Origin of the sequence: Fusobacterium sp. (assembly GCF_032477075.1) — a bacterium.
GTDB lineage: Bacteria > Fusobacteriota > Fusobacteriia > Fusobacteriales > Fusobacteriaceae > Fusobacterium_A.
The window spans coordinates 1-57,671 of the sequence record NZ_JAWDXO010000013.1 but is presented as its reverse complement, the minus strand read 5'-3'; the positions used below and the strand labels follow the sequence as shown (position 1 = coordinate 57,671).

57 protein-coding genes and 11 tRNA genes (1 of these 68 running past the window's edge) are annotated in these 57,671 nt (G+C 29.9%); 16 read left to right on the top strand and 52 right to left on the bottom strand.

Annotated elements, in window-relative coordinates; all coding sequences use genetic code 11:
* The 7 genes from E6771_RS07405 to dpaL form a co-directional block, all read right to left on the bottom strand.
* Nucleotides 1–450: the beginning of a Na+/H+ antiporter NhaC family protein gene (locus E6771_RS07405; RefSeq protein WP_316090596.1), read on the bottom strand. Its footprint begins 846 nt before the window's first position; only the first 450 of its 1,296 coding nucleotides appear in the window; its start codon is at nucleotides 448–450; its stop codon lies beyond the left edge, outside the window.
* Between the two features lie 42 nt (nucleotides 451–492).
* On the bottom strand, nucleotides 493–1,158 hold the full coding sequence (locus tag E6771_RS07400; RefSeq protein ID WP_316090595.1) for an L-fuculose-phosphate aldolase: 666 nt from the start codon (nucleotides 1,156–1,158) through the stop codon (nucleotides 493–495).
* 148 nt (nucleotides 1,159–1,306) lie between these two features.
* Nucleotides 1,307–2,071: a DeoR/GlpR family DNA-binding transcription regulator gene (locus tag E6771_RS07395; protein WP_316090594.1), complete on the bottom strand. Its 765-nt coding sequence runs from the start codon at nucleotides 2,069–2,071 to the stop codon at nucleotides 1,307–1,309.
* Between the two features lie 822 nt (nucleotides 2,072–2,893).
* Nucleotides 2,894–4,483: a D-aminoacylase gene (locus tag E6771_RS07390; protein WP_316090593.1), complete on the bottom strand. Its 1,590-nt coding sequence runs from the start codon at nucleotides 4,481–4,483 to the stop codon at nucleotides 2,894–2,896.
* 36 nt (nucleotides 4,484–4,519) lie between these two features.
* Nucleotides 4,520–5,998: a sodium:solute symporter family protein gene (locus tag E6771_RS07385; RefSeq protein ID WP_316090592.1), complete on the bottom strand. Its 1,479-nt coding sequence runs from the start codon at nucleotides 5,996–5,998 to the stop codon at nucleotides 4,520–4,522.
* Nucleotides 5,999–6,028: 30 nt separating this feature from the next.
* Nucleotides 6,029–7,213, bottom strand: coding sequence for a YgeY family selenium metabolism-linked hydrolase (locus E6771_RS07380; protein WP_316090591.1), 1,185 nt, complete (start codon nucleotides 7,211–7,213; stop codon nucleotides 6,029–6,031).
* Between the two features lie 39 nt (nucleotides 7,214–7,252).
* Nucleotides 7,253–8,473 (bottom strand): diaminopropionate ammonia-lyase, encoded by a 1,221-nt coding sequence (gene dpaL, locus E6771_RS07375; protein ID WP_316090589.1) that lies wholly within the window; start codon nucleotides 8,471–8,473, stop codon nucleotides 7,253–7,255.
* A gap of 283 nt (nucleotides 8,474–8,756) precedes the next feature.
* Between dpaL and E6771_RS07370 the strand changes: the two genes are divergently transcribed.
* Both E6771_RS07370 and E6771_RS07365 read left to right on the top strand, forming a co-directional pair.
* A complete protein-coding gene (locus E6771_RS07370) occupies nucleotides 8,757–10,466 on the top strand; it encodes a sigma-54 interaction domain-containing protein (RefSeq protein WP_316090588.1) in 1,710 nt (569 codons plus the stop codon).
* 154 nt (nucleotides 10,467–10,620) lie between these two features.
* Nucleotides 10,621–12,009 carry a sigma-54 interaction domain-containing protein gene (locus tag E6771_RS07365; protein ID WP_316090586.1) on the top strand — a complete coding sequence of 463 codons (1,389 nt, stop codon included), beginning with the start codon at nucleotides 10,621–10,623 and terminating at the stop codon, nucleotides 12,007–12,009.
* 45 nt (nucleotides 12,010–12,054) lie between these two features.
* On the opposite strand, the gene E6771_RS07360 is transcribed toward E6771_RS07365, so the two are convergent.
* The 21 genes from E6771_RS07360 to E6771_RS07260 all read right to left on the bottom strand — a co-directional run bounded on the left by E6771_RS07360 (nucleotide 12,055) and on the right by E6771_RS07260 (nucleotide 30,958).
* Nucleotides 12,055–13,026, bottom strand: a complete 972-nt coding sequence (locus E6771_RS07360; RefSeq protein ID WP_316090585.1) for an electron transfer flavoprotein subunit alpha/FixB family protein — start codon at nucleotides 13,024–13,026, stop codon at nucleotides 12,055–12,057.
* Between the two features lie 9 nt (nucleotides 13,027–13,035).
* A complete protein-coding gene (locus E6771_RS07355; RefSeq protein WP_316090583.1) occupies nucleotides 13,036–13,761 on the bottom strand; it encodes an electron transfer flavoprotein in 726 nt (241 codons plus the stop codon).
* Between the two features lie 72 nt (nucleotides 13,762–13,833).
* Entirely contained in the window at nucleotides 13,834–14,985 is a 1,152-nt protein-coding gene (locus tag E6771_RS07350; RefSeq protein WP_316090582.1) for an acyl-CoA dehydrogenase family protein, read from the bottom strand.
* A 38-nt stretch (nucleotides 14,986–15,023) separates the two neighbouring features.
* Nucleotides 15,024–16,577, bottom strand: a complete 1,554-nt coding sequence (locus E6771_RS07345; RefSeq protein WP_316090580.1) for an acyl CoA:acetate/3-ketoacid CoA transferase — start codon at nucleotides 16,575–16,577, stop codon at nucleotides 15,024–15,026.
* A gap of 22 nt (nucleotides 16,578–16,599) precedes the next feature.
* A complete protein-coding gene (locus E6771_RS07340) occupies nucleotides 16,600–17,376 on the bottom strand; it encodes an enoyl-CoA hydratase-related protein (protein WP_316090579.1) in 777 nt (258 codons plus the stop codon).
* A 75-nt stretch (nucleotides 17,377–17,451) separates the two neighbouring features.
* Nucleotides 17,452–18,774 carry an SLC13 family permease gene (locus E6771_RS07335; protein ID WP_316090577.1) on the bottom strand — a complete coding sequence of 441 codons (1,323 nt, stop codon included), beginning with the start codon at nucleotides 18,772–18,774 and terminating at the stop codon, nucleotides 17,452–17,454.
* 443 nt (nucleotides 18,775–19,217) lie between these two features.
* Nucleotides 19,218–19,541, bottom strand: a complete 324-nt coding sequence (locus E6771_RS07330; RefSeq protein WP_316090575.1) for a hypothetical protein — start codon at nucleotides 19,539–19,541, stop codon at nucleotides 19,218–19,220.
* 82 nt (nucleotides 19,542–19,623) lie between these two features.
* A complete protein-coding gene (ispF, locus tag E6771_RS07325; RefSeq protein ID WP_316090616.1) occupies nucleotides 19,624–20,097 on the bottom strand; it encodes a 2-C-methyl-D-erythritol 2,4-cyclodiphosphate synthase in 474 nt (157 codons plus the stop codon).
* A 7-nt stretch (nucleotides 20,098–20,104) separates the two neighbouring features.
* Nucleotides 20,105–21,103, bottom strand: a complete 999-nt coding sequence (rfaE1, locus tag E6771_RS07320) for a D-glycero-beta-D-manno-heptose-7-phosphate kinase (RefSeq protein WP_316090574.1) — start codon at nucleotides 21,101–21,103, stop codon at nucleotides 20,105–20,107.
* 20 nt (nucleotides 21,104–21,123) lie between these two features.
* Nucleotides 21,124–22,815, bottom strand: a complete 1,692-nt coding sequence (locus E6771_RS07315) for a secretin N-terminal domain-containing protein (RefSeq protein ID WP_316090572.1) — start codon at nucleotides 22,813–22,815, stop codon at nucleotides 21,124–21,126.
* A gap of 27 nt (nucleotides 22,816–22,842) precedes the next feature.
* Nucleotides 22,843–23,652 (bottom strand): hypothetical protein, encoded by an 810-nt coding sequence (locus E6771_RS07310; RefSeq protein ID WP_316090571.1) that lies wholly within the window; start codon nucleotides 23,650–23,652, stop codon nucleotides 22,843–22,845.
* A complete protein-coding gene (locus E6771_RS07305) occupies nucleotides 23,636–24,859 on the bottom strand; it encodes a hypothetical protein (protein WP_316090569.1) in 1,224 nt (407 codons plus the stop codon). The genes E6771_RS07310 and E6771_RS07305 overlap by 17 nt, the downstream gene beginning before the upstream one ends.
* Complete coding sequence (locus E6771_RS07300) at nucleotides 24,849–25,367, bottom strand: hypothetical protein (protein WP_316090568.1); 519 nt, start codon at nucleotides 25,365–25,367, stop codon at nucleotides 24,849–24,851. The genes E6771_RS07305 and E6771_RS07300 overlap by 11 nt, the downstream gene beginning before the upstream one ends.
* Before the next feature lie 61 nt (nucleotides 25,368–25,428).
* A complete protein-coding gene (locus E6771_RS07295) occupies nucleotides 25,429–26,031 on the bottom strand; it encodes a prepilin-type N-terminal cleavage/methylation domain-containing protein (RefSeq protein ID WP_316090567.1) in 603 nt (200 codons plus the stop codon).
* 7 nt (nucleotides 26,032–26,038) lie between these two features.
* The gene (locus E6771_RS07290) at nucleotides 26,039–26,476 is read right to left on the bottom strand and encodes a hypothetical protein (RefSeq protein ID WP_316090565.1); all 438 of its coding nucleotides are present in this window, start codon (nucleotides 26,474–26,476) and stop codon (nucleotides 26,039–26,041) included.
* Nucleotides 26,473–26,925 carry a prepilin peptidase gene (locus E6771_RS07285; protein WP_316090563.1) on the bottom strand — a complete coding sequence of 151 codons (453 nt, stop codon included), beginning with the start codon at nucleotides 26,923–26,925 and terminating at the stop codon, nucleotides 26,473–26,475. The genes E6771_RS07290 and E6771_RS07285 overlap by 4 nt, the downstream gene beginning before the upstream one ends.
* Nucleotides 26,926–26,937: 12 nt before the next feature.
* Complete coding sequence (locus tag E6771_RS07280) at nucleotides 26,938–27,414, bottom strand: type II secretion system protein (RefSeq protein ID WP_316090562.1); 477 nt, start codon at nucleotides 27,412–27,414, stop codon at nucleotides 26,938–26,940.
* 25 nt (nucleotides 27,415–27,439) lie between these two features.
* Nucleotides 27,440–28,615 (bottom strand): type II secretion system F family protein, encoded by a 1,176-nt coding sequence (locus E6771_RS07275; protein ID WP_316090561.1) that lies wholly within the window; start codon nucleotides 28,613–28,615, stop codon nucleotides 27,440–27,442.
* Nucleotides 28,616–28,627: 12 nt separating this feature from the next.
* Nucleotides 28,628–30,223 carry a GspE/PulE family protein gene (locus E6771_RS07270; protein WP_316090559.1) on the bottom strand — a complete coding sequence of 532 codons (1,596 nt, stop codon included), beginning with the start codon at nucleotides 30,221–30,223 and terminating at the stop codon, nucleotides 28,628–28,630.
* 4 nt (nucleotides 30,224–30,227) lie between these two features.
* On the bottom strand, nucleotides 30,228–30,374 hold the full coding sequence (locus E6771_RS07265; protein ID WP_316090558.1) for a hypothetical protein: 147 nt from the start codon (nucleotides 30,372–30,374) through the stop codon (nucleotides 30,228–30,230).
* A 32-nt stretch (nucleotides 30,375–30,406) separates the two neighbouring features.
* Nucleotides 30,407–30,958 (bottom strand): hypothetical protein, encoded by a 552-nt coding sequence (locus E6771_RS07260; RefSeq protein WP_316090557.1) that lies wholly within the window; start codon nucleotides 30,956–30,958, stop codon nucleotides 30,407–30,409.
* A gap of 262 nt (nucleotides 30,959–31,220) precedes the next feature.
* Here E6771_RS07260 and E6771_RS07255 point away from each other — a divergent pair, with 262 nt between their 5' ends.
* The 12 genes from E6771_RS07255 (at nucleotide 31,221) to E6771_RS07200 (ending at nucleotide 41,725) form a co-directional block, all read left to right on the top strand.
* Nucleotides 31,221–32,105, top strand: coding sequence for a VIT1/CCC1 transporter family protein (locus E6771_RS07255; protein WP_316090556.1), 885 nt, complete (start codon nucleotides 31,221–31,223; stop codon nucleotides 32,103–32,105).
* Between the two features lie 344 nt (nucleotides 32,106–32,449).
* Entirely contained in the window at nucleotides 32,450–34,060 is a 1,611-nt protein-coding gene (nikA, locus tag E6771_RS07250; RefSeq protein WP_316090554.1) for a nickel ABC transporter substrate-binding protein, read from the top strand.
* Nucleotides 34,061–34,130: 70 nt separating this feature from the next.
* Nucleotides 34,131–35,072 (top strand): nickel/cobalt ABC transporter permease, encoded by a 942-nt coding sequence (gene opp1B, locus E6771_RS07245; protein ID WP_316090553.1) that lies wholly within the window; start codon nucleotides 34,131–34,133, stop codon nucleotides 35,070–35,072.
* A complete protein-coding gene (gene opp1C, locus E6771_RS07240) occupies nucleotides 35,073–35,897 on the top strand; it encodes a nickel/cobalt ABC transporter permease (protein WP_316090552.1) in 825 nt (274 codons plus the stop codon).
* Complete coding sequence (locus E6771_RS07235) at nucleotides 35,894–36,736, top strand: ABC transporter ATP-binding protein (protein ID WP_316090551.1); 843 nt, start codon at nucleotides 35,894–35,896, stop codon at nucleotides 36,734–36,736. The genes opp1C and E6771_RS07235 overlap by 4 nt, the downstream gene beginning before the upstream one ends.
* Complete coding sequence (locus E6771_RS07230) at nucleotides 36,720–37,559, top strand: dipeptide/oligopeptide/nickel ABC transporter ATP-binding protein (RefSeq protein ID WP_316090550.1); 840 nt, start codon at nucleotides 36,720–36,722, stop codon at nucleotides 37,557–37,559. Before E6771_RS07235 ends, E6771_RS07230 begins: the two co-directional genes overlap by 17 nt.
* A complete protein-coding gene (locus E6771_RS07225; RefSeq protein ID WP_316090549.1) occupies nucleotides 37,534–38,832 on the top strand; it encodes an MATE family efflux transporter in 1,299 nt (432 codons plus the stop codon). The genes E6771_RS07230 and E6771_RS07225 overlap by 26 nt, the downstream gene beginning before the upstream one ends.
* Before the next feature lie 12 nt (nucleotides 38,833–38,844).
* A complete protein-coding gene (locus E6771_RS07220) occupies nucleotides 38,845–39,792 on the top strand; it encodes a M14 family metallopeptidase (protein ID WP_316090548.1) in 948 nt (315 codons plus the stop codon).
* 130 nt (nucleotides 39,793–39,922) lie between these two features.
* Nucleotides 39,923–40,393, top strand: a complete 471-nt coding sequence (locus tag E6771_RS07215) for a hypothetical protein (RefSeq protein ID WP_316090546.1) — start codon at nucleotides 39,923–39,925, stop codon at nucleotides 40,391–40,393.
* Between the two features lie 399 nt (nucleotides 40,394–40,792).
* The gene (locus E6771_RS07210) at nucleotides 40,793–40,960 is read left to right on the top strand and encodes a hypothetical protein (protein ID WP_410054669.1); all 168 of its coding nucleotides are present in this window, start codon (nucleotides 40,793–40,795) and stop codon (nucleotides 40,958–40,960) included.
* Between the two features lie 107 nt (nucleotides 40,961–41,067).
* Nucleotides 41,068–41,337, top strand: a complete 270-nt coding sequence (locus E6771_RS07205; protein WP_316090545.1) for a hypothetical protein — start codon at nucleotides 41,068–41,070, stop codon at nucleotides 41,335–41,337.
* Entirely contained in the window at nucleotides 41,294–41,725 is a 432-nt protein-coding gene (locus E6771_RS07200) for a hypothetical protein (RefSeq protein ID WP_316090544.1), read from the top strand. The genes E6771_RS07205 and E6771_RS07200 overlap by 44 nt, the downstream gene beginning before the upstream one ends.
* A gap of 82 nt (nucleotides 41,726–41,807) precedes the next feature.
* Here E6771_RS07200 and E6771_RS07195 read toward each other — a convergent pair whose 3' ends face one another.
* From E6771_RS07195 to E6771_RS07135, 13 genes are all read right to left on the bottom strand, one after another.
* Nucleotides 41,808–42,080 carry a hypothetical protein gene (locus tag E6771_RS07195; protein ID WP_316090543.1) on the bottom strand — a complete coding sequence of 91 codons (273 nt, stop codon included), beginning with the start codon at nucleotides 42,078–42,080 and terminating at the stop codon, nucleotides 41,808–41,810.
* Nucleotides 42,081–42,369: 289 nt separating this feature from the next.
* Nucleotides 42,370–42,446 (bottom strand) — tRNA-Asp (locus E6771_RS07190).
* 9 nt (nucleotides 42,447–42,455) lie between these two features.
* Nucleotides 42,456–42,531: transfer RNA gene (locus tag E6771_RS07185), tRNA-Val, on the bottom strand.
* Between the two features lie 13 nt (nucleotides 42,532–42,544).
* Nucleotides 42,545–42,620, bottom strand: a tRNA-Phe gene (locus E6771_RS07180).
* A 15-nt stretch (nucleotides 42,621–42,635) separates the two neighbouring features.
* Nucleotides 42,636–42,719, bottom strand: a tRNA-Ser gene (locus E6771_RS07175).
* A 4-nt stretch (nucleotides 42,720–42,723) separates the two neighbouring features.
* Nucleotides 42,724–42,798: transfer RNA gene (locus E6771_RS07170), tRNA-Glu, on the bottom strand.
* A gap of 8 nt (nucleotides 42,799–42,806) precedes the next feature.
* Nucleotides 42,807–42,883, bottom strand: a tRNA-Ile gene (locus tag E6771_RS07165).
* 16 nt (nucleotides 42,884–42,899) lie between these two features.
* A tRNA-Arg gene (locus tag E6771_RS07160) sits at nucleotides 42,900–42,976 on the bottom strand.
* A gap of 5 nt (nucleotides 42,977–42,981) precedes the next feature.
* A tRNA-Lys gene (locus E6771_RS07155) sits at nucleotides 42,982–43,057 on the bottom strand.
* 5 nt (nucleotides 43,058–43,062) lie between these two features.
* Nucleotides 43,063–43,138 (bottom strand) — tRNA-Gly (locus tag E6771_RS07150).
* A gap of 22 nt (nucleotides 43,139–43,160) precedes the next feature.
* Nucleotides 43,161–43,237, bottom strand: a tRNA-Met gene (locus E6771_RS07145).
* A 6-nt stretch (nucleotides 43,238–43,243) separates the two neighbouring features.
* Nucleotides 43,244–43,331, bottom strand: a tRNA-Leu gene (locus tag E6771_RS07140).
* Nucleotides 43,332–43,451: 120 nt separating this feature from the next.
* On the bottom strand, nucleotides 43,452–43,745 hold the full coding sequence (locus E6771_RS07135) for a GIY-YIG nuclease family protein (RefSeq protein ID WP_316090542.1): 294 nt from the start codon (nucleotides 43,743–43,745) through the stop codon (nucleotides 43,452–43,454).
* 212 nt (nucleotides 43,746–43,957) lie between these two features.
* Here E6771_RS07135 and E6771_RS07130 point away from each other — a divergent pair, with 212 nt between their 5' ends.
* Entirely contained in the window at nucleotides 43,958–45,298 is a 1,341-nt protein-coding gene (locus E6771_RS07130) for a DUF1576 domain-containing protein (RefSeq protein WP_316090541.1), read from the top strand.
* Nucleotides 45,299–45,336: 38 nt separating this feature from the next.
* On the top strand, nucleotides 45,337–45,855 hold the full coding sequence (locus tag E6771_RS07125) for an NUDIX hydrolase (RefSeq protein ID WP_316090540.1): 519 nt from the start codon (nucleotides 45,337–45,339) through the stop codon (nucleotides 45,853–45,855).
* Between the two features lie 29 nt (nucleotides 45,856–45,884).
* Here the strand turns inward: E6771_RS07125 and E6771_RS07120 are convergent, their stop codons facing one another.
* From E6771_RS07120 to tuf, 11 genes are all read right to left on the bottom strand, one after another.
* Entirely contained in the window at nucleotides 45,885–47,591 is a 1,707-nt protein-coding gene (locus tag E6771_RS07120) for an ABC transporter ATP-binding protein (RefSeq protein ID WP_316090539.1), read from the bottom strand.
* 189 nt (nucleotides 47,592–47,780) lie between these two features.
* On the bottom strand, nucleotides 47,781–48,674 hold the full coding sequence (era, locus tag E6771_RS07115; protein ID WP_316090538.1) for a GTPase Era: 894 nt from the start codon (nucleotides 48,672–48,674) through the stop codon (nucleotides 47,781–47,783).
* 3 nt (nucleotides 48,675–48,677) lie between these two features.
* Complete coding sequence (locus E6771_RS07110) at nucleotides 48,678–49,463, bottom strand: tyrosine-type recombinase/integrase (RefSeq protein WP_316090537.1); 786 nt, start codon at nucleotides 49,461–49,463, stop codon at nucleotides 48,678–48,680.
* Between the two features lie 2 nt (nucleotides 49,464–49,465).
* A complete protein-coding gene (gene recN / locus E6771_RS07105) occupies nucleotides 49,466–51,130 on the bottom strand; it encodes a DNA repair protein RecN (RefSeq protein WP_316090536.1) in 1,665 nt (554 codons plus the stop codon).
* Nucleotides 51,124–51,927 carry an NAD(+)/NADH kinase gene (locus tag E6771_RS07100; protein ID WP_316090535.1) on the bottom strand — a complete coding sequence of 268 codons (804 nt, stop codon included), beginning with the start codon at nucleotides 51,925–51,927 and terminating at the stop codon, nucleotides 51,124–51,126. The genes recN and E6771_RS07100 overlap by 7 nt, the downstream gene beginning before the upstream one ends.
* Nucleotides 51,928–51,945: 18 nt before the next feature.
* The gene (locus E6771_RS07095; RefSeq protein WP_316090534.1) at nucleotides 51,946–53,043 is read right to left on the bottom strand and encodes a murein hydrolase activator EnvC family protein; all 1,098 of its coding nucleotides are present in this window, start codon (nucleotides 53,041–53,043) and stop codon (nucleotides 51,946–51,948) included.
* The gene (locus E6771_RS07090) at nucleotides 53,040–53,888 is read right to left on the bottom strand and encodes a cell division protein FtsX (RefSeq protein ID WP_316090533.1); all 849 of its coding nucleotides are present in this window, start codon (nucleotides 53,886–53,888) and stop codon (nucleotides 53,040–53,042) included. The genes E6771_RS07095 and E6771_RS07090 overlap by 4 nt, the downstream gene beginning before the upstream one ends.
* Nucleotides 53,889–53,976: 88 nt before the next feature.
* Nucleotides 53,977–54,906, bottom strand: coding sequence for a transketolase family protein (locus tag E6771_RS07085; RefSeq protein ID WP_316090532.1), 930 nt, complete (start codon nucleotides 54,904–54,906; stop codon nucleotides 53,977–53,979).
* A gap of 32 nt (nucleotides 54,907–54,938) precedes the next feature.
* Nucleotides 54,939–55,757 carry a transketolase gene (locus E6771_RS07080; protein WP_316090531.1) on the bottom strand — a complete coding sequence of 273 codons (819 nt, stop codon included), beginning with the start codon at nucleotides 55,755–55,757 and terminating at the stop codon, nucleotides 54,939–54,941.
* A gap of 84 nt (nucleotides 55,758–55,841) precedes the next feature.
* Nucleotides 55,842–56,435, bottom strand: a complete 594-nt coding sequence (locus E6771_RS07075) for a hypothetical protein (protein WP_316090530.1) — start codon at nucleotides 56,433–56,435, stop codon at nucleotides 55,842–55,844.
* Nucleotides 56,436–56,484: 49 nt separating this feature from the next.
* Nucleotides 56,485–57,669: an elongation factor Tu gene (gene tuf, locus E6771_RS07070; protein WP_316090529.1), complete on the bottom strand. Its 1,185-nt coding sequence runs from the start codon at nucleotides 57,667–57,669 to the stop codon at nucleotides 56,485–56,487.
* Nucleotides 57,670–57,671 lie beyond the last annotated feature (2 nt).

Below are 57,671 nucleotides of genomic sequence, written 5' to 3'. Positions count from 1 at the left end.
CCCAGTTTCTCTTGCTATTCCTACAGCTACTGGCGTCAAAGCACTTACAGTTCCCATAGATGTTCCCATTGAAAAGCTAAGTGCACACCCTACCAAAAACAGCCCTGGAAGAAGCATCTTTGCTGGAAGTACAGATAGTCCTAAATTTACTGTAGAACTAACAGCTCCCATAGCATCTGCTACAGAATAAAAAGCTCCTGCCAAAAGAAAAATTACCACCATTAAAATCAATGTAGATTCTCCTGCCCCCTTGCAGAAAATATCTACTTTTTCATCTAATGTTTCTTTTTTTCCCTCTTTATTTAAACAGAAAGATAGTCCCATGGTAATCATAAATGCTGTCAGTAACGGCATGTTCCCAAAACTTCCTGTAAAGATTCCAGCTCCTGCATATAACCCTAAAAATACAAACAGTGGAATCAAGCCTTTGATATTTCCTTTTTTCTCCATATGTCCCCTCCTAAATATTTTTTATATAAATTTTAATCCACCCTAGATTTCTTCATGTTCTTCTGATTTTTTTCCATAATCTTTAAATCTTTCTACCATATTCTCCATCTCTTTTTCTGAAAGAATTTTTGGATCCCCCACAGTTTTTGCTATAAAATATAATTCACAACAAAATTCTACATTTTCAGCTATATTATAGGCTTCTGACAGGTTGGCCCCTCCTGCCAGCATCCCATGATTGCTGAGAAGTACTGCTTTTCTTCCCTCCATTGCTTTGAAAGCATTTTTAGCTAATCTCACAGTTCCATAAGTTGCATATTCTGCACAAGGCACATCAGTTCCTGCTACTGCCAGAAGATAATGTATTGCTGGAAGTTTTTGATTGATGCATGAATAACCTGCTGCATATTTTGAATGAGTATGCACCATTGCATTTATATCATTTTTATATTTATAAAATATTCTGTGCATATCTGCTTCACTTGAAGGAACTTTATTTCCATCTGCTATTTTTCCAGTCTGTACATCTATGACTACAATATCTTCTGGAATTATTTCAAGATAATCAATTCCACTTGGAGTAATTGCCATAAGATTTTTTTCTCTGTTAACTACACTTATATTTCCTCCAGTTCCTTTGGTAAGACCTTCTTTTATCATTCGTCTGCCGTATTCCATTACTTCTTTTCTTTCTTTTTCTAATAACATTCAGTTTCTACCTTCCTATTTCGACATTTTTAAAATATTCACAATATCTTCTTTTGTTAATTTTTTAAATTTTTCAAGAGTTATACTTCTTATTTTTTCATGAGCATCTTTTCTAAATATATACCTTTTTCTATGCACTTTCTTAGAATTATATATATACAATGTCTACCTTCAGTTTTTTAAGAGATTCTTCCCATTCATTTGATAATTTCTGATCTGTTATAATATGATTTATTTTTTCCAATCCACAGATCAAATGAGATTCCAGATTATCAAACTTAGTTCTATCTGCTATCAAGAATGTTTCTTCTGAATTAGCTATCATTTTTCTTCTGATTTCTGCTTCCCTTTCACTATCATCTGTCACTCCAAATTTTCTATTAACTGCTGTACAGCTTACAAATGCTTTATTTGCATAAAGAGTTTCCAGCTGATTTACAGCTTGAGTTCCTATAAAAGATTTTGTTCTCTTTCTAAAACTTCCCCCAACACATACTATTTTTACCCATTTGGAATCTTGAAATACTTCTACAACTCTTATCGAGTTAGTTATTACAGTAACCTTTTTCTCGTATTTATTTATATTCTGAGCCACACATACAGCTGTAGTACTGCTGTCTATCATTAAAGTATCCCCATCTTGAATAAATTCAATAGATTTATTTGCTATTTCATGTTTTTCTTCAAGATATATTTTTTCTCTTATTTCTAATGGAACCTGCTTGTCAGTTTCTGACTGGAGGTATGCACCTCCTCTTACTCTTTTCAAAACTTTCGTTTTCTCAAGTTTATCTAAATCACGTCTTATAGTTTCTTCAGATACATTGAATTGTCTGCTTAGTGTGCTTATTATCACACTTCCCTTTTCATTTAAGATTTTCTCAATCTCTTTTAATCTTTGAATTGCCAGCATTTTTTAAATACCTCCTTTGATACAGTTCACATAATATTACATTTTCTCAAAATATGTGTCATTATCTACAATTATATACTATATCAAAATTTGTATCCATTTATTTTTTCAACAAATTCTCACATCATCCAACCGTTAACAACAATATATCACATTCCCCAAAAATAATCAACGATTTTTTAGAAAAATTTGAACTGATTTTGAAACTAAAGATAAAATTTAATACATAAAGATATAAAATATCTCTTCTAACTTTTATATTCATCACTCTATATTTAGATTTTTCTAGGTGTTTTCCTATCTTTTATTCTCAATTTAATTCTTCACATTTTCCAACATTTACCAACAAAAAAAGAGCCAAAAATGACTCTTCACAAATTTATATTTTATTTTCTTTACAGTAATTTAATATTTATCTCCTGCTTCTAACCCCGAAGGGTTGAGGCTTAGTTTAGTAAACTAAGAAGCAAATCACAATAGCAGCAATGATTAAAAGAATAATTATTAAAGTACCTCCTTCAATCTTATTGTTGTTAAAGTGAAACTCCAGTTTAAACATACTAAACCTCCCCGTAAAAAAGAATCTACTACTTACAAGAAATGTCAGTAACTTATAAGTATGAAAAAGGCTTCCACTAATGTGAAAGCCTACTTCATGACATTTTTTTCTTTCTTACGAGTAATTTAATTATAGCAGATTTACCTGAAAAAGTCAATTTTCCTTCTTCAGTGTGAGCACAAAAAAAAGAACATGATTTCTCATGCTCTTTCTTTAAGAATTATTTAGAGTACAAAATTCACGAATGATTTTGTAAGCGGTAGCTATTTTTTGATTCTGATAACTCTTCCTGGCAATACTTCATTTTTCTCATAATTGTTGATTACAAGTTCTCCATTTACCATTACATGACTTATTCCTTCTGGGAATTGAATAGGGTCAACAAAAGTTCCTTTATCAATAGTTGTATTTTCATCAAATATAACCACATCTGCAAAGTATCCTTCTTTTAATAGTCCTCTATTATCTATTTTAAATGTTTTAGCAGATTTATATGTCATTTTATAAACTGCTTCTTCCAATGTCATAGCCTTCATTTCTTTTACAAATTTCCCTATAACTCTTGGAAAAGCTCCATATACTCTGGGGTGTGGTTTTCCTCCTAAAAGTCCATCTGTACATATATTGCTTTCTTCTCTTGTCATGAAAGTAACTACATGTTCATCTTTTCCATAGTAGTCATACATTCCCACAGCATTTTCTTCTTCTTTTAACAAATCAAATACTGCATCAAATTTGTCTTTTCCTCTTAGTTCACCTATTTCTATAAGATTTTTTCCTATACAGTCTTCATTAGCTTTTGTTTTTACTGAAGTTACATATATACCTTCAAACCCAGCAAAATCTATAAAGTTATCCCAACCTGGAATTCCATTGATTATATCATGTTTCATTTTTTCTCTGTCAGCTTTGTTTCCTAATCTTTCTACAAGTTTATCAGTTCCCCCTGCATGTGCCCAAGGGGGAATAATAACTCCAAGCATTGTACTTCCTGCAACATATGGATACTGGTCATAAGATATTTTGATTCCTTCCTCTTTACATTTATCAAGAAGAGCAATGATATCTTTTATTAGATGCCAGTTCTTTTTACCACATATTTTGAAGTGAGAGAAGTGAATTTTTACTCCACTTTCTCTAGCTATAGTTATAACTTCATTCATAGATTCTATCATAGTATCTGCTTCACTTCTTTGATGTATAACTAGAGGTCTGTCATATTCTGCTGCTACTTTACAGATTTCTACTAATTCTCTAGTATCTGAATAAGCACAAGGTATATAAATAAGCCCAGTTGAAAGTCCAGCTGCACCAGCTTCCATCTCTCTTCTAGTAATATCTCTCATTTTAGCTAATTCTTCATCAGTTGCCACTCTTGCTTCAAGTCCCATAGCTTCCATTCTGATATTTCCATGAGGAACTAAATACAGTTCATTAGGCCCAGAACCAGTCTTTGCTATAAGGTCAAGATATTTATCTGTTGTTTCCCAGTCCCAAGAAAGAAGATCACTGTCTCCATCCAGCCCAGCCAGATTTTTTCTCCAAGAGCTTATAAATTCTTTTGGAAGGGGAGCCATTGAGATTCCGTCCTGCCCAAGTATTTCTGTAGTTATTCCTTGACGAAGTTTAGGCTCAATAAATGGTTCTATTAATACTTTTAAATCTGAGTGACTGTGAGTGTCTATGAATCCAGGAGCTACAATTTTTCCAGTTGCATCTATAATCTCAGCTCCTTCAATATTGTCTATTGTTCCTATTTTTTCTATTTTATCTCCATTTATAAGAACATCTGCCTTATATCTTTTTTCTCCACTGCCATCAACAACAAAACCATTTTTTATTAATTTTTTCATAATATAATCTCCTCCTTAATAGTTGTACTTATATCATTAAATATTTTCAAATTCAATTTCTGGAGCTGGTTTTACACCCATACTTCTTTCAATTGCAGAAACGGCAAAGATTACTATAAATGCTACAATTCCACCAGGTACCATTGCATTTAATCCCCAAGGAGTTTTTAAAATATATATCCATACAGCTGCTACAGCAGTACCTGCAACTATTGAAATAAACCCTGCATTTCTTGTTACATTCTTATAGAAAATACCACAGATAAATGCTGCGAAAGGACCTGCACTTCTAAGTGCAAAAGCTCCCATCATAACACTGATTACATTACTTGCTTCAAGAGCTATAAAAAGTCCCACTCCTCCAACTATTAACATAGCAATTTTTGAAATCCAAATTTCTTTTTTATCTTCTTTAACTCCTTTATTAATGTAAGGAACAAAAATATCATTTGTAAACATTGTAGCAGTTCCAATCATATTTCCTGCAGCACTGCTCATAGTTGCAGCAACAATTGCTGCAAGAACTATACCAGCAATAACAGAAGGAGCAAATGTAATAGTTGCTTGTGCTAAGGCATTCTTTTGCGCTCCACCTAATGCATAACCATCAATACATACATAAGCTAAAAGTCCAATTATAGCAGGAACTATTGCATATGCTGCCGATACAAGGCCAGCAAGTATAGAACCTAATTTTGCTGATTTACCATCTTTTGCTGAACAGTAAGTTTGAACTATTTCCTGCCCTGTAGGGAAAGTCATAAAATACATAGCTATATATCCTATAATAGTTGTAGCTCCAATTTTTGTCATACTAAGCATGTTCATGTCAGTACCACTTACACTTTTCATAGCTTCTGCTTTTTGGAACAATTCACTAAAACCACCAACTTCTTTGCTATTTACCATTACAAGCATTGCAATAGTCATTCCTACTGTAATGAATAAAACATGCATAAGATTTGCTGCTGTTACAGATTTAAATCCCCCAACCATAGTATATATAATAACTACTATTGTACTAACAACTGCTGCTGTTCTAAAATCAAATCCAGTAACAACATTGATGATAGAGGCTGTTGCTATAATTTGAGCTCCTGTTGCCATAAACAATGCTAAGATAGATGTGATTGCAGTAAAAATATGTGATGCTTTACCATATCTTTTACTGATTATCTCAGGTACTGTATTTGCCTGTGCTCTTCTAAAATAGGGAGCTATAAATGATACAAGAACAAACCCTATGCCTCCTGCAATAACATACCATGCTGCTGATAACCCATATTGAAAAACATTAGTTGCAATACCAGTTGTACTTGCTCCACCTGTATTTGCTGCAAACAAAGTACCTGCAAGAACTACTGGTCCTAAAGATTTACTTGCCATTAAAAAGTCATCATTACTTTGTTTTTCTTTCTCTTCTGCTTTTTTTCTTGAAGCAATAAGTCCAATAGCAACAGTTGCTGCCATGTAAAGTAAAATAATTACCAAAGCTGTGATTTGTGCCTTACTCATATTTATTTCCCCCTAAATTAATTTAATTTATTACTTTTCCAAATAAGCTTTTAAAATTGCATAATATCCTTCAGTTACATTGTATAAACTATCCAGTTCTATATATTCATCTATTGTATGTGCCAGATTTTCTCTTGATGGTCCATATCCTATTGTTTTTATTCCTGCTTCTCCTGCATAGTGTGATCCATTTGTACAGAAGTTATAGTGAGTTATTGTTGGTGTCTGTCCTATTTCTTTTAAAGCTTTCAATGCTTTTTGTACATATTCATCTTTTTCTTCAAACAGCCATCCTGGGAAGAATCTTTCTCCCTCTATTGTTGTTCCTGTCCAGCATTTTTCCACTCCTTTTGCATATGATACTTTCACTGTCAGAGTATCATCTTCTTTCATCATTTCATCCAGTAGTTTTTGAATAGGTGCAAGTACACTTTCAGTAGTTTCTCCTACTAAAAGTCTTCTGTCATAAGTAGCTCTACAGTAGTCAGGTACTACTGATGCTCCTGGATATGGAGATGATTTCACATCTGTTAATTCAAGTATTCCATATCCCAATGTATCATGATGAGTCATTGGAAGTTTTTGAATATTTTCAATTATCTTCATCATTTTATATACTGCATTTATTCCCTTTTCTGGGTTAGCTGAGTGAGCTGGTTTACCAAAAGTTTCTACTACTATTTCCCCTCTTCCTCTTTGTCCTATTTTAAGATTAAGCTGAGAAGCTTCTCCTATTATTACATAATCAGGTTTTACATATTTGCTGATTTCTCTTGCTGCAACTCCTTCAAAACATTCCTCATGAACTACACCAGCAATGAATATTTCTCCAGCAAACTCTTTCTTAAGATCTTGAGCTAAGTATGCTCCAGCTAGAAGCATTGCGCACACAGCTCCCTTCATATCAGTAGTTCCTCTTCCATAAAGTTTTCCATCTTCTATACTACCAGCAAAAGGTTTCTTAGTCCATTTTTCCTCATCTACTGGAACAGTATCTATATGACCATCCATAAGTACTTTTGGCCCTTCATATTTTCCTTTTACAGAACCAATAACATTCCCATATTTATCTATATGTACAGTATCATATCCTACTTCAAAACATAATTTTTTAATATATTCTGCTACTTCTTTTTCTTCTCCTGAATAACTTCTTCTTTGAATAAGGTTTTGAAGCACTTCTACTATCTGTTCTTTTCTTTCATTAGTCAACATTTAAATTCCTCCTGAATTTTTTATTGGTATAGTTAAGATTTATTTGTTTGGATAAGCTCCATCCCACACTACATTTTTGAATCCCTCTACATCTGTATCTCCTTCAGTACTGATGCAGAGAATTCTTGAATTTTCATCTATTTTAAGTTGCTTCATAAGTTCTTTATATTCTGCTTTCTTTTCTGAAAGTATAGTGAACAGTCCCAACCCTACAGCTCCTGATTCTCCTGAAATAACTCTTGCATCATTTCCAATAGGGCTTGATAATACTCTCATTCCTCTAGCTGCAATCTGGTCATCACATGATACAGAGAAGTCTGCATTATCTCTTAATATTTTCCAGCTGATAGTATTTGGTTCTCCGCATGCAAGTCCTGCCATTATAGTAGTAAGGTCTCCAGATACATTATGAGGGTTTCCATCATTGGCTTCCATAGATTTATATATACAGTTAGCACCATGAGGTTCACAGATAACAGTAACTGGTCTGTCATCTCCATAAAGATGTGCCAGATATCCCTGCACTGCCCCTGCGAATGATCCTACTCCTGCTTGAAGAAATACATGAGTTGGTCTTTCCTCTTTTGCAGCTTCAAGTTGTTCTATAACTTCATTTATTATTGTTGAATATCCCTGCATTATCCATAGAGGTATCTCTTCATATCCATCCCATGCAGTATCCTGTACCATTATCCAACCATGATCCTGCGCACCTTTGTTAGCAAGTCTTACAGCATCATCATAGTTAAGATCAGTTATAGTTACATCTGCTCCTTCTTTAGCAATAGCATCAAATCTCATTTGAGCTGAACCTTTAGGCATATATACAACAGATTTCTGTCTAAGTCTTGCAGCCATCCATGCAACACCTCTACCATGGTTACCATCAGTAGCAGTAACAAAAGTAACATCTCCAAGCTGTTTTTTTACTTCATCAGAGATAAGTACATTAAAAGGAAGATCTTTCATATCTCTATTAAGTTTTTTACTAAGATATTTACCAATAGCATATGAACCTCCAAGGACTTTGAAAGCATTAAGACCAAATCTTTTAGATTCATCCTTCAGCCATACTTTTTTAACACCATAGTATGAAGCAAGAGTTTTTAAATCAACTAAAGGAGTAGCCTGATAATCAGGGAGACTTTTATGAAATTCATAAACCTCTTTCATTTCCTCAGAGCTGAAACCTGAAAGTTCAGATTTTTTATATTCAGCATTTCTGCTTTTTTTATTGTGTACCCATTTTAGTAGTTCCAATTTTTTATCCTCCTATTGTTTTTATTTTCACAGTATATATAAGCAAAAAGTATACCAATTTTTTTTATAAAAATTTTGTTTTATTTAGGAACTTTTAGAATTATTTTTATTCATTTTTTAGAAATAAATTAATTTTTTATTTCTCATTTTGAGAAATTTCTATCATTTTGAGAATTTTCACTGAAGTCCTATATTTTCTGATTTATTCTTTTCATCATTTTTTTCTTTCTCATTTTGAGAAAAAATTGTATAATACATATATGAAATAAAAGGAAGTGGAAATATGGATTTATTAAATAAAATAAAAGATGGTATATCAAAGTATGCTGAAACTATTTCTCAGGTAATAAATATAGATGTGGAAATCATGAGTAAAGACCTTATGAGAATAGCAGGTACTGGAAGACTGAAAGAAAAAGTAGGTCTTGATATGACTGGAGAATCTCATGTTTATGAGCATGTTTTAAAAACTGGAAATACAGAAATCATTCTCTCTCCTAGAGAAGAGGAAATATGCCAGACCTGCCCTTCAAAATATACCTGTACAGAAGTATTAGAAATATCTACTCCTATTATGTTTAATTCTGAACCTATTGGGGTTATAGGCTTGATATGCTTTAATGAAAAACAAAAAGAAGAATTCATCTCAAAAAAAGATTCATACATAAAATTTTTACAACAGATAGCTTTATTTATAAGTTCCAGAGTATATGAAGCCAATGAAAAAATAATGATAGAAAACAATAATAAAGTTCTCATGAATATAGTTGACAGAATTCCTGATTCTATTATTATAACCAATGAACATGATAAAATTGAACTTATTAATGAAAAAGGGATAGCTCTTTTTAAACTTACGGACTACGAACATAAGCTTATAGTTTCACCTATAAAAAATTTTCTTGATAAGAAAGAATTTTCTCTTTCTTATGCAAATATTTCACATGATGTTGTGGGAGATATAATCTATTTTCCCAAAAATATGGGAAGATTCAGAACTTTGTATATATTTCAAGAAGCTGAAAAATTTAAAACATATCTTCAACAATTAAATTACAATTTTTCAAAAGAATTTATTTTCAATTCTCAGGAAATGGAAGCTGTATATTCAAAAATAAGAAAAGTTGCCAAAACAACATCAACAGTTCTCATTACAGGAGAAAGTGGAACTGGAAAGGAAGTGGCTGCAAAAGCTATTCATATGAACAGCAACAGGGCTGATATGCCTCTCATTGCAGTCAATTGCGGAGCTATTCCAGATACTCTTATGGAAAGTGAGTTCTTCGGATATGTAAAGGGAGCTTTTACAGGAGCAAACCCAAAAGGAAAAGTGGGATTTTTTCAACAAGCAGATAAGGGAACTATATTTTTAGATGAAATTGGAGATATGCCTTTGTCCCTTCAGGTAAAACTTTTAAGAGTGCTTCAAGAGAAAACTATTTCACCTGTTGGTTCTGATAAGATAAAAGAAATAGATATAAGAATTATTGCTGCTACCAATAAAAATTTAGAATCTCTTGTTGCTGAAGGTAAATTCAGAGAAGATCTCTACTACAGATTAAATGTCTTCCCAATAGACATCCCTGCTTTAAGGGAAAGACCTAAAGATATAGAAGATTTAACAAATTTCTTCATTGCTAAGTATTCTCATCTTTTCAATATTCCTATAAGGAGACTTTCAAATGAAGTTATGTCTATTTTTCTTTCTTACAGCTGGCCTGGAAATATAAGAGAACTAAAAAATATAACTGAATATATAATAAATGTTTTAGAAGAAAGAGATTTGATGATAACTGTAAAACATTTACCACCAAAACTTACAAATTCTCTTGATATAAAAGGAACAAAAACTTTAGCTGAAATGGAAAAAGAAGCTATTGAAAGTCTTCTCTTAAAATATGGGCGTTCATCTAAAGATAAGGTTAAAGTAGCTAAAACATTGGATATAAGCCTTGCTACTCTTTATAGAAAATTAAAATTATACAATTTATAATTTATCAAAAAATTTATGTAATTTCTTTTGAATTCTTTATTTAAATTTAATCTTATTCTATTTAAACATATATCCTTTATAATTTTTCTATTTATAATACATAATTTTTATGGTAATATGTAATAAAAAAGTATTTTAGAGTTAGGAGATATCTATGGAAAATAAAAATAAATATCTACATCTTCATATTTTTGAGAGAGTATCTTCTATGACAGATGATGGCTTTATTGTTGTAAATAGAGCTGGTGAAGTTATTCATATCAATGAAAAATATTGTAATTTTTTAGGTACAACTAAGGAAAAAGCTCTTGAGAAATCAATTCTCAATATTATTCCAAACAGTAAAATGCTTGAAGTAATGGAAAAACGCTATTGTGAGGAATGTGTTATCCAAACTTATATCTTGGGAGTTGAAAAAGAAGGGTCTGCTATTGTAAGCCGTTCATTTGTTGAAAATGAAGAGGGAGAAGTTATAGCTGGAGTAGCTCAGATAAAATTCAGACTTCAAACTCTTGATGTTGCTAAAAAATTAATGAAAGAATATGCTGAACTTGAATACTATAAAGAAGAATACATTAATGCTGCCAAAGAAAACTATTGTTTTGATAAAATAGTAGGAAAATCACAGTCTTTTCTTACTGTAAAAAAAATTGGTTTAAAAGCTTCTAAAACAAACTTTCCTGTTCTTATTACTGGTAAAACTGGAACAGGAAAAGAAGTATTTGCTAGAGCTATTCATACAAGTGGTGATAGAGCTGATAAACCTATGATAAGTATAAATTGTGCTGCTATCCCAGAAGCTCTTTTAGAATCTGAATTATTTGGATATGAAGAAGGATCTTTCACAGGAGCAAAAAAAGGTGGAAAAAAAGGGAAGTTTTTTATTGCCAATGGAGGTACAATATTTTTAGATGAAATTGGAGATATGCCTCTTCCTATGCAAGGAAAACTTTTAAGAGTTCTCCAAGAAAAAGAAATTGACCCTGTTGGAAGTGTCAATTCTATCCCTATTGATGTAAGAATTATTGCAGCTACAAGAAAAAATCTTCCCGAAATGATTGAAAAAGAATTATTTAGAGAGGATTTATATTACAGATTAAATGTTATAAATATAGAGATGCCTTCTCTAAGTGAAAGAAAAGAAGATATCTTGGAACTTGCAGGTTATTTTCTAACTAAACTGAATCTTGAATACAAAACTGTAAAAGGTTTTTCAAAGGAAGTAAAAAACTGCCTTAAAAATTATCTATGGCCTGGAAATATCAGAGAACTAGACAATGTTATAAAAAGTGCTTATGCAATAAATGATAATTTTTTAATTGAACTTGAAGATCTTCCAGCAAAAATGTACAATAAACGATACTCTGATATTGAAAATAAAAATCTAGATTTTCAGGAAAAAATAGATTCCTATGAAAAACTTCTTATAGAAGAATTTTTAAAAAAATACCATTGGAACTGTAGCGAAACAGCAGAGAAAATGGGAATCCACAGAAGTGTTCTCTATAAAAAAATTAAAAAATTCAATATAAAGAAAAGTTAAAATAAATTAAGACCTCATATTTTTTCAGAAGAGGTCTTAACTTTTTTATAAAGATTTTTTATTTTTTATAAACTTTATAATTCTAGGAATGACATCAAATAAATCTGCTACAATTCCAAAATCTGATGAACGAAATGATTCTGCATTAGGATTATTATTTACCATAATAATATGCCTTGCTTGCCTTACCCCTGCCATATGCTGCATTGCCCCTGATATTCCAAATCCAAGATACAATTCAGGTTTGATAATTTTTCCTGTCTGCCCTATTTTTTCATATTCAGGTCGCCAGCCATTATCTACTACAGATCTGGTTACTCCTATAGTTGCTCCCAGAAGATCTGCCAGTTCCTCAATCATCAAAAAATTCTCTTTGTTTTTAATTCCTTTTCCTACTCCAATAACCATCTTAGCATTTTCCAAAGGATGCTTCTGGAGTATTTTTTGCTCTACTGATTCTACTGTAAATAAAATTTCAGTTTCTTCTTCTGTACTTACATTTACATATTCTACATGCTTTGCCATAGCTCTTCTCTCATCTTTTTTATATATATTAGAAGATACTGTAACCACAATAGAACTACTGTCTGTTGTAAATTTTTGTATTGCCCTTGTTCCATATAGGAATCTTTTCCATAAAATATCCTTTCCTTCAATTTTAAAATCTATAATATTAGGAACAAATTGCCATTGATATATGCTTGCTATATATGGTGCCAACTCTCTTTCAAAAATTGAATTTCCCATTACTATACAGTCAATATTTATCATCTTTGAAATTTTCTCAAAGAATGAACTTGTTTTTTTTAAAGTATCTTCTTTACTGTCTTCTAAAATAAATATTTTATCAATTTCCCATTCTTCAAGTTTATTTTTTATTGATAATTTCTTTTCTTTTGAAATAGTTATGTATAATCTTCCATTTGTTATCCTCTTCCATAAACAGGCAATATTAATCAATTCTTGAATCTTTTCTGATAAATCTATATTTCCATGAAGATAGAGTAATATATTCATACACCCTCCTTAGTCAATCAACTTCCATTTTTTCATATAATTTAATAACTCTTCTGTTCCTTTTTCTGCTGTTATATTCTTGTAAATTTCCAATCTCCTATAAATATCCTGATATACAATTTTTTCATCTTCTCTGGAAATAATATTTTCATAATAAATATCTCTTACTGCCTTATCTTTGATTGACATAATACTGCTGATTGAAGGATATTCTGGTTCATATACATTTTGGCTGAATGCAAAAATACCATTCTTTAAAATTTTGATTGTATCTATTGTTTCTTCTCTCTCCCTTTTAGCTAAAAAATGAAAATCTTGATAATCAATTGAAAGCAAATGAGAGTAAATAGGGAGTCCTAATAAAACTCCTAGTCTGCTTGGAAGCTCTTCTCTATCATCATTAACATCTCTGTTTCCCATCAAAATAGCGTCGTATTTTTCTTCTTTTATCTCTCTTGCCAAAGCTTCTGCTATTTCTTCAATATTCTTTTGAGGATAATATACAAAAATACCTCTGTCTCCTCCAAGTCCTAAGGCAGTTCTTAAGCCATACTGGGTTTTTCTATGAGATAAAAATAGGCATACTATCTCTCCCTCAGATTTTTCTTTTATTTTTTTAGCTTGAAACAATGCATATTCATCATAAGGATTTAATATTCTTTTCTCTTTTAAATTTTTCTCTGTTAAAAGTTCATCTGTAGGAAAAGTTTCACGAATCAAAACTAATATTTTCATAACTGATCTCCTGTTTTTATTTTAAAATAAGGGACGCTAGTGGCATCCCTTAATATATTTTATTCTCTATAATTATCTTAAAATTCCTCCTGAGATAACAAGTTTCTGTATCTCATTTGTTCCCTCATAAATTTGAGTAATTTTTGAATCTCTCATCATTCTTTCTACTGGATGATCCATTGTAAATCCTGTTCCTCCCAGTACTTGAACTGCTTCTGTTGTTACTTCCATTGCAGTATTTGTTGCTGTTAATTTAGCTACTGCTGCTGGAATGCTGTATGATTCATGCTGATCCTTTACCCATGCTGCTTTCAATGTTACTGCTTCTGCTGCTTCTATCTTAGCATACATATCTGCCAGTTTAAAAGCAATTACCTGTTGTTTTGCTATTGGTTTTCCAAACTGTACTCTCTCTTTTGAATAATTCAGTGCATATTCATATGCTCCTTTTGCTATTCCAGTAGCATGAGCTGCTACACCTATTCTTCCACTATCTAAAGTTGCCATAGCAATTTTAAATCCACTTCCTTCTTTTCCTAATAAGTTTTCTTTAGGTACTTCTAAATTTTCCATTTCTATGACATTTTGAACTGATGCTCTGATTCCCATTTTCTTTTCTCTCTTTACAAATTTTATTCCTGGGAAATTTTTAGGCTCAACTATAAATGCCGAAATTCCTTTTGTTCCTTGTGATGGATCAGTCATTGCAAATACTATGATAACATCTGCAAATTCTCCATTTGTTGTAAAGCATTTAGTTCCATTCAATATATATTTGTCTCCCTGTAATACTGCTGTACACTGACTTGCTCCAGCGTCGCTTCCTGCACAAGGTTCAGTCAGTCCAAATGCTGCTATATATTCTCCTGAACATAATTTAGGTAAATATTTTTTCTTTTGCTCCTCATTTCCAAAATTATATATTGGTCCACTTCCTAATGAAATATGTACAGAGTAAGAAATTCCTACTGAAGCGTCTACTTTATTTAATTCAAAACCTGCCAGTGCATATTCTACATATCCAAGTCCTGCTCCTCCATATTCTTTTGCATATGGAAGTCCCATAAGACCTAATTTTCCCATTTTCTTTAAAATATCTCTTGTTCCTAAAAAATCTTCATTTAAATCTCTTTCTTTTGCTCCTGGTGCTACTTCTTTTTCTGAAAATTCTCTAACCATTTGACATATTCTTTGCTGTTCTTCTGATAATCTTAAATCATACATATTTTATCCCTCCTGATTTATAATAAGTTATTATGCTTTTATTTAAGTTCCATTATTTCATCTTTAAATATTCTCTCATCCATTAATTTTATTCCCTCTTGAAGTATTTTTGGTTCAAAATCCATATGAGGAAGAATATCTTTTTCATAGCTGATTCCTGGAGCAATTTCTGTAATATATACTCCATCTTCCTTCAATTCAAATACAGCTCTTTCTGTTATATACATCACAGGTTGTTTTATTTTTCTTGCATATATTCCGCTGAATGTTATCTGTTCCACTTCTTTTACAAATTTCTTTGAAGTTCCCTCTTGAACAATAACTAATTTACCATTTTGTACTTCCTGCTTTAACCCTTTTGTAGTGAAGATTCCACAAAAATATACTTTTTTAGCATTTTGACTAATATTTATAAAACCACCACATCCTACAACTCTTCCAGAAAATTTACTTACATTTATATTTCCATTTTCATCTGTCTGAGCAAGTCCTAGAAATGCTTGATCTATTCCACCACCATCATAAAAATCAAATTGATAAGGTTCATCAAGAATACACTCAGGGTTTACTGAACCTCCAAAACGCATTCCTCCCTGAGGAACTCCACCTATTGCTCCTGCTTCAACTGTAAGAGTCATCTTATCTCCTATTCCCTCTTCATTTGCAACACAGGAAATAAATTCAGGAATCCCTATTCCTAGATTTACAACTGAATTTTCTTGTAATTCCATTGCTGCTCTACGAGCAATTATTTTTTTGGCATCCAATTCTACTGGAGGCAAGCTAGAAAGTGGAACTCTTGTAAGACCAGCCATACTAGAATCATATTCACAGCCAAAACATTGTTCATGCTCTTCTGGTTTAGAAACAACAACAGCATCTACATAAATTTTAGGTATTTTAACAAGTTTAGGATTAAGAGAACCAGCTTCAACTATTTTCTCTACTTGAACTATGACTATTCCTCCAGAATTTTTACAAGCTTGAGCAATAGCTGTCATTTCCAGAGTTGCTATCTCTTTATCCATACTGATATTTCCATTTTCATCTGCATAAGTTCCTCTCAGAAAGCATACATCTACTGGAAATGCCTTATATAAAAGTTTTTCCTGTCCCTTTATATTAATAACCTCAACTAAATCTTCTGTAGTTATTTCATTTAATTTTCCCCCTTCAATTCTTGGGTCAACAAATGTATTCAACCCAACATGAGTTATTGTCCCTATCCTTTTTCCAGCTATATCTCTAAATAACTGTGATAAAGTTCCCTGAGGAAAATTGTATGCTTCTATTTCATTCTTCATTGAAAGTTCTCCAAGACCTGGAGTCATATTCCAATGACCGCCAACAACTCTTTTTATCATTCCTTTGTGTGCAAAATGCCCTGCTCCTCTTCCTCCTTTATTTCCTTGAGCAGAAACATAATATAGATTAAGATTATTTGGATGGCCAGTTTCCAAAAATCTTTTTTCCAACGCTTCACTTAAAGTTTCTGGGCAGCAGCTTCCAACAAACCCACTTGTAACTATATTTACTCCATCCTTAACTAAAGCAGCTGCTTCTGATGGCTGTAACACTTTCACTTTTCCCATATATTTCATCTCCCTATTTATATTAGAAATTTTTAAATTCAGCTTTTCTTTTATTTAAGAAAGCTTCCATACCTTCTTTTTGATCTTCAGTTGCAAAGCAAAGACCAAACATATCAGCTTCATACTTATAAGCAGACTCCATATCCATATTCATTCCATTATTGATAGCTGCTTTTGCCAGACTTACCCCAAACATACCTTTTGACATTATTTTTCTTGCCATTTCTTCTGTTGCTGTCATAAGTTCTTCAGGTTTTACAATTTTATTTACAAGCCCTATTTCATATGCTCTCTGTGCATCTATCATATCAGTTGTAAATATAAGCTCTTTAGCTATTCCTTTTCCAACTAACCTTGGAAGTCTTTGAGTTCCTGCAAAACCGGGAAGTATTCCTAAGTTAACTTCTGGTTGCCCAAATTTTGCCTTATCAGAAGCTATTCTTAAATCACATGCCATAGAAAGTTCACATCCTCCTCCTAGTGCATAACCATTCACTGCTGCAATAACTACCTGAGGCATCTGTTCAATTTTTGAGAAAACTTTTTGAGCATTTAAAGCAAGTTCTCTTCCCTCCATGGCATTTAGGTTATGCATTTCTGCAATATCTGCTCCTGCAACGAATGATTTTTCTCCAGAACCTGTAATAACAACAACTTTTATATCTTTTCTTCCTTCAACAGAACTTATTACTTCACCCAATTCATTAACAGTTTGTGAATTCAAAGCATTAAGAGCTTTTGGTCTGTTGATTGTTATAAACATAATTCCATCTTTTTCATTAAATAATACATTTTCCATTTTTAATTCCTCCCTGAATATTTTCCTTAGTTATCGTTTTCTTTAATATTTTATATCATTAAAAATTTACTTACTTTATGGAAGATTTGGGAAAAATGTAAATAAAACAACTGCTACTGCTGTTCCAACCAATGGTGTAAATACTGTAAGCCAAAATACAGGCATATATGCATCTTTATGTGTTTCATTACATAAACTATTAGTTACAGTTACTATATAACCATTATGTGGCAATGAATCTAGTGCTGCTGATGCTATTGACATTGTCCTGTGAAGAGCTGCTGCTGAAATTCCTTTTGCCATAAATGCTGGTCCTAATAATGGTGTTGCTATTCCAAGTCCACCTGATGCCGATCCGCATACCCCTGCAATCACTGTCGTTCCAACAGCTGCTCCAAGAATTTTTGGTCCAGGAAAATTTACCATTGCATTTACTATTTCTGGAAAAGCTGTTGTTGATTTTACAACTGAGCCAAAAGCTACAACTGCACAAGTATTAGTAATTGCAAGTATTGTTGTTCTACAAGTTTCTCCAAGATTATCAAGAACCTTTGAATTGTCCTGATATTTATTTAATAGAATATATGTAAGAAATGTTCCTAAAAACACTCCCACTTCTATTGGTATAATTGTTTTTCCATTTATTTTTATGTTTATTGAAACAATACAGACTAAAAGCGGAATAAGAGCCACCCATCCATTTGGAAGATCTTCCTCTTTATCATCAAATGCATCCATTGGTTTAGCTATGAAATGTTTCCCTTGCTTCTTTTCTTTGTCCACCATTCTGAATAAAAGAAAACTTCCAAGAACCAGCATAACTGCACAAGCTATTACCCCATTTACAAGTCCTGCCATTAAATCTGTTCCTAAGTATTGGCTAGGTATTATATTTTGTATCTGAGGTGTTCCAGGAACAATCATTGCAAATGTACTGCATCCGAAGCAAAGTGCTGCTGGTATAAATCTTCTTGGAATATCAGCTTCTCTAAACACTTCTAAAGCTATTGGAAATACAGCAAAGCTTGCAACAAACATACTAACTCCACCATACAAAAGAATTCCACAAGCTAATGGAATTGATATTAAAGCTTTATCTTTTCCCAAAAACTTTATAATCATTTTAGCTATTGCCTTGGCACCATTTGTAATTTCCATCATTTTTCCCATTGCTGTTCCTGCAAGAAATATGAAGAAATTATTTTTAAAAAAGTCTACAAATCCCCCCATGTAATCAAATTTTAAAGCTGTATAAAGATTCATTCCTCCTGTTATTGCTACTATTGAAGAACACAAGATTGCAATAACAAATATGTTTACTCCTCTCATTACAAGGTAAATCAATAGTGATAACCCCACAATTATCCCTATTAAACTTACAACTACTGGAACTGTCATTAATCTACCACCTCTTCCATTATAATTTTTTCTCTGCTTATATATAAAGCAAATAGTGTGCCAAAAAACCAGCAACCATTTTCAAGAACTTTTTCACCTATTATTTGTCCTGTATTATATTTTTTTGTTTCGAAAAAGATAATTTTTTCTCAAAATCGAGACAAAATAAATTATACTCCAATTTAATATCTTTAAATTATTTTTATTAGAAATACTAAGAATGATTCTTTATTACTTTTAAAATACTGACATAATAAAAAAATTGACCACTCAAGTTAAAAAAATTAACTCAGGCTGTCAATTATTTAGTTTCATATTATTAGAAAACACACAATTTTTACTTTATTCATTTATATTATTTTTTACATTTTGCTTGCTTTATTAATTATACATATTTTCTAATTTTAAAATTTATATTATTTTTTACTCAACTTCCTTTTTTCTTAACAAGGTTCTGCTTTAAATTTTTCTATAACCACACCTTCTCCTACTAGGTTTTTTCCTTCTAAAATAAAAAATTCTGTACCTGGTATTAATTTGCTGTAATCTATAGTATCTATATAAATAGGTTGAACAATTCCAATTAACTCCTTTTCAAAAACAAATTCCTCTCCATCTATGAATTGAACTCCTAAATATTCAGAATCATTTTTTATTACAAAATGAGGTCTATAATTTCCATCTGAAAGAGACACTTTAGTTGTTCTTTTTGCTTCAAAAAATTTTATTTTTATATATATATACATTTTATTTTCTCTATAATTCATATATTTGTCTCCTATAAAAATATGAAGATGACATATAAACAGAATTTTATTCTAACTTTTTAATCACCCTCAACTTAATAATCTATTTTTCCAAAAGCACAACACAGTAAGATTTTACTCCACTTTCATCTCCTGTAAAGCCTAACTTTTCCTCAGTAGTAGCTTTTACACTTACCTGTTCTACATCTATTTCTAATACTTCTGCAATTCTTTTTCTCATAGCTTCTATATATGGTTTTATTTTAGGCTTCTGTAAAACTATTATAGAATCAAGATTAATTATTTTATATCCTCTTTCAGCAACTAACTCTTTTACTCTTTTTAAAAGTATGGTACTGTCTATGTTTTCATATTTCATATCTGTATCTGGAAAATGCCGTCCTATATCTCCCAGAGCCAGTGCTCCAAGCATTGCATCCATTATTGCATGAACCAATACATCTCCATCAGAATGCCCCAATATACCTTTAATATGAGGAACTTCTATTCCACCAAGCACCAGTTTTCTTCCTTCTGTAAGTATATGGACATCATATCCATTTCCAATTCTTATCATTATATCACTATTCCCATCTCTCATAAATTCTGTTATAAAATTCAAGTATTTCATCTTTAGTAACAGTAGATGTTCCCATTTTTCCAACTACTACCCCTGCTGCTGTATTTGCTATTTTTGCAGCTTCATGCCATGAAACACCAGAAGCTCCTGCCAATGTAAATACTGATATTACTGTATCCCCTGCTCCTGTCACGTCATATACTTCTTTTGCAAAAGTTGGTATAGTTACAACCTCATCATTATCTAAGAAAAGGCTCATTCCCTCTTCACTTCTAGTAAGAAGAAGATTATCAAGATGAAGTTTTGCTTTAAGTTCTTTTCCAACAGCTTCCATATCATCTGATCTTTTCAGCCCAAGACATTCTAAAGCTTCTTTTCTGTTAGGAGTTATAGATGTTGCTCCTGTATAGTTTACTGCATTTTTAGGTTTAGGATCTACTGTTACTATTTTTCCTCTCTCTCTGCACATTTTTACTATCTCTTTTGCTACCATTGGAGTAAGAACTCCTTTATCATAGTCTGAAAGTATTACTGCATCCAGTTCATCTATTTTTGACTCTATATTTTTAAGGAGAGCATATTCCAAAAATGTAGATATTGGAGTTATATCTTCCCAGTCTATTCTTAATAACTGCTGATTTCCTCCAATTACTCTTCTTTTTACAATAGTAGTTCTATCCTTACTTCTTATAAGACCAGATACATCTATATGTTTATCTGCAAATGCTCCCATAAGCCTATCTCCATTAGAATCATTTCCAATAACACCAAAACAGATAGTCTGTGCATCTAGAGAAGCTAAATTATTCACAACGTTTGCTGCTCCCCCTAAAACAAATTTTTCCTCCAACACATTTACTACTGGCACAGGTGCTTCTGGAGATATTCTATCTACACTTCCATAAATATAGTCATCCAACATCAAGTCTCCAACTACTCCTATTTTTATATTTTTGAAATTATCCAGTATTTTTTTCAAGTCAAAATTATTCTTTTTCTCCATAAAATTCTCCTTACTTCCTGCTAGAATACAGGGTATATTTTTCTATCTCTTATATCTTTAATTTTTTGATGCAACTCAGTTTTATCAAAACTGTCTCTTTCCCAAGTATCTTTTTCTATATCAACTTTCAATTTTATGTATATATCTGTTATTTCTTTTTTTACAGATTGATTTTTAAAAAAAATATTTATTACAGGAATTGTTCCAAGAAAAGGTACTCTACTGTCTAAATTTTGGACTACTGCCCTTTTAAGTCCACCTATAAAAATTGTTTCACCATCTTTCATTTTTACAGTAGTTTCTATACTTCTTCCTATCTTAGATCCCCCTTCTGAATTATATGTTCCTCCATCAGAAGTCATATTTTCCTGTTCACTTTTCTTTAATCTAAAATTACTTACTTCTATCATTACTTTTAAAAATATTGTTCCATCTTCCTTGATTAGAGGTCTTACTTTGAGTATTATTCCAGCTTCTCTAAATAGAGGTGTATAAGTTGTCTTCTCTGTATTATCATTTTCTTTTTTCTCTTCACCAACTATTACTTCTTCTGTTATTTTAAATTCTCCCTCTTCTCCATCAGCTACAAGTATTGATGGCATGGCACTTATTACCAAGTCCTGAGTAGTCTGTAAAAGGTTTATCCCCAAACCAAGTATATCATTTCCATCATTGAACTGTCTCACTAAATTTATGCCTGAACCAAAGGTTACTCCTGCACCTTCTACTGCTGCTTTTCCTATTAATGAAATATCCAGTCCATTATTTTTTTCTATACTTCCAGTATTATTGTACAACCAGTCAAAGCCTAAATTTTCAAACAGATTATCTGTCACATCTAATATTTGTGAAGTTATTCTTACCTGCTGTATTTCTCTATCCAATTCTTTTACAAGCCTTAAAGCTGATGTTATACTGTCTTTTTTCCCTACTATTATTATCATATTCATTTTTGGGATAGAAGATACTCTTATTCCATCACCAAAAGAACTTTTTAATATACTGCTTATTTCATCTGGTGATATATTTACCAGTTTTATTTTTTCAGTATAAAACTCTTCTCCATTAATAAAAGTTTTTTCCATAATATTATTAATATCTTTTTCTTCTCTTATCTTTTCAGGACTATTTTTATCTCTCTCCATAGAAACAGTAACAGTATTTATGTTTTTATCAATATTTATTATCTGTCCTGATGTAAGAAAACCTTTCTTTTCAAATTTTATCACATATATTCCAGGATTTAAATCATTTATAACAAAATTTCCTCCATATGTTGTGTATACTGGAACTGACGAACTCTTTTGAACAGTTACTTTTACTCCCTCTATACCTTTATCATAACCATCTATGAGAACTTTTCCTCCTAGGGCCATTTCCCCAGATATATTTGAATTTCTTTTAGATAAAACCAGCATTTCATCTAGATTACTTATTTTCAAATTATTAGTTACAGCAATTCCTTCCAATATACTTTCAAAATTTTCTCCTTCAGCAAAAAAAAGGTCTAAAATTATATCTTTTGCTTTATCATCTGCTATTATAGTCATTCTGCTTTCTTTAGATATAACTGCCAATGCATCTGAAAGAGCTATATTTTTTAATTCAAGTTCTTGTTCAAGTTTTATTTTCTTTAAAGAAATCTTTTCTATTTTACCATAAATATTATAACAAATAAAAAAAATTAATAGAAGTATAAGATTTTTTTTCATACTTTCTCCCCATTTATTTTCTAAGTCTTATTTTTCTAAATACAATTCATCATCTTCTATCTTTAATATATATTGCTTATTATCTTTTCTTATTTCCTCTCCATGAGTAAATATTTTTCTTTTTCCACTCTTAAATTTTATAATCATATACACTTTTCCATTTATTTCAACTATATTTTTTTCTGCCATTATTTCTTTTTCATTATAAGCATAAAAAATTTTTTCTTTTTCAGTAATTTTCTCATTTTTTTCTTTAGGTGTATCATTAAGAATATAGCCAGATATCTTCAAATTGATTTTTATTATATTATTTTCATTTTTATAAAACTGAAAAGGAGTATCTGTGAATGATACCAGTTTTTCTGAATTTTCAATTTCTTCAACCCAATTTAAAATATTTTTTTCTTCTCCAGTTATAGAATAGGGAACATATACTCTTCCTTTACTCTCCTTCTCTGTAGTTCCACTTTTTTCTATACTCCCTATAATTTCTGTAGTTATTCTATTTTTCTTTGATTTTTGATATATGTATTCTTCCATTTTTCCAGAATTTTGAAACCCTCTTTCTAAAAGAGTTTTCTCATATATTTCATATTCAGCTTTTTCTTTTTTATTTTCCTCAAATTTTTTTTGATATATTTTTTCTGTTTCTCCTAATTCTTTTTCAGCTTTTTTTACTTTAACTTCTAATGATAATTTTTGCTTTTTTTTATTTTGAATTTCATTATATGGTTCTATTATAAGTTTGTAAGTAAATACCATCCAAAGTCCAATAAAAATAAAAGCTATTCCTTTTTCCTTCCATTCTGTAAACTGAAGATTATTTATTCCCTTCATTTTTTACTCCTATATCCATTTGAAATTCATAACCATATTCCTGCTTTTTTATATAATCATGATTTAAATAAAAAAAATTATTATTTTTCAGAATATTTTTTTCAAATTCATAGATTTCTTTTTCTGCTGCTGCTTTTCCAATTATTTTCAATGTATTTTTTCCATCATATTCTATTCCATCAAAATATATTTGTGATGATTTACATTTTTTTAATTCTTCAAGTATTTCATACATTTTAAATCTTCCAAAATCCATTTTTTTCATTAATTTGCTTTTTTTATCTTTAAAATTTTCAATTTTTTTTATTTCCTGTCTACTTTTTTCTATTCTTTCTTTTATATTCCCTAAATCTATTTCTAAATTTTCTATACTTTCCATTTCATTATTTCTTACACTTGTAAAAAAGAAAAACAAAAAAAATTCTATGATTAAAGCCATTGCTAAAATGGTTAACCCATATTTTATATATTTTCTCTGTTCCATTCTCTTTTTATATTCTAATGGAATAAAATCAAAACTTTTATTAAAAGTTATTTCATAATTTTTCCAGTTTTCTACCACTGTTTCTTTTCTATAAAGTTCACTTTTTTCTATAAAATTTTCTAATTCTCTATCTTTTTCATAAATAGTTATTTTTTCTATATTATCAAAATTTTCTTCTTCAATAGAAAAAGTTATTCTTTCTAATAGTTCATCAAACTCTTCTTGAGAATAAAGTGCCTCATCTTTTTCTATATCTATAGTCACTATGTCTTTTAATTTATTATCTTTAAAGGCTACAGCTGAAGTTCTGCTTATTCCCATATCCAGGAAAATCTCATTTTTTTTCTCTTCATCTGAAAGATACTTTAAAAGAAAAACTGGTATTATTCCTTTAAGTTCTATATTTTTTTCTCTTACTCTATCTGCTATCTCATATATCTTTTCTCTTCTGATAAGTATTATAAGAATTTCTTCTGTTCCATCTTTCTTTTCCAAAAAAATTTCTTTTTCTACATAATCTACTGCCTCATAATTTATTATTCTATTCTCTAACTGTTCTTCTATTTCATACTCTCGTTCTCGCTCATCTAAGTCCTCTTCTAATATGATTTTAATTATTTCAAAATATTCACTTTCAAGTACTAAAATTCCCCTCTTTATATTTTTTATATCCTCTAAGGAAAAAAAGATATCCTTTTCTCTTTTAAAAAAATTATTGAACATTTTCTGATATCACAAACTCCTTTACATACTCTGCATCTGCTCTATTTATATCACTATTTCCAAATTCATATTCTATATTTATTACAGCAGTAAATACTATTTCCATATCAAGTTCATCAGATTTTATCTTTTTTTCCATTCTTGCTGTGAATTTTCTTTTCTCTACAAAGTGACTTTGCAGTTTATTCAATATTCTCTCATATATTCCAGTTGTATTTTTAGGATAAATTTCTTCAGAATCGTTGTATACAAATTTCTTTAAAGTATATCCTCCATAGCTTGGTTGAAGTGCTTCATCTTTTCTTTTCATCCATACCTTTTTTTTATCATTATTTTTAGCAAAAAAATCTATACTGCTTTCATACTTATCTTCCTTTATATATTTATCTATTTTATATAGTTCATGATAAGCTAAAGTATCTAAAATCTCTTTTTTCTCCTTAATTTTTAAACCATTAAGTCTGCTTATTAATTTTTTTCCTCTAGTGTAAGTCATTCTGTATCCCACAAGAAAACTCCCCATTATAAAGGTTATTAAAAAGATTGTTATTAAAATTAAAAAAGCTTTTTTATTCATATTTTTTTCCTATAAGTTCATAACCTTTCAATGTTTTTTTTATTTTTTCTTTACTACCTCTTATTTGTAAATTTATTACTATCCCTTTTTTATCTCTCTCAAAATATCCATCTACTTCTTCCAATATATCTTCTGTATCTTCTACAAAAATATTTCCATTAAATAAACTGCATCTTATAATTTGCAAACTTCCAGTATAAAATCTATAAATAATATATTTAGAAGAAACTTTATTATCTTTGACAAATGGTATCTCTAAAAACAGCATATTCCCTTTTTCCATTTTTTCTCTGAAAAATTCTTCTCTCAATGGGTTTCTGATATAACCTAAATTTTCAAATATTTCCTTTCCATTATTCAAATACTCTTTTCCAATATATTCTTTATTGCCAAAGCAACTTTCTTTTATATCCTTTTCAATAATTTCTATTATTCTTGAACTGTTTCTTGCAGCATTTCTTTCACTTACAAAAAAATTTTCTGTTTTATAAATAATTTTCGTAACAGGGAAAGAAAGAAGCAGAAATATTCCCATTATCCCCATAGAAATCATTGTTTCCAAAAGAGTAACTCCTCTTATTTTTTTATTATACATTTTTCTCCTAATAATATTCATCATATTCCGATATTAATTTCTCTTTTTTAAATATCCTATTTTTACTGTGAAACTCCACTTTCAAAACCACAAAATTATTCTGCTCAATTTCATCACTAAATATTGTTTTATTTATAAAAAGTAATATTTTTTCATCTTTATTATTTTCATATAAAAATTTTATATCTCCAAAAATATAATTTATATTTTGATTTTTTCCAATTGTATATTCATAGTTTCCTAAATTTGAAGATAAAAATTTATACCCCTTTGATACTATATTTTTTTCTAATAAATGGAAGTTTTTCTCACTTTGCTCTATCTCCATATACTTTCTGTTTATCTTTAACATTTCTCTATTAAGTTCCATAATAGGAAATATAGTTATTAAAAACAAGCTCATAGACACAATTACCTCTATAAAAGAAAAAGCTCTATTTTTCATATTTTCTCCATAAATAAAATACAGTAAAAAGAAAAAAGCAGAAAAGGGGAAAAAGCAATTTCTCCTCTTGCGTTTTTTTTCTTTACAATATATATTACTCCAAAAATAGCAGCTATGATAAAAGTTTCAAGATAGTAAATATAAACTGTATAGAAATTACTATAACCAAGAACGTACCCAATTCCTGCTACAAGTTTTATATCTCCAAATCCCATAATCTCTTTTTTTAAAATATCTGACCCATATCCATAAAAAAAGAGCAGAGGAAGAGTGTAAACTCCTGCTCCTAATATTCCCTTTTCTATTTCATATATATCAATCCCTTTATAACAAACAGCAATTATAAAAAATATTATATTAATACTATTAGGAATATATAATTTTTTTATATCTATTACAAATATTATAAAAGAAACAATAAGGAGAAGAATTAAAAGTAAATTTCCCATATTTTTCTCCTTCTAATATTCTATCCATTTATTTCCCTGTACATCATATATTTGATCTTCTGTAGGGGCAAACCAGATATATACTCCATCTCCTCTTTTAGCAATCTCATCATGTTGCGGACTTTTAAAAGTAAATTTCATCTCCCCTCCAAAAGTTATTTTTGTATCCTTATCTTTTCTGCTCCCTCCAATCTGTATTTTTCCATCTTTTATTACAGCTTCTGCTTTAGGATCCAAATAAGGCAATATATTTTCTATTGCTTTTTTATCATCAGCTTCACTAGGTTCTCCCACTGTAGTTGGAGCTTCTCCTTTTTCTATATAATACAGTTCTGCTGCTGTTCTCATAGCTCCCAAATATGACACAGCTTTTGTATCCCTTCCTTTTGCCAATTGAACTCTTACTTTAGGTGTCACCAAGCTTGATAATATTCCAACTAATGCCACAGCTATTATCAGCTCAATCAGTGTAAATCCTCCATTTTTCATTTGCTCTCCTCCAAGTTTTTATATTTTATTTAATTACATCTGACAAATTGAATATAGGAAGATAAATAGCTATAATAACAGTTCCCATTATCATTCCTAATATGATTATCATAACTGGTTCTATTAAAATCAATATTTTTCCTATATAGTTTTCTAATTCTTCTTGAGATAACTGAGATATTTTGTGAAACATATTTACTAATTCTCCACTTTCTTCTCCTATTATTACCATCTTTTGATATTTATCTGAGTATATTTCCAGCTGTTTAAGGGCTTCTGCTATCCCTTTACCTGAAATAATACTGTATTTCATATCCTCTATATCTTTTTTTACAAGAGAATTATCAAAACTTTCCTCCATAAGTTCAAGTATTTCTGTTATTAACATTCCAGATTCCATCATCAATGCCATATTCTTAGAAAATCTTATTATTATATTCTTTATCATAACATTGCTGTATACTGGTATTTTCATCATAAATTTATCATATTTATTTCTCATCTTACTTTTTATTTTCTTTTTTATAAAAATTATTATTATGCATATACATATAAATAAAAGAGCTATATAATAAATATTTTTACTTGTACTCATCAAAATTTGAGTAATGAAAGGAAGCTCTGTTCCACTTTCATTAAACATCTCCACAAAATTAGGAAGTACATAAAGGATTAAAAATATTATCACTACTATGGAAAAAACTATTACTATACAAGGATAAAAAAGAGCTTCCATTATCTTTTTTCTTATTTTATTTTCTAGCTCCAGATTTATTGATATTCTCTCTAAATTTTCAGTAATTTTTCCTGATATTTCTCCTAGATACAATAAATCTACATAAAAATTTCCAAAGATATTTTTATATACTCTAAAAGCTTCTCCTATGGAACTTCCATTTAATATATCTTTTTTTATGTTAAATATTATTTCTCCAAATGCACTGTTTTCATATTGTTCTCCTAAAATTTTCAAGGCTTCTATTATACTTATTCTGCTTTCCAGCATTATTTTCAGCTCTCTAGTAAAAGATAATATCTCTCCCTGGTATATCTTTTTATTTTTCTTCAAAATTTCAAATTGAATCAATATCATTCTTTTGCTTTTTAAAAATTTTCTGAATTCTTTTTCATTTAAAAATTCTTTTTTTCCTCTGCATTTTCTTCCTTTAATATCATAAGCTATATATTTATATTGCGGCATTTTTTACCTCTTTTAGCATTGTCTTAATATTTCATCTAAAGATGTTATTCCCATTCCTGCTTTCTCTATTCCATTTTCTGCCAGTTTTTTCATTCCATTACTTAATGCTTCTCTTTCTATTTCCTGATATGAACTGCTTTTTTCTATCATCTCTTTTATTTTTTCATTAAGTTCAAATATTTCAAAAACTGCTGTTCTTCCTCTATATCCTGTATAGTTACACTTTTCACAACCTTTGCTTAAATAAAATATATTCTCTTGATATTTTTCATATTCATAACCTAAAAGTTGTATTTTAGCTTTCCACTTTTCATCTTTTTCCTGACAATTGGGACACAGCTTCCGTACTAATCTTTGAGACAATATAGTTATAAGAGAGGCTGATACCATATATGGTTCTACTCCAATATTTAAAAGTCTGTTTATTCCTCCTACAGAATCATTTGTATGAATAGTTGAAAGTACAAGATGCCCTGTAATGGCAGCTTTTACTGCTATTTCTGCAGTTTCATGATCTCTTATTTCTCCTACCATTAAAATATCTGGATCCTGTCTGAGGTATGCTCTTAATACTGAAGCAAAATTTCTTCCAATATCATTTTTACACTGTACCTGGTTTATTCCATCTATCTCATATTCCACAGGATCTTCAACTGTAGATATATTAACTTTTCCTGTATTAAGTTTCTTTAACAAAGCATAAAGAGTGCTGCTTTTCCCAGAGCCAGTAGGACCACTAACTAAAAATATCCCATTTTTTCTATTTAATTGAAGTAACAATCTATCATAATCAGACTTTAACATCCCTATTTTTTCTATCTCAAATTCTATTATCTCTCTGTTCAGTATTCTTATTACAGCTTTTTCTCCATTTATTACAGGCATTATAGATACTCTGAAATCTATCTTTTTTCCTCTTATCTCTAAATCAAATCTTCCATCTTGAGGCATTCTTCTCTCAGTAATATCTAAGCTTGATATTATTTTTAATCTCGAAATCATGGGAGATAGTAATTCCAGAGATATTTTTTCTGTTTCAGTCAGTATTCCATCTATCCTATATCTTATTCTTATATAATCTTTACTCGGTTCCATGTGGATATCGCTCGCTTCTCTTTCTACTCCATGAATTATTATTGCACTGAGCCCTTTTACTACTATTGGGCTTTCTATTGAAAGTGATTTATATATATCCTCACTTTCATTCTTTTCATTTTTATTTTCTTTTTTCTGAAGTTCTTTAAATATATTTTCTATTTCTTCAACATTTCTATATTTTTGTATATTTTTAAATTTTTCTATCCCAATTAAAAAACTTCTTTTATCACAAAATAATGATATTACTTTTAACTTAAATTTAATATATAAAATATCTAGGATATCTTTTTTTAAACTATCAAAAACTACTAATATTATCTTTTCTTTGTCTGCATAGCAAGGAAAAAAACTATTTTTTATTAAATCTTTTTCTAAAAAATACTGAACTGCCTTATTTTTAAAAAGTTTTTCATCTAAAATATATCTTTCTTTTCTTAAATCTCTTTCTTTTAAAATTTCTAAAAAAATTTGATTGTTATCAAATTTTATATTTTTAACTATATTCTTCACTTCATCACATCTCTCTCAATACTTTAAAATTTTTAGATTCCCTCTTATTTGACATTTGTACATAGCTGATATATTCACTGCTTCCTATTCTTACCTTTACTTTTATCAACTCTGTTTCTTTTTCTTCTCCATGCATTAAAATAATTTCCAAAAAAAATATTAATATAAATATTAACTTCATCTCTACTCCTTTTTCCATCCATCTTCTTCATAAGCAAATTTTTCATGATAAGATACTATATTTTTATAATTAGCTTTTTTATTTTTAATATTTCTATATATGTTTATTTTCATAAATTTCACTATATCAAATCCATAAAAAGATATTCGATATTTAGCTGTATCATCATATCCAAAAATATATATGCTAAAAGAGGGTGTTATATTTCCATTTTTCGTCATTTTTACTTCAAATTTTTCTACATTTTTTTTATTATATACAGTTGCATACTTTAAAGAGAGAGGTAATTTTATATTCTCTTTTTCTCTCACTATATTTTCATATACTATTATTTTTTTCAGAAGGTAATCAATTTTTATATTATATGATTTTTCATTGTCAAAAGCCTCTACAGAATAATCAGTAAAAATATTGACTATTTTTTGTTTCGCTTCCTCTACTTCTCTTTTTTCTTTTAAATTTCTATAATATATCATTCCTACATACATAAAACTTAATATTACAAGTGTTGAAACAACTATATTTAAATATGTATATCCTTTATTTTTAATCATTTTTTTCTTCCTTATTTATAACATTAATAATAAAATACTTTGTATAAATAAAATTTACGCTTTACTGTATACCATTATTTTATCTATTTTCCTCTATTTTTCTAAAAAATTTTATCTAAAATCAATAATATTAATTTTACTTATCCTACAATATAAAAAAATAATTCTTTTTTATAAAAATTGTATTTTGATATAAATATGTATATAATCTTAGTATAAGGTTAACTATGGTTTTATATTTTATAAATAGAGGTGAATGAAAATGGAAGAAAGAATATTGAGCCAAAAAGCATTGGATATATTACTTAAAAGTCAAGCAGATGAAGAAACTGACAGTTTAATTTATGATTTTATGTCAAAAAAAGAAAAAGATCCAAAAAATAAAAAAATTCTAGAAAAAATGGCAAGTGATGAAAAGGATCATGCTGAAATGTGGAAAAGTTTCACTAAAAAAAATGTGAAACCCAATCATAAACTTATATATTGGTATAAATTTCTTACAGTAATTATGGGATTCACATTTGTATTAAAACTTATTCAAAGTGATGAAACTAGTGCCAGTTCCAAATATGCAGATATAATAAATGAAGTTCCTGAAGCTAAAAAAGCTTCTGAAGATGAATTGAGACATGAACATGAACTTATTGAAATGCTTGATGAAGAAAGACTTCAATATGTTGGTGCTATGGTACTTGGATTAAATGATGCCCTTGTAGAGCTTACAGGAACCATTGCTGGACTTTCATTTGCTCTCATGAATACCCGAATTGTTGCTCTTTCTGGTATCATTACTGGAATATCTGCAACTCTTTCTATGGCTGCTTCAAACTATCTTGCTGAAAGGGCTGAAAATAATCCAAATGCAATGAAATCAAGTATTTATACAGGAGTAGCTTATCTTATTACTGTTGCTCTTCTTGTTCTTCCATATCTTATATTTCCAGAGGATATGTGGCTTGGTGCTTTGATTACAATGCTTGCTACTGTTATCTTTATTATTCTTTTCTTTAATTATTATATTTCAGTAGCTAAAGATCTGCCATTTATGAAAAGATTTTTAGAGATGGCAGGAATCAGTCTTTCTGTGGCTGCTATATCTTTTTTAATAGGTATATTGGTAAAAAAATTCTTAGGAATAGATCTTTAATTTTAAAAAATTAATTTAAATATAAAAATATTTGATATCAAATAAAAGAAAAAAATATTAAGAAAATTATGAAATGTATTTCATTTTTCAACTTAATATCTTTTTTCTTTTTTTAGTTTCTCCTATTCAAATTTATTTTTAATTAATCTATTTTTAAGTTTTATATCATTACTAAAAAAATCTAATATAAATATTTTATAAAAAGCTTTATTTCTGAAAAAATAAGTTATAAAATTTATTGTATTTAAAAATATTTCTATATTCAAATTATTTTTTATTGAAAATAATCCAATTTGATGATATCATAGACAATATTAATGTCATCAAAGGAGGAATTAGATTTTATGAAAAAAGGAATTTTTAAACTTATTCTTGGAATAACTGTAATTTCCAGCTTATTAAGCGGATGTGGTTCTGATAAAGATACCCCTGCAGCTGCTAAAAATACTACTACAGAACCTGCAAAAAAAGAGGAACTGACATTTGTAAACTATCGTGATATCCGTGATCTAAACCCTCATCTTTATGCTGGTGAGATGTATGCTCAAGAAATGCTCTATGAAACTCTTGTAAATATTACAGAAAAAGGATATGAACCTTGTCTTGCTGAAAGTTGGACTATCAGTGAAGATGGAAAAACATATACATTCAATATTAGAAAAGGAGTTACATTTTCTGATGGAACTGTATGTGATGCAAAAGCTATAAAAGCTAACTTTGATGCAATCATTGAAAACAAAAGCAGACATACTTGGCTTGAAATGATGCAGCTTTTAGAAAGTGTAGATCTTATAGATGATTATACTCTACAAATAAAAATGAGCAAACCTTACTACCCTATGCTTACAGAACTTGGGGTTACAAGACCTTTTGCTATGATATCTCCAAACTCTATGAAAGATGGTTCTACAAAAAATGGTGTAAATTCATATATTGGAACTGGACCATATATTTTAAAGGATTTTGTTACTGATGAATATGCAGTATTTGAAGCAAATGAAAATTATTGGGGAAAAGTTCCTGAAATCAAAAAAATTATTGTTAAAGTTATCCCAGACAATCAAACTCGTATTCTTGCTTTGGAAAAAGGGGAAATTGATCTTATATTTGGTAAAAATATGATAGATGCTGATGCTATAAATAAATATAAAAACAGTGAAAAATTTAATATTGCTCTTTCAGAGCCAACTTCTACAAGACAGATTGTATTAAACACTTCAAATGGAATTTTAAAAGATAAAAGTGTTAGACATGCTCTTCAATATGCTACTAACAAACAAGCAATTTCTGATGGTGTTTTCTATGGACTTGAAAAACCTGCTGATACACTTTTCTCTAAAACTATTCCATATAGTAATATAGATTTAAAGCCTTATGAATTCAATATGGAAAAAGCTGCTGAAACTTTAGATCAAGCCGGATGGCTTAAAAATGATAAAGGTATTCGTGAAAAAGATGGTAAAAAATTACAGCTTTCTCTTCTTTACAACAGTGACAGTGTAACTGAAAAAATAATTTCGGAATATTTACAATCTGAATACAAAAAAATAGGTATAGAAATATCTATTGCTGGAGAAGAGGAGCAATCTTATCGTGATAAAATGAAAACTGGTAATTTTGATATGGTATTTAATATCTGCTGGGGTACACCATATGATCCTCAATCTTCTCTTGCTGCTATGCGTCAACCAGTTTATGGTGACTATGCAGCTCAATTAGGGTTAGAAGATAAAAAAGAAATTGATGAAGCTATAACAAAAATTCTTGTATCTACTGATGAAAAAGAAAGACAAGGTTTATATACTTTTGTTCTTACAAGACTTCATGAAGATGCAGTATATATTCCACTTACTTACGAATGTAATAAAGCTATATACAACTCTAATCTAAAAGGTGTAAAATTCACACAGACTCAATATGAAGTACCTTTTGCAGATATGTATTTTGAAAAATAAATTTTAGTGCTGAAAAGAGGAAAATAATTGTCCTCTTTTCAGCTTTTAGTCTTTTTTAGGAGGAAACATCTTGAAGAACTATATATTAAAACGTATTCTTATGAGTATCCCTCTTCTTTTGTGTATATCTTTTGTCTGTTTTGTTTTTATCAATCTCATACCTTCAGATCCTGCTGAAGTAGCTCTGAGGGTAAGACAGACTCCTATAATTACAGAAGAAGCTATAATGCAGGTAAGAGAAGAGTTAGGACTCAATGACCCTTTTCTTTTAAGATATATTAAATGGTTTATTCAATGTTTAAAACTTGATTTTGGAGTAAGCTACACAAACCCAGCACGTACTGTTCTTGGAGAAATAGGAAGATGCCTACCAGCCACTCTAAAACTTGCTGGAATGTCTCTGCTTTTTGTGGTAACTCTTAGTCTGCCAATAGGATTTTTTTGTGCAGTATATAAAGATTCGCTTTTTGATCGTATTACAAGAGGAATAATTTTCATGACTACTGCTATGCCTGCTTACTGGATAGGATTACTTTTAATATGGTTGATCAGTATCAAACTTGATCTGCTTCCTACAAGCGGAGGAGGGGGACTAAAATATCTTATCCTGCCTTCTTTCACTGTTTCTCTTACATATATTTCTACTTACATAAGACTTATCAGAAATAATATGCTTGAAAATATGAAGGAAGATTATGTTCTTTATGCAAATGTAAGAGGTTTAAAACAAAAAGATATTCTTAGAAAACATATACTAAAAAATTCTCTTCATACATGTATAGTAGCTATTGGTATGAGTATTCCTCAGCTTATAGCTGGAACTATTGTTGTAGAAAATGTATTTGCATGGCCTGGTATTGGAAAATTATGTATAGCCTCTATTTTTAACAGAGATTACCCTGTAATACAAGCTTATGTACTTATGGTAGGAACACTCTTTGTAGTTTTCAACCTCATATTTGATATAATTCAATATGTATCTGACCCTAGACTTAGAAAGGAAGTGTGTTAAATGTTCAAAAAACTTTTAAAAAATAAAACTGCTGTCTTTTGTATGGCACTTATATTACTTCTTTCTATCATGGGAATTTTTGCTCCATTGTTTGCCCCTAATGACCCCTATGAAAATGATATTATGAATAAATTTGCATCTTATTCACTACAATATCCATTGGGAACAGACCAGCTTGGAAGATGTGTATTTTCAAGAATGATCTATGGAATAAGACCTACTCTTTTTCTATCTCTTGTAACTATGTTGGGAACTATTGGACTTGGAACCCTTATGGGACTTTTAGCTGGATATTTCAAAGGAACTACTGATGAAATTATAATGAGAATAGTAGATATGATGCTTTCTTTTCCAAGTCAGATTATGATACTTGCTGTTGTTGCTCTCTTAGGGGTAGATATAAGAAATGTCATCATTGCAAATATATTTATCAAATGGGCATGGTATGCACGTATGATAAGAACAAATGTTGTAAAATATACAGATAAAAATTTTGTTTTATTCTCAAGATGTATTGGCTCTGGAGAAAAATTTATTCTGATAAGACATATGATTCCATGTATAGCCTCAGAAATGGCTGTATTGGCTACTCTTGATATAGGATGGGCTGTTCTTAATATTTCTACATTATCATTTCTAGGTCTTGGTGTACAAGCTCCTGTTCCTGAATGGGGAGCTATGCTCAATGAAGCTAAAAATGTAATGACAACTAACCCTGTACAAATGATAGCTCCTGGTATTGCTGTAGTTATTCTTGTGGCTTCTTTCAATCTTCTTGGAGATTGCCTTAGAGATGCTTTTGACCCTAAGGAGGCACAGATATGAAAACATTACTTAAAGTTGAAAATCTTTCTGTTGAAGCCAAGTCTAAAAAATCTTCTATAAAACTTGTAGATAATATTTCTTTTTCTTTAAAAGAAGGAGAATGCCTTGGAATTCTTGGAGAGTCTGGAAGTGGTAAAAGTATGACCTGTAAAGCTATAATGGGACTTCTTGATAAAAATTTTCAAATTAAGGGGTCAGCTATTTATGAAAATAGTGATCTTCTTCAAAAAAACAATGAAAATATGAGAAAATTAAGAGGAAAAGAAATAGCAATGGTTTTACAGAATCCTATGACTTGTTTTGATCCCTTATATTCTATTGGTTACCAGATGGCTGAAACATTTATTGAGCATCTTAACCTCAATCAAGAAGAGATAAAAAGAAAATCTATTGAGATACTGGAACTTATGCAGTTAAAAAATGCAGAAGATATTCTCCATAAATACCCACATCAACTAAGTGGAGGTATGCTTCAAAGAATTATGATAGGTTTAGCTCTAGCTATGGAACCAAAACTTCTCATAGCAGATGAACCAACAACTGCTATAGATGCTGTTACTCAATATGAAATAATGAAGGAATTTATAAAAATAAAAGAAAAATATAAAGTAGCCATAATCTTTATTTCCCATGATTTAAGTGTCATTTCAAAAATTGCTGATAATGTTATTGTCATGAGCAATGGAAAAGCTGTGGCTCAAGGAGACAAAAATTATATCTTTTCTTCTGAAAAAGAAGAATATACAAAAATGCTTATAGAAAAGAAAATGGCAGTTATGAACAGATATAAAGAAATACTCCATAATGGAAGGAGGAGAGCATATGCTGCTGGAAGCTAAAAATATATTTGTCAGTTTTAAAAAAGAAAATCAAACTTCTTTTTTTGGAAAAGAGAGACAAGAAGTAGTAAAAGATGTTTCAATTTCTCTAAAAAAAGGAGAATGTTTAGGCATAATAGGAGAAAGTGGAAGTGGTAAAAGTACTTTTGGAAAAGTATTAATAGGTCTTTTAACTCCTGATAAAGGAGATGTTTTTATTAATGGAATAACTCTCTATGGTAAATCTTCTAGAGAGGAAAAAAGAAAAGTGAAACAATCTGTCAGTGTTGTATTCCAAGATTATACTTCATCTGCAAATCCTAGATTTCGTGTAAAAGATATTATTGGTGAATCCTTAAGAGTTATAGAAAAAAGAGAAAATATAAGAATAGATAAAGAAAAAAGAACAGAAGAATTGTTAAAGTTAGTTGGACTCAATAAAAATTTTATGGACAGATATCCCCATGAATTAAGTGGAGGGCAGCTGCAAAGAGTATGTATAGCCAGAGCTGTTGCTACAAATCCTGAAATTATCCTTCTTGATGAAGCTATAAGTTCTTTGGATGCTTCTACTCAGACACAAGTAATGGATCTTTTAAAACAGCTTCAAAGTGAATTTGGATTTTCATATATTTTTATAACTCATGATCTTCCATCAGTAACATATATGTGTGATAGAGTAATCTTTTTCTATGATGGAAAAATAGTGGAACAAGTTGATGATATCTACATGCTGTCAGAAGTAAAAAGTTCTTATGCTGCAAAACTTTTACATTCTATTTTAGAAATTGATATAGAAAATGAGGAGCAGAAAGTTTATGCAAAACAACAATCTTACTCATAAAACTTATCTCAGTATAATGATTCCATTTATGCTTTCAACTGTTACTCAACCTTTACTAGGGGCAGCCGATATAGCAGTAGTTGGCAGACTTGGAGATGAAAAATATATAGCTGGAATATCTATTGGAACCCTTATCTTTAATACTATTTACTGGATATTTGGTTTTTTAAGAGTAAGTACTACTGGTTTCAGTGCCCAAAGTATAAAAAATAACAATATACAAAAAACTTCTGATACTTTTTTCAGACCTTTTTTTATAGCAGCTTTTATAAGTATAATTTTTATAATATTTCAAAATACAATTTTTAATTTTTCTATGGAACTTATAGTTCCTGATATAGAAATAAAAAAAGCTGCAAGTGAATACTTTTTCATCCTCATATGGGGAGCCCCTTTTGTCTTAATTAATTATGTTATTCTTGGATGGCTTATGGGACAGGGAAATATAAAGGGATCTCTTACTATGCAGATTAGCAGCAATCTTCTAAATATAATTCTTGATATAATATTTGTTGTATTCTTCAAGCAAAAAATAGCTGGAGTTGCATATGCTACTCTCATATCTCAAATAATTTCTACTTTTATTGGAATATACTATCTTCTTCCTTATGGATATGTAAAAAATCTTTGTTTAAAAAATATCTTCAATAAAAATGAAATATTTTCTATAATGAGTGTAAATAAAGATCTTATGTTGAGAACCATTTGTCTGGTTATTCATAATAATCTTTTTACAGCTGCAAGTTCCTCTCTGGGAATTACTATTCTCTCTGCTAATGCTGTTCTTTTCCAGATACTTTCAATAATTTCGTACCTTTTTGATGGAATAGCAAATACTTCCAGTGTCTTTGCTGGAAGAGCAGCAGGAGAAAAAAATAATATACTTATGAAAAATACATGGACAAAAACTTTTTTTTGGGGAATAATACTAGTAATATTTATTACCTCAATATTTCTTGTGTCATATCCAAAATTGATAAGAGTATTTACCGATATTTCCACTGTAGTTTATACAGCTGAGAGATATGCTTACTGGATAAGTCTTTATCCAATTTTAGCTTTTGTTGGCTTGACTTTCTATGGAATTTTTACAGGTTCATCTATTACTTCGCCAATTCTTTATTCAACTGTTGGAGCATTGGGCGGATTTTTACTATCTTGGAAATATGTGATTCCTATCTTGAATAACGATGGTATCTGGATATCTTTACTTCTATTTTATTTTCTAAGAAGTATATTACTAGTACCATTTCTTAAAAAAACTTTAAATTAAAAGGAGAAAATTATGGGTTTTATTTTAGGAAATATAAAATGTGAAAGCGGAAAAAAAGAAAAAGGATATTGGAATATAGAGAAAACTAAATATCATATTCCTATCACTGTTATATGTGGAAAGAAAGAAGGAAAAACAATAGTTATTTCTTCTGGAGTTCATAGTTGTGAATATGTGGGAATACAGGCTGCTATTGAAACAGCTCAAGAATTATCTCCAACTGATATTTCTGGAACAGTTGTCATTTTGCATCCAGTCAATTATACAGGATTCTTCAAAAGACTTCCTGCTGTAATACCTGAAGATAATAAAAATCTTAATAGAGTTTTTCCTGGAGATAAGGATGGAACTCTTTCTGAAAAGATAGCATATAATTTTTCTGAATATCTTTATCCTAATATAGATTTTTTCTTTGATCTTCATGGTGGAGATGTTCAAGAAAATGTAATGCCTTTTGTTTATTTTGCTGGTTCTGCTGATGAAAATGTAAAAAAAATCTCAATAGAAGCTGCAAAATCTTTAACTGTATCTTATAGAGTAAAATCTTCTTCTGTCACTGGAGTGTATAGTTCTGCAGCTATGCAGGGAGTTCCTTCCCTTCTAGTAGAACGAGGTGGAAGAGGACTTTGGAATAAAGAAGAAGTTGCTGCTTATAAACAAGATATAAGAAATCTTTTAAAGCATTTCAATATATTAGAAAATAGTTCTGATCTCTCAATTTTACCTCAAAAAGAAATAAATAATTCTAAATATCTTGAATCTAGACATAATGGATTCTGGTACCCAGCTTTTCAAGCAGGAGATACTTTTAAAAAAGGAGCTTTTCTTGGAGAAATAAAAGATTGTTTTGGAAATATACTTGAAACTTATAAAGCTGAGTTTGATGGAATCATTCTTTATGAAACTATATCTTTAGCTATAGCTATTGATGACCCTCTCATTGCTTATGGAGAAATATAATCTCTTCAATAATTATTAATTAAATAGAATTGATCTTTTTCTGAATTATGTTATACTTAATAAGTTGCAAATTATTCTTTTCACTTTAAATGATTTTCAATGGCGTCACTATAAACATCAAGGGGGAAATATGAATTTTTTTACAATTATTTTTGTTGTTCTTTTTGCAATTTTAGGAAATCTTTTTATTGTTTTTATAAACACTCGTATAGTTATGAAGGGAAAAAGGGGCAAATGTTTGGAAACCCTTTCAAAAGAAAAATGTTACAACTTCACTAAAAGATGGGATTGTAATTATTCAACAATAGCTATTGATGAAGAAAAAAAAGTAATAGCACTTTTACAGTCTACATTTTTAGGCTTTAAAGCATTAGAAATAAATGCTAACAATATTACCACAAAAAAAGTAATTATCAATTCTCTTATTCCAGGAATGGCAACTGGAGTAGAAATATTTTTAACTCTAGAAAATGGAGAGGAATATGATTTAGAAACATTATCTCTAAAAAAAGTTTTATTTGGAACTTTTAAGTTTCATCCTGTTGTAACAAAAGCTATTAAAAATGCTGAAGAAATTGAAAGTATTTTAAATTCATTTTAAATAAAAATTTTTTATTTTTATATTGTATTTAAGCAACTATAAATATTGTTATGGTTGCTTTTTATTTTTTGTATTTTTTTTATAAAATTTCTTGAAAATATTTTTTCTTTATTTTCTTTAATTCTAAAAATTTTTTATAATATTTTTATCTAAAACAATTTTAAGATGTTATAAAATATTTTTTTGTTTTAAAATAATGTTTTTAGTGTTATAATTCAATTATACCAATAAAATAAGTTTGCTTTTTATCTATTTTAATCAACAAATATATATATTACTAAAAGGAATTATACATTTTTTTCGATTTTTTGTATGTCAAAAATGAAGGAGGTTTATTTATTAAGTTTAAATAAAATCACACTGTCTTAAAAATAATTTAATCTTAAGAAGAAAAAAGAAATGAAAATAGATAAAAATAGAGTATTTTTAAGTCAAAAATTTGATGAAGTATATGATAAGTTCAGAAATTGTAATAATGAGGGTGAGCTTTCATTACTTGAAGAAGAAATATTCATAAGAAAAATTAGTTATTCTTTTACCTTAATTAAAAGAAAAGCAAACAAATGAAGAACTTATCAATTAAATATGGTGTAAGATTTAATTACAAATGCTAATCAATTGAGAGCTGCTATTAATTTGAGAATAATTTAAATATTACTAAAGGAGGTCAAAGAATGATAGAAAAAAGAAAAAGAGGCCGCCCTTTAGGAAGTGGAGTTAAAAATTACTCCATTCTTGGGTGTCGATTTACTGAAAAAGAATATTTATTAATTCAAAAAAGTTTAAAAAAACTGAAAGAGGAATATAAAACAAATCATGAGATAATCTTAAATCTTTTTAAAAAATATGGAAAAGATCTTGAGAAAAAAGGAATACATACTATTTTGGAGGAAAAATATAATGATAAAATTAACAAAAGCAGAATTAGAACTACTGAAAGATAATAAGGATGGAATAGCACAATTATTAGTAAGAAAAGCTATTCTTGTAGAGATGGAAAAGAAAAAATATACAGAAGAGGAAAAAAAATATCTTGAGGAGACAAAATTAAATATGGAGATAGAATTCTATCTTAATTCAATAGCACAAAAAACAATTCAAGTATATGATTATGAACTACTAGAAGTATATAAGAATAATGCTGAACTATTAAAGGATAAAAATACAATAGAAGTATATCCACAGCTTCAGCAGGCATTATTCAATCAAAAACTGGGAGAAGAAAAAGTAAAAGTAATAAATAAACTGGTAGAAAAATATAAAATAAATGATGTATTAAAAGAATATGTAAAGATAGAAGAACCAGAAAAAAAAGAAGAAAAAAAGAAATAATTTTTTTTTTAAATATGGGGACTTGAAAATTTTTCAAGTCCCCATTCTAACATTTATATATTTGAGTATAATATAATTAAAATTAATTTGCTGGTGTAGTTGGTATTTCTACTCCAGAAACTTCTGCTATAGCTTTTGCCCATTCTTGAGCCTCTTTTATAGCATCTTGATCTCCTTTTGTTGCTTTTTCAGAAAGTTTTTTCATAATTTCTTCATACTCTTTTATAGCTTTTGAATCACTATTCATAACTTTTTTTGATAATGCAACTTTATCACTGTATGAATAACTATCTTTTGCACCTCCACAAGCTGCAAGCAACCCTATCATCAAAGCTCCTATTACTATTTTTTTCATTTAAAATCCTCCTTAGATATGTATTTTGGTTTTTTATGTTAATTAATTTTAACACAAAGCCCATTTTACATGCAACCAAGTAAGCTTCTCATTATGACAACTGACAGGTGCTTTTTATTTTTTATACAATAAAATTCCATTTATACTATTAAAATAAAAAATAAATTATAACAAATATAATATTTTAAGAAAATAGTAAAATATAAATTTAGTCTATTCTAAAAAGAAATTATTATTAATAAATATAAAAAAAAGACATATACTAGCATGTCTTGTATTTTTTAAATTATGGCGGGAGTGACGAGGGTCGAACTCGCGACCTCCTGCGTGACAGGCAGGCGCTCTAACCAACTGAGCTACACCCCCAAAGGCATATGGTGGTCACAATAGGACTTGAACCTATGACCCCCTGCTTGTAAGGCAGGTGCTCTCCCAACTGAGCTATGCGACCATATTAGTTTAAATGGTGCCCAGAGGCGGAATCGAACCACCGACACGGGGATTTTCAGTCCCCTGCTCTACCGACTGAGCTATCTGGGCAAACATTTGAAATACTGGCGGAAGGTCAGAGATTCGAACTCTGAAGTCTTGCGACGCCGGTTTTCAAGACCGGTTCCTTACCAGTTAGGGTAACCTTCCATAGTGGTACCCCGTAGGGGAATCGAACCCCTGTTGCCAGAGTGAAAATCTGATGTCCTTACCACTGAACGAACGGGGCAAAAAAAATGGTGGATCCAGCTGGAGTTGAACCAGCGACCACTCGGTTATGAGCCGAGTGCTCTAACCAACTGAGCTATGGATCCACAATTAGTTAAAACATGGCGTGTCTGAAGGGATTCGAACCCCTGACCCACGCCTTAGAAGGGCGTTGCTCTATCCAGCTGAGCTACAGACACATAAATGGTGCGTCATACAGGATTTGAACCTGTGGCAACACGATTAAAAGTCGTGTGCTCTACCAGCTGAGCTAATGACGCATCTTTGGAGCGGGAAACGAGGTTCGAACTCGCGACATTCAGCTTGGAAGGCTGACGCTCTACCAACTGAGCTAATCCCGCATATATTTATTATTATTTTGTTTGGTGGCGGGGGCAAGATTTGAACTTACGACCTTCGGGTTATGAGCCCGACGAGCTACCAGACTGCTCTACCCCGCAACATAATGGTGCCTAGAGCCGGAATCGAACCGGCACGGTACTAAGTACCACGGGATTTTAAGTCCCGTGCGTCTACCTGTTCCGCCATCCAGGCAATCTTTGACTTTTTTGATAACTCTTACAACTTATCTCTTTCTGTCAAGGACATTTACTATATTATCATAACTAACAAATTATGTCAATAACTTTTTTTAAAAAAATAAAAAAAGTTTTTTTATTTTATAATTATTCCTAAATCTCTTAATATCAACGTTTTAAACCCATTGATTTTATTGAGTTCTTTCTCTTTTTGATCCTTTGTCATTTTTTTTATATAATACTCAATCTTGGATGCTTCGCTTCTTCCATTACATTTAAAGAATATTTCTATTCCTAAAACTCCTTTTGATTTTGTATATTTTGCTCCTATTCCTTGTTCATGTTCTTTATATCTTCTTTTTAAATCAGTAGTTATCCCTGTATATAGGGAATTATCTCTGCATCTTATAATATATATATAATATTCCATTGATTTCCACCTTTTAAATATAGACTATCCGTATTATATTCTAAAATAAAAAAAAATTTAAGTACTTTTTATTTTGACATAATCTTTTTTATTCAATAATGTATTAAATCCAAAAATATAACCCTATATATAATTTAAATACAATGTATAATTGACTTTTATCTTAAAAAATAATAATATCTAATTAGATATTTTTTATGAAGGAGGGAAGTGTGGATAATTTTAATAGAAAAAGAATGAAAAAAATAAAAATCTTATCAGGAATTCTGATAGGTTTTATCGTTATATCCTTTATGGGCTATGTTATTCATGAAAGAGAAAATATTTTTACTGGAATTTTAAAAATCATAACATCTCCAGCTGTTCTTATTACAGATTTCCTTGTAATAGGAGGTATTGGAGCTTCATTTGTGAATGCTTTCCTAATATTTTTATTTAATTTCACCATCATCAAAATGTTAAAAATTGAAATAAATGGATTAATAATTGCTTCTTTTTTCACTGTTTTTGGATTTTCATTTTTTGGTAAAAACATCTTAAACATTCTGCCTTTCTATCTTGGAGGGATTCTCTACAGTCTTTATGAACACATAGATTTTAAAGAAATATTTATTACTATATCTTTTGCCAGTGCTCTTGCTCCTTTTGTAAGTGAAGTTGCTTTCAGAGTAGATACTACTGATACATCATATCTTAATGCTATAGCTTTAGGAATATTAATAGGATTTATTGTTACTCCTCTTGCTAAAAAAATGGCTTCTTTCCATGAAGGGTTCAACTTATATAACTTAGGATTCACTGGTGGGATATTAGGTGCTGTAATTACTTCCATTTTAAAGCTGTATAAGTTCCAAATAACCCCTCAGCGAATAATTTCAGTAGAATATGACCTTGCTCTTAAATTAATCTGTTCTGGAGTCTTTCTGAGCCTTATAATCATCGGTTACTTTATTAATGGAAGTTCATTTGCAGGTTATAAAAAACTTTTAGAAGACACAGGATTAAAAGCAGATTATGTCCAACGTTATGGTTTTGGTCTTACATACATAAATATGGGTATAATGGGATTTGTTGCAATGGGGTTTGTTGTTTTACTTGGGGAAACTTTCAATGGTCCTCTTTTAGCAGGTATTCTTACTATAGTAGGGTTCTCAGCTTATGGAAAACATTTCCTCAACACTATTCCTGTTTTAATAGGTGTATACCTTGCTAAATTTGGAAGCAATACTGATACATTTACTGTTGCTCTTTCTGGACTTTTTGGTACTTCTCTTGCTCCAATATCTGGAGTATACGGAACTTTCTGGGGAATAGTAGCTGGATGGCTTCACCTTGCAGTAGTACAAAGTATTGGAACTGTTCATGGAGGTCTTAATCTTTATAATAATGGATTTTCTGCTGGTATAGTAGCTGGATTTCTTCTTCCTGTAATGGATATGATTAAAAATCATAAAGATAAAGAAAGATTGAAATATTTAAAAAGAAAAAAACAGCTTTATGAAGCAATAAATTTAGAGAGAAAAAAATTTGAGGAGCTTGATGAAGAACATTAAAATAAATTTATATACTAAAATAAAAAGAAGGGGATAAAATGAAATTAGAAAAATTGGAAGACTTAAAATTCCTTAAAATCGCTGTTGAAAAACATCCAACTACTGGAATACAATTGGAATATTTAGATAAACCTAATGCAATTGCTGCTCTTGTATTAAATGCAACTGGAAATAAGGCTCTTCTTGTAAAACAATATAGACCTGGATTCCAAGGGTATATGTATGAGATTCCTGCTGGGATAATGGAAGATGGAGAAAATCCTTTGTACACTTTAGAAAGAGAAATAGAAGAAGAAACTGGATACTTAAAAAATGATTATAATCTTATTTATAATCCTAAAAAACCTTTGATCCTGTCTCCAGGATATACAAGTGAATCTCTATATATTTATATTATACAGCTAAAAAATGACTCTATCACTCCACAAAACTTAAAATTAGACATTGGAGAAGACTTAGTTGATACTTGGTTCCCCTTAAGTGAAATTGAAGATGTTACAACAGATTTTAAAACTGTCTTTACTATTCATCTTTATAAAAACATCAAAAATTCTTAAAAGCAAAAAGAGAGCTTGTGCTCTCTTTTCTATAAATTACTCATGTTATGAAGCTTGTGATAAAAACCTTTATTCTCTAAAAGCTCTTTATGTGTTCCTCTTTCTTCTATCCCATTATCAGTAAGAACTATTATTTCATCAGCATTTTGAATAGTAGAAAGTCTGTGAGCAACTACTATTGTTGTTCTTCCTTTGCATAACTCTTCAAGTGATTTTTGAATAAGTCTTTCTGTAATATTATCAAGAGCAGAAGTTGCCTCATCAAGTATCAATATTGGAGGATTTTTTAAAAATATTCTGGCAATGGCAATTCTTTGTTTCTGTCCACCTGAAAGCTTTACTCCTCTCTCTCCAACAAAAGTATTATATCCATCAGGCATTTCCATTATTAAACCATGAATATTTGCTTTTTTAGCAGCAATCATTACTTCATCATCTGTTGCTTCACTATTTCCTACTAAAATATTTTCTTTTATAGTTCCAGTAAATAAGAATACATCTTGTTGTACTATTCCAATATTTTTTCTTAAAGATTCCAATTTTACATCATATATACTCTTTCCATCTATTTTTATATCACCATCATCAATGGTATAAAATCTGGGAATAAGATTACATAGAGTCGTTTTTCCTCCACCAGAAGGACCTACCAATGCAAGCATTTTTCCTTTTGGTATTTTTAAAGAAATATTTTTCAAAACCTCTTTATCTTCATGTTTAAATGATACATCCTGAAAGTCTATTTCTCCTTCTACTTTCCCTATTTCATCAGCATTAATTTTATCACTTTCTTCCTCTTCTGAAATTATATCTAAAAATCTTTTAAAGCCACTCATACCATTTTGATACTGCTCTACAAATGCTATAAGTCTTTTTATTGGCTGAGTAAATATTTTTATATATAAAAGATAAGCAAGGAAATCCCCTATATTAATTTTCCCCATATATGCAAATATTCCTCCAAATATAAGAACTGCATAATCCAAAAGATCGGTTAAAAATCCTACTCCTGCACCATATTCTGCCATTATTTTATATGATTTGCTTCTGGCATCTACAAATCTTTGATTATCTTCTTCAAATCTCTCTCTTTCATTTTCATTAATAACAAAGGCCTTTGATACTCTTATTCCTGAAATACTATTTTGAAGTCTTGCATTAATATCTCCAGTTTTTTCTCTCGTTTTTACAAATGCTGCCAACATTCTTTTTCTTTGAAATAAACTATATATTATAATAAGTGGTAAAAGACAAAATATTATAATTGTCAATCCAACATTTATTCTAATCAGTACTAGAAAAGACCCCATTATCATAAAAAATGATATAAATAAGTCTTCTGGTCCATGATGGGCAAGTTCTGATATATCCTGCAAGTCATTAACTATCCTTGACATTATACTTCCTGTTTGAGTATTATCAAAATATCTAATAGGAAGATTTTGAAGATGGCTATATACATCTCTTCTCATGTCAGCTTGCATTCCTACTCCTACAAGATGCCCCCAATACTGCATAAAATAGGCACAAAACATTTTTATTACATATATCCCTAAAAGTACTCCTGCAAATACTCCAATAGCTCTAAATTCTCTATTAGGGATTGTATGATTAGCTATTTCTCTAGTTATCATTGGGTATACCAAATCGCATAATGCAGAAATGGTTGCCACAAACAGGTCTAGAAAAAACATTTTTTTATACGGTTTATAGTAACTTATAAATTTTTTAAACATTTTTCCCCCTCGATTCTTCTTGATTATAGATAATATTATATCATATAATTCAAAATATTTGGATGATAAAAAATTATATTAAATAAATAAAAATAAGTTTCAGAATTTTTTCATTAGAATTGTTAACTTGATTAAACGTATAAACTCTTCTAATTTCCAAAATTCTAAAACTTACACTATACTCCTAAATTATTTTCCATCTACATATCCCAATTCTTTTAAAAATGGTTTTTTCTTTCTCCAATCATCTTTTACCTTTACCCAAAGTGTAAGATAAATAGGCTCTCCAAGCAATTCTTCTATATCTTTTCTTGCTTCTGTTCCTATTTCCTTTAAAAGTTTACCATTTTTTCCTATAATAATTCCTTTTTGTGAATCTCTTTCTACATAAATATTTACATCAAATTTATCTCTGCCATTCTCTCTTTTAACTACATCTAATATTTCAACAGCTACTGAATGAGGTATCTCATCTCTTGTTTTCAAAAGTATTTTTTCTCTTACTATCTCAGTTATTATCTTATAAACAGACATATCTGTATACATATCATCAGGATAATATTTAATTCCTTCTTCCATATATGGATCAATTGCCTCTAATAATCTAGGTAATCCAAAAGCATATTGTCCTGATATCTCAACTACTGCATTAAATTCTCCAAGTTTTTCTTTTACTTCTTCTCTTTTAGCACCAAGTTTTTCATCAGAAAGTTTATCTATTTTATTAATTACAAGAATTCTTGGTGTTCTTTTAGCCTCCATTACTCTCTCCATAACAAATTGATCTCCAGTACTGATTTCTTGTGATCCATCTAAAAGAAAAAGTATTACATCTACATCTTTTAATATCCTAATAGCGCTGTTAGTCATATGCTCTCCAAGAAGGTGTTTTGCTTTATGTATTCCTGGAGTATCTATAAAGATGTACTGATTACCATTCAAATTAAGTATCCCTTTTATATTGTCTCTAGTTGTCCCTGCTTTATCTGAAACTATTGCAACTTTTTCAGATACAAGCTTATTTATCAGTGTAGATTTTCCCACATTAGGTCTCCCTACAACTGCTATAAATCCTGCTTTCATTTATTAATCATCTCCTATACCTATTTTCATATAAGCTTCTCTTATTTTTTCAATAAAAGATATATCATCATTTTCATGTTTATCTTTTATCTCCACACTTATTCTTTTTATCATATTAGGAGAGATTTCCTGTTTTATCCCTGCTTTTTTTCCATATGATATAAATCTCGCTCTGAATCCTTGTCTTGAAAGTTGCCCAAACACTCTTTTTTCTTCTGGATTTTTCAGCATTTCCACATAGTTTTTTAAATCTATTCCTAATTTTTCACTTATTGATTCTGAATACACTCTTTTTCCTTTTGTAGTAGTTATATTTTTATATTCATAAGTTTCAAGCATATCCTTTTCAATTTCCAGAATATCATTTATTTTTAATCCTGTTTCACATAATAATCTTATTACTAGATTATCTCTTTTATCTTCAAAACTGTTCCCACACTGTTCCAGAATTCTATTCAGCTCTTGGAGCTCCAAAACCTTTATAGCTGTCTTTTGGAGTTTTGGAAGTTCTATCTCTTTCATAGGCATAAAATCTACTATTCTTTTTTGAAGAAGATATCTGTAAAAACTTTTCAAAGAACTTACTTTTCTATAAATAGATCTTTCACTATATTTATCTTTAAGTTTCTCTATATATTTTAAAATATCATCATTATCAATATCTATCCAGTCTTTTTCTCCAATAAACTCTTTAAAATCTTTCAAATCTCTTTGATACATTTCATGAGTAGTATCTATGATCCTTCCATTTTCTTTTGATGTTTCTAAAAACTCTTTCACAAAATCCATACTTACTCCTCATTTAAAAGTTCTTCCGCATGTTTACGTACTGCTTCTGTTACATTTTCTCCTGCCAGCATTCTTGCAATTTCTTCTATTCTTCCTTTTGCATCTAATTTTCTGACTGTAGTAGAAGTATTGTTATTTACTGTTTCTTTTTTTATATAGAATTGCTGATGTGCTCTTGCTGCTATAGCTGGAGAATGTGTTATAGATACCACTTGTGCATGATCTCCTATTTCTCTCATTTTATTGGCTATTTTCCTAACAGTTTCTCCTCCTACTCCTGTATCAATTTCATCAAAAATAAGAATAGGAATATTATCAACTCTTGAAAAGATTACTTTCAAAGCAAGCATTATTCTGCTTACTTCTCCACCAGAAGCTATTTTCCACAGAGGTTTCATATCTTGTCCTACATTTGTTGATATAAGAAATTCTACATTATCAGAACCATTCACTCCCATGGAATCCATTTTTTCCACAACAATATGAAATTTTGCATCTCCCATTTTTAAAAATTTAAGTTCTTTTTCAAGTTCTTTTTCTATTTCAAGAGATTTTTTCAATCTAAACTTTCTCAATTCTTCTGCATCTTTCCAATAACTTTTTTCTACTTCTTCTTTTAATTTTAATAATCTTTTCACTTCAAAATTATTTTCATCTAAAAACTCTACTTTTTCAGCTATTCCATTTCTAAACTCAATAATTTCTTCAATTGTTGCACCATATTTGCTCTTCATCTTATTGATAGCATCAAGTCTGTCTACCACTTTTTGTAATCTTGTTTCATCTATATCTATATCTTGATCTATAGTATCTAATATATCTACACAATCTTCAAGTTCATAATAAACTTTTTCAAGTTTTTCTAAAATTTCTTGAAATTCATTTCCATATCTGCATAAACTCTCTATATTCTTCCTTGAATTATATATAAAATGGAGTGCATTAAATTCTCCATCTCTTAATTGCAGATTTGAATCAAGTATTTTATCTTTTATTTTTCCAGCATTAAATAATTTTTTATATTCTTCTTCCAGTCTAATATCCTCTTCAGGTTGTGGATTTACTCTGTCAATCTCAGCAAGTTGAAATTCATAAAATTCTCTTTTTTCTATAGCTTCCTGCCTTGTTTTTTCAATATTCTCTATTTGTGAGACAAGATCTTTGTATTCATTATATTTTCTTCCAATGCTCTCTCTCAAAACTTTTCCGTCATCCCCTAAAAATTTATCAAGAAGCCTGATATGATTACTTTTATTTAAAAGCATCTGATGAGAGTGTTGACCTACTATATCCACTAAAGTTCCCATAACATCTTTAAGACTGTTGAGTGATACTCTTATATTATTTACAAAGGCTTTTCCTTTTCCATTAGTATCTAAATATCTTCTTACAATTACTTCATTATCCTCTGTTTCTATGCCAAAACGGGCAGAGAGCTCCTCTGCCTGTTCATCATTTATTTCAAAAACTCCCTGAGCAAGGAGGTGATCTTCTCCACTCCTTATCATATCTACAGAAGCTTTTTCTCCTATAAGAAGATTTATTCCACTGAGGATAATAGATTTTCCTGCTCCTGTTTCTCCTGTGAGAACTATAAGTCCATTACCAAATTCTAAATCAAGTTCATCAATTATAGCCAGATTTTCTATTTTAAGCTCTCTTAACATAGATTATCTCCCCACTTTAATTTTTCTCTAAGGACACTATAATAATTTCTATCCTTAGGTATTACAAGGTTTAAAGTCATATTTGAGTATTCAATATCTATTATGCTTTCACTATTTACTTTTGTACTTACTTGTCCATCTACCACTATCTGACCTGTTCTATCTGTATCTTCCATTTGTATCTGCAGTTTTTCCTCTCCACTGATTACAATAGGTCTTGTATTAAGATTATGAGGTGCTAAAGGAGTTACTATCATAGCTTTCATATTAGACTTCACTATAGGTCCTCCTGCTGACATTGAATATGCTGTAGACCCAGTAGGGGTAGAAATTATAACTCCATCTCCCTTATATGTACACATATATTCATTATCAGAAGAAAACTTAACTCTCAGCACCTTTGAGGTTACTCCTCCTTTAGATATAACAATTTCATTTAATGCATAATATTTCTTATGGTTTATTCTTATTTCTAATATATATCTTTTTTCATATTTGAAAATCCCATTTAAAAAATTATCATACTCTTCAAATACTTTTTCTTTTTTTATCTCTGTTAGAAATCCTAAACTTCCAGCATTTATTGCAATAACATAAATTTGAGATCTGAATATAAAATGTTTGAAGGATCTTAGAAGTGTTCCATCTCCCCCTATAACTACAGCAAAATCAGCTTCAGTACTTCTTTCTCCAGAAACTACTTCTATATTTTTTTTATGAAAATATTTAATACTTTCTTCATACAATTCTTTTGCTATTTTTTTTTCAAAATTATAAATTATACACACTTTTTTCATCTATTCTGCCCCCCAAGTTTAAAACATTGGAACAGGATCTATTGGTTTCAGATTAAACCTCAACTCATAATAAAGATTTGGTTTTCCCTCTGTTGAAAGTCCAAGTACCCCTATTTCTGCACCTTTTCCTACTGTCTGATTTAATTTTACATTAGTGGATATAAGATTTCCATATACTCCAATCATATTATATCCATAATCTATCATTACCACTTTTCCAAGTCCTTGGAAGTTATCTGAATAAATTACTTTTCCTCCAGAAGAAGCTATTACTTTCCTTCCCATTTGTGCCAGTATTTCTATTCCATTACTTGTTACTCCTTGTTCTTTTTCTTGTTCAAAATTTACTACAATTCTTCCTTCTACTGGTTTTAAAACCTTTCCTAACTTAGAATAAGCCTGACTTTTATTTACTACCTGTTTATCTTCCTTACTTCTAGCAACAATGATCTGTTTGATTTGTTTTTCTATTCTTTCTTTTTCCTTTTGAAGTTTGCTTATAGTTTTTACATGAGTAGTTTTTTCATTATTAAGTCTTGCTATAAGCGAATTTTTTTCTTTTTTCATTCTGTCTATATTTTTTAAATTTTGAGCAAGCTTATTTCTAAGAGTACTCAATTTTAATTTTTCATTTTCAATGTCTTTTTTTACTTTCCTTATGTCTACTTGTACTGATTGAATATAATCCATTTTTTTCAAATCCCCATTTAGAAGATTTTTAAAGTTCTTTCTTAGAAGAGCTTCTGTTATAATTTCTTCATCTTTATCATAAACATATCTATTCCATGCTATAAGTTTAGCCTTATATTCCAGCTTTTTTCTTTTCATTTCATCAGAACTTATTGCCAAATTCTTTTCTCCATATTCTATATTTTTTGAAACAGTTTTTATCTCTTCAACTATTTTCTCTCTTTCCTTCTCTATATTTTCAATATCTTTTTCAATATCTTTTATCTGTTTAGCTATCTTTTGTTTTTCCACATCAATAGTCTTTATTCTAGTGTTTTTCTGATTTATTTGATGTTCTATATTTTTTACTTTCTTTTCCATATCTGATACAGAGTCTGAAAAAGACAAAACACTAAAAAACATAAAAAACAGAACTACTCTTTTCAAGATTCCTCCTTAGAAACTTTTTTCAGTTTTAAAGGATTAACCCAAATGAGAACATTTATCATAAGTATAATAAGCCCTTCTATAAGAATTATCTCTCCTAAGCTTAATATCAAATATCTAGTGCTTATTTTGAGCATTTGTTCTCTGAGATAAATATATCCATTAAAAAATATAAGGGTCCCTATTATAGATGCTGCTGTAAATGGCAGTAAATTTACTTTTTTAGATCTGGCTGCATTTATTCTTTCATCAAGAATTATATCCACATTGTTGAGAAACTCTATGGATACTGCATTGTAGAAGATATAATATATCATAACCATTGAAGGTAGCGTCATTCCTAAGATAATACTTACAAGTATTATTTTATAAAATTTCATTTCCCTCTCTTTATATGCTATAAAATTGGCATCTATAAAAACTTCCTTGATATTTTGATTACTTTCTAAATTTTCTTGTATTTTTTCTAATTTTGCTGGATTATCAAAATAAATCAACAGCGAATCTGACAAAGGATTTTCTCCTTTTGGAATTGCGATATCTAATTGAAATTGAAGTTTTTTAAAAGCTTCCTCTTTAGATAAATATCTTACTTTTTTTACTCCTTCTATATTTAGAACTTCTATTTCTGTTTTGTTTTTTTCCTCTTCATTTAGATTACTTCTCAAATCTGTTGTAAAAAAATAACTATTCTCAATTTTTTTAGTAATAGAAGAAATATTGATCACAAAAGACAAGAAAAAATTTAAGATGATAAAGGAAATAACCAAAAGTATAAATGTTTTTTTCTTCAACTGTATTCTATTTTTAGTATAATTCTTTTCAATTTTTAATAAGTTATTCATATCCACCTCATCATAAAAATTTTTTCGTTATGATTAAAGGCTGACCTAATCAGAACAATAAACTTTTTGGTCAGCCGACTTTTCATTTTTACATGTTTTCTTTAATCATTGATACTAATTTAGCTGCTGTAAGTTCATATTTTTCCAAAAGTTCATTTGCTTTTCCACTTTGTCCAAATTTATCATAAATACCAAGTTTTTTAACTTTAGTAGGATATACTTCTGATAAAAACTCAGATACGGCTGAACCAAGTCCTCCTATTACAGAATGTTCTTCTGCTGTAATTATAAATTTAGTTTCTTTAGCTGCTTTCAGTATAGTTTCTCCATCAAGAGGCTTTATTGTCCCTACATTTATAACTCTTATTGATATCCCTTCCTGTGCAAGAATATCAGCTGCTTTTATAGCCTCATAAGTCATAAGACCTGTTGCTGCTATTGTCACATCATTTCCTTCTTTTACAGTATTAGCTATACCTATTTGAAAATCATAAGTTTCTTCATCAAATATTGTTTCTACATCTAATCTTCCCATTCTAATATATACAGGTCCTTCATATTCTGCTGCTGCAAATATCATTTTTTTAGTTTCAACAGCATCAGCTGGAGATAAAACTATCATTCCTGGAATAGATCTCATTAGAGCTATATCTTCTATGGACTGGTGTGATCCTCCATCTTCTCCTACAGATATTCCTGCATGAGTAGGAGCAATTTTTACATTTAATTTAGGATAAGCTATTGTGTTTCTTATTTGTTCAAATGCTCTTCCTGCTGCAAACATTGCAAATGTAGAAGCAAAAGGAATTTTTCCACAAGCAGCAAATCCTGCTGCTGTTCCCATAAGATCCGCTTCTGCTATACCTACATTAAAATGTCTCTCAGGAAATTCCTTTTGAAACATACTAGTTTTTGTAGATTTAGTTAAATCTGCATCTAATACTACGATATCTTTATTTATTTTTCCAAGCTCTACTAAAGCTTCTCCATAAGCTTGTCTTGTAGCTTTTTTACTCATTTATTTTTCCCTCCTGGATTCTTTTAGATTAATTATTTACTGTTAAGTTCTGCTAATGCTTTTTCAGTTTCTTCTTTAGTTGGTGCTACTCCATGAAATCCACAAACATTTTCCATGAAAGATACTCCCTTACCTTTTATAGTTTTAGCTATTACAATAGTTGGCTTTCCTTTTACTTCTTTTGCTTTGGCTAAAGCAGAAAGAATCTCTTCAAAGTTATGTCCATCTATTTTTATAACATTCCATCCAAAAGCTTCCCATTTTGCATCAACAGGCTCAACACCCATAATTTTATCTACATTTCCATCTATTTGAAGATTATTAAGATCTAAGAATGCACATACATTATCAAGTTTATAATGTGCTGCTGTCATTGCAGCTTCCCATACTTGCCCTTCTTGTAATTCACCATCTCCTAGAATAACATATGTTCTGTAAGATTCTCCAGAAAGTTTAGCATTTAATGCCATACCATTTGCTACTGATAATCCTTGTCCTAATGATCCAGTAGATATTTCTATTCCTGGAACTTTTTTCATATCAGGATGTCCTTGTAATATTGATCCATATTGTCTTAAAGTTCCCAAAATAGTTTTATCAATATATCCTCTCTCTGCAAGTGTGGCATATAATGCTGGTGCTGCATGTCCTTTTGATAATACAAATCTATCTCTCCCTGGCATTTTAGGATTAGTAGGATCTATGTTCATTTCTGAAAAATATAGAACTGTTAAAATATCTGTTGCTGAAAGTGATCCTCCTGGGTGCCCTGATTTTGCTTCACAGATCATTTCTACAATAGATTTTCTTATATTAGTTGCTTTTTCTTCTAGAGTTTTGATATCTTTCATTTATTTCTCCTTTCAAATATTTATATTCTCTCTAAATTATATTATTTTATACATAATATTGTCAAGAAAAGGTATTTTTTTAGGTCAAAAAAACATGTCTATCCTTTTTAAAATCAAGCCAATACCATCTTTTAAAAATTTAAATATATCCTTGTATTTGATACAGCCTATGATTAAAAGAAAAAAAGAATAGGAAAATAAAGGTCTTATAAGTTTTCCTTCTTTTTTCATATTCTTGAGGATAGTAAATATCCCCAAAGAAAACAGATACAAAAATTCCATACTATTTTTTGTATAAGCAATAGCAATAATAGTACTTAATGCTGTAAAAAACACTAATAGAGTTTTTGTTATCTGTGGATTGCAACTTATCCCTACAACTGGTATTTTAATCAGGGCTCCTCCGCCCCATCCTTTAGGATACAAATCAAAAATAAAATGAAGAGATAATGCTAGCGCAAAACCTATAAGAAAATATCTAAAAGTATCATTACTATCCCTCTCATAAAATCTTATTAACATAAGAAGAATTAAAGGACTATGTGTAAGAATACTTCTATGTCTTAAATTAAATTTAAAATCCCAATCAGGAAATCTTATTCCTAAAAAATAAGCTGTAAAAGAAACTACTATTCCTACAAAACTTACTTTATCAAAAAATTTCATCAGAAAATCCATTTTTTCTCCCTTAGTTCTGAAAAAAAAGGAGCAGAAAATATCTGCTCCTTTATTTAGTAATTTCAGCAACTACACCAGAAGCTACTGTTCTTCCACCTTCTCTGATTGCAAATCTTAATCCTGTTTCCATTGCGATTGGGTGAATTAATTCTACTCTCATTTCTATGTTATCTCCTGGCATTACCATTTCTACTCCCTCTGGCAATGATACTGCTCCTGTTATATCTGTTGTTCTAAAGTAAAATTGTGGTCTGTATCCTGTAAAGAATGGTGTATGTCTTCCTCCCTCTTCTTTAGTCAGTACATAAACCTCTGATCTGAATCCTGTATGTGGTAGTATTGTTCCTGGTTTCGCCAATACTTGTCCTCTTTCTACATCTTCTTTTTTTGTTCCTCTTAATAGAGCTCCTATGTTATCTCCTGCTTGTCCTTGATCAAGTAGTTTTCTAAACATTTCTACTCCTGTACATGTTGTCTTTGCTGTAGGTTTGATTCCTATTATTTCTAATTCTTCTCCTACTTTTACTATTCCTCTTTCTACTCTTCCTGTTACTACTGTTCCTCTTCCTGTTATTGTGAACACATCTTCTATCGGCATCAAGAATGGTTGATCTACTGCTCTTTCTGGAGTCGGGATATACTCATCTACTGCGTTCATCAGCGCCATTATTTGATCTACCCATTTTTGTTCTCCATTTAGTGCTCCTAGTGATGATCCTGTTATTACTGGAATATCATCTCCTGGAAATCCATACTCTGTTAGTAATTCTCTTACTTCCATTTCTACTAGTTCTAGTAATTCTGGATCGTCTACCATATCTGCTTTATTTAAATATACTACTATATAAGGAACTCCTACTTGTCTAGATAGTAAGATATGTTCTCTTGTTTGAGGCATAGGTCCATCTGCTGCTGATACAACTAGTATAGCTCCATCCATTTGCGCTGCTCCTGTAATCATGTTTTTTACATAGTCAGCATGTCCTGGACAGTCAACGTGAGCATAGTGTCTTTTTTCTGTTTCATACTCAATGTGAGCTGTATTAATTGTAATTCCTCTTTCTCTTTCTTCTGGAGCTACGTCGATTTTATCAAAATCAACTTTTTGAGCTAGTCCTAAGTCTGATAAAACTTTAGAGATAGCTGCTGTTGTTGTTGTTTTTCCGTGGTCAACGTGTCCAATTGTTCCAATGTTTACATGGGGTTTGCTTCTTTCGAATTTTGCTTTAGCCATTT

Coding starts and splice junctions, on each gene's coding strand:
- E6771_RS07400 (WP_316090595.1), bottom strand. CDS start 1,158: ATGTTATTAGAAAAAGAAAGAAAAGAAGTAATGGAATACGGCAGACGA.
- E6771_RS07395 (WP_316090594.1), bottom strand. CDS start 2,071: ATGCTGGCAATTCAAAGATTAAAAGAGATTGAGAAAATCTTAAATGAA.
- E6771_RS07390 (WP_316090593.1), bottom strand. CDS start 4,483: ATGAAAAAATTAATAAAAAATGGTTTTGTTGTTGATGGCAGTGGAGAA.
- E6771_RS07385 (WP_316090592.1), bottom strand. CDS start 5,998: ATGAGTAAGGCACAAATCACAGCTTTGGTAATTATTTTACTTTACATG.
- E6771_RS07380 (WP_316090591.1), bottom strand. CDS start 7,213: ATGTTGACTAATGAAAGAAAAGAACAGATAGTAGAAGTGCTTCAAAAC.
- E6771_RS07370 (WP_316090588.1), top strand. CDS start 8,757: ATGGATTTATTAAATAAAATAAAAGATGGTATATCAAAGTATGCTGAA.
- E6771_RS07365 (WP_316090586.1), top strand. CDS start 10,621: ATGGAAAATAAAAATAAATATCTACATCTTCATATTTTTGAGAGAGTA.
- E6771_RS07360 (WP_316090585.1), bottom strand. CDS start 13,026: ATGAATATATTACTCTATCTTCATGGAAATATAGATTTATCAGAAAAG.
- E6771_RS07355 (WP_316090583.1), bottom strand. CDS start 13,761: ATGAAAATATTAGTTTTGATTCGTGAAACTTTTCCTACAGATGAACTT.
- E6771_RS07350 (WP_316090582.1), bottom strand. CDS start 14,985: ATGTATGATTTAAGATTATCAGAAGAACAGCAAAGAATATGTCAAATG.
- E6771_RS07345 (WP_316090580.1), bottom strand. CDS start 16,577: ATGGGAAAAGTGAAAGTGTTACAGCCATCAGAAGCAGCTGCTTTAGTT.
- E6771_RS07340 (WP_316090579.1), bottom strand. CDS start 17,376: ATGGAAAATGTATTATTTAATGAAAAAGATGGAATTATGTTTATAACA.
- E6771_RS07335 (WP_316090577.1), bottom strand. CDS start 18,774: ATGACAGTTCCAGTAGTTGTAAGTTTAATAGGGATAATTGTGGGGTTA.
- E6771_RS07330 (WP_316090575.1), bottom strand. CDS start 19,541: ATGAATTATAGAGAAAATAAAATGTATATATATATAAAAATAAAATTT.
- ispF (WP_316090616.1), bottom strand. CDS start 20,097: ATGATAAGAATTGGAAATGGATATGATGTCCATATACTTACAGAAGGA.
- rfaE1 (WP_316090574.1), bottom strand. CDS start 21,103: ATGGAGAAAAAGAATAATTTTGACTTGAAAAAAATACTGGATAATTTC.
- E6771_RS07315 (WP_316090572.1), bottom strand. CDS start 22,815: ATGAAAAAAAATCTTATACTTCTATTAATTTTTTTTATTTGTTATAAT.
- E6771_RS07310 (WP_316090571.1), bottom strand. CDS start 23,652: ATGAAGGGAATAAATAATCTTCAGTTTACAGAATGGAAGGAAAAAGGA.
- E6771_RS07305 (WP_316090569.1), bottom strand. CDS start 24,859: ATGTTCAATAATTTTTTTAAAAGAGAAAAGGATATCTTTTTTTCCTTA.
- E6771_RS07295 (WP_316090567.1), bottom strand. CDS start 26,031: ATGTATAATAAAAAAATAAGAGGAGTTACTCTTTTGGAAACAATGATT.
- E6771_RS07290 (WP_316090565.1), bottom strand. CDS start 26,476: ATGAAAAATAGAGCTTTTTCTTTTATAGAGGTAATTGTGTCTATGAGC.
- E6771_RS07285 (WP_316090563.1), bottom strand. CDS start 26,925: ATGGGAAATTTACTTTTAATTCTTCTCCTTATTGTTTCTTTTATAATA.
- E6771_RS07280 (WP_316090562.1), bottom strand. CDS start 27,414: ATGAAAAATGGAGGATTTACACTGATTGAGCTGATAATAGCTGTGGCA.
- E6771_RS07275 (WP_316090561.1), bottom strand. CDS start 28,615: ATGCCGCAATATAAATATATAGCTTATGATATTAAAGGAAGAAAATGC.
- E6771_RS07260 (WP_316090557.1), bottom strand. CDS start 30,958: ATGATTAAAAATAAAGGATATACATATTTAAATATAGTTGTTTCAACA.
- E6771_RS07255 (WP_316090556.1), top strand. CDS start 31,221: ATGGAAGAAAGAATATTGAGCCAAAAAGCATTGGATATATTACTTAAA.
- nikA (WP_316090554.1), top strand. CDS start 32,450: ATGAAAAAAGGAATTTTTAAACTTATTCTTGGAATAACTGTAATTTCC.
- opp1C (WP_316090552.1), top strand. CDS start 35,073: ATGTTCAAAAAACTTTTAAAAAATAAAACTGCTGTCTTTTGTATGGCA.
- E6771_RS07235 (WP_316090551.1), top strand. CDS start 35,894: ATGAAAACATTACTTAAAGTTGAAAATCTTTCTGTTGAAGCCAAGTCT.
- E6771_RS07230 (WP_316090550.1), top strand. CDS start 36,720: ATGCTGCTGGAAGCTAAAAATATATTTGTCAGTTTTAAAAAAGAAAAT.
- E6771_RS07225 (WP_316090549.1), top strand. CDS start 37,534: ATGCAAAACAACAATCTTACTCATAAAACTTATCTCAGTATAATGATT.
- E6771_RS07220 (WP_316090548.1), top strand. CDS start 38,845: ATGGGTTTTATTTTAGGAAATATAAAATGTGAAAGCGGAAAAAAAGAA.
- E6771_RS07215 (WP_316090546.1), top strand. CDS start 39,923: ATGAATTTTTTTACAATTATTTTTGTTGTTCTTTTTGCAATTTTAGGA.
- E6771_RS07210 (WP_410054669.1), top strand. CDS start 40,793: ATGAAAATAGATAAAAATAGAGTATTTTTAAGTCAAAAATTTGATGAA.
- E6771_RS07205 (WP_316090545.1), top strand. CDS start 41,068: ATGATAGAAAAAAGAAAAAGAGGCCGCCCTTTAGGAAGTGGAGTTAAA.
- E6771_RS07200 (WP_316090544.1), top strand. CDS start 41,294: ATGATAAAATTAACAAAAGCAGAATTAGAACTACTGAAAGATAATAAG.
- E6771_RS07195 (WP_316090543.1), bottom strand. CDS start 42,080: ATGAAAAAAATAGTAATAGGAGCTTTGATGATAGGGTTGCTTGCAGCT.
- E6771_RS07135 (WP_316090542.1), bottom strand. CDS start 43,745: ATGGAATATTATATATATATTATAAGATGCAGAGATAATTCCCTATAT.
- E6771_RS07125 (WP_316090540.1), top strand. CDS start 45,337: ATGAAATTAGAAAAATTGGAAGACTTAAAATTCCTTAAAATCGCTGTT.
- E6771_RS07120 (WP_316090539.1), bottom strand. CDS start 47,591: ATGTTTAAAAAATTTATAAGTTACTATAAACCGTATAAAAAAATGTTT.
- era (WP_316090538.1), bottom strand. CDS start 48,674: ATGAAAGCAGGATTTATAGCAGTTGTAGGGAGACCTAATGTGGGAAAA.
- E6771_RS07110 (WP_316090537.1), bottom strand. CDS start 49,463: ATGGATTTTGTGAAAGAGTTTTTAGAAACATCAAAAGAAAATGGAAGG.
- recN (WP_316090536.1), bottom strand. CDS start 51,130: ATGTTAAGAGAGCTTAAAATAGAAAATCTGGCTATAATTGATGAACTT.
- E6771_RS07100 (WP_316090535.1), bottom strand. CDS start 51,927: ATGAAAAAAGTGTGTATAATTTATAATTTTGAAAAAAAAATAGCAAAA.
- E6771_RS07090 (WP_316090533.1), bottom strand. CDS start 53,888: ATGAATAACTTATTAAAAATTGAAAAGAATTATACTAAAAATAGAATA.
- E6771_RS07085 (WP_316090532.1), bottom strand. CDS start 54,906: ATGAGTAAAAAAGCTACAAGACAAGCTTATGGAGAAGCTTTAGTAGAG.
- E6771_RS07080 (WP_316090531.1), bottom strand. CDS start 55,757: ATGAAAGATATCAAAACTCTAGAAGAAAAAGCAACTAATATAAGAAAA.
- E6771_RS07075 (WP_316090530.1), bottom strand. CDS start 56,435: ATGGATTTTCTGATGAAATTTTTTGATAAAGTAAGTTTTGTAGGAATA.
- tuf (WP_316090529.1), bottom strand. CDS start 57,669: ATGGCTAAAGCAAAATTCGAAAGAAGCAAACCCCATGTAAACATTGGA.